Source organism: Shewanella oncorhynchi, from assembly GCF_012584455.1.
Lineage (GTDB): Bacteria > Pseudomonadota > Gammaproteobacteria > Enterobacterales > Shewanellaceae > Shewanella > Shewanella oncorhynchi.
The window spans coordinates 112,557-170,227 of sequence record NZ_JABAEB010000011.1; the positions used below are offsets into that span (position 1 = coordinate 112,557).

55 protein-coding genes and 1 pseudogene (1 of these 56 only partly in view) are annotated in these 57,671 nt (G+C 45.7%); 42 read left to right on the forward strand and 14 right to left on the reverse strand.

All coding sequences use genetic code 11. The features are described 5' to 3' along the window. Positions 1-209: 209 nt before the first annotated feature. The 3 genes from modC to modA are packed head-to-tail and all read right to left on the reverse strand — an operon-like array spanning position 210 to position 2,819. Entirely contained in the window at positions 210-1,295 is a 1,086-nt protein-coding gene (gene modC / locus HGO26_RS17235) for a molybdenum ABC transporter ATP-binding protein ModC (protein WP_168826744.1), read from the reverse strand. Then, positions 1,289-2,026 (reverse strand): molybdate ABC transporter permease subunit, encoded by a 738-nt coding sequence (modB, locus tag HGO26_RS17240; RefSeq protein WP_168826746.1) that lies wholly within the window; start codon positions 2,024-2,026, stop codon positions 1,289-1,291. Before modB ends, modC begins: the two co-directional genes overlap by 7 nt. A gap of 1 nt (position 2,027) precedes the next feature. Then, positions 2,028-2,819: a molybdate ABC transporter substrate-binding protein gene (modA, locus tag HGO26_RS17245; protein ID WP_168826748.1), complete on the reverse strand. Its 792-nt coding sequence runs from the start codon at positions 2,817-2,819 to the stop codon at positions 2,028-2,030. A gap of 205 nt (positions 2,820-3,024) precedes the next feature. Here modA and HGO26_RS17250 point away from each other — a divergent pair, with 205 nt between their 5' ends. The 3 genes and pseudogenes from HGO26_RS17250 (at position 3,025) to HGO26_RS17260 (ending at position 6,168) form a co-directional block, all read left to right on the forward strand. Further along, entirely contained in the window at positions 3,025-3,804 is a 780-nt protein-coding gene (locus tag HGO26_RS17250) for a TOBE domain-containing protein (RefSeq protein ID WP_168826750.1), read from the forward strand. 318 nt (positions 3,805-4,122) lie between these two features. Continuing rightward, a pseudogene (locus tag HGO26_RS17255) lies at positions 4,123-4,343 on the forward strand (IS4 family transposase); the annotation flags it as partial. Between the two features lie 1,180 nt (positions 4,344-5,523). Next, positions 5,524-6,168 carry a two component system response regulator gene (locus HGO26_RS17260; RefSeq protein ID WP_131525039.1) on the forward strand — a complete coding sequence of 215 codons (645 nt, stop codon included), beginning with the start codon at positions 5,524-5,526 and terminating at the stop codon, positions 6,166-6,168. 54 nt (positions 6,169-6,222) lie between these two features. Here the strand turns inward: HGO26_RS17260 and HGO26_RS17265 are convergent, their stop codons facing one another. Beyond that, positions 6,223-8,997 (reverse strand): two component system sensor kinase, encoded by a 2,775-nt coding sequence (locus HGO26_RS17265; RefSeq protein WP_168826752.1) that lies wholly within the window; start codon positions 8,995-8,997, stop codon positions 6,223-6,225. 254 nt (positions 8,998-9,251) lie between these two features. Here HGO26_RS17265 and HGO26_RS17270 point away from each other — a divergent pair, with 254 nt between their 5' ends. From HGO26_RS17270 to HGO26_RS17455, 38 genes are all read left to right on the forward strand, one after another. Further along, on the forward strand, positions 9,252-9,641 hold the full coding sequence (locus HGO26_RS17270; RefSeq protein WP_247651579.1) for a hypothetical protein: 390 nt from the start codon (positions 9,252-9,254) through the stop codon (positions 9,639-9,641). After that, on the forward strand, positions 9,638-11,113 hold the full coding sequence (locus tag HGO26_RS17275; RefSeq protein ID WP_131525041.1) for an EscC/YscC/HrcC family type III secretion system outer membrane ring protein: 1,476 nt from the start codon (positions 9,638-9,640) through the stop codon (positions 11,111-11,113). The genes HGO26_RS17270 and HGO26_RS17275 overlap by 4 nt, the downstream gene beginning before the upstream one ends. 1 nt (position 11,114) lies before the next feature. Continuing rightward, a complete protein-coding gene (gene sctD, locus HGO26_RS17280; RefSeq protein WP_168826756.1) occupies positions 11,115-12,320 on the forward strand; it encodes a type III secretion system inner membrane ring subunit SctD in 1,206 nt (401 codons plus the stop codon). An 8-nt stretch (positions 12,321-12,328) separates the two neighbouring features. After that, positions 12,329-12,520 carry a hypothetical protein gene (locus HGO26_RS17285; RefSeq protein ID WP_131525043.1) on the forward strand — a complete coding sequence of 64 codons (192 nt, stop codon included), beginning with the start codon at positions 12,329-12,331 and terminating at the stop codon, positions 12,518-12,520. 104 nt (positions 12,521-12,624) lie between these two features. Continuing rightward, positions 12,625-12,993: a hypothetical protein gene (locus HGO26_RS17290; RefSeq protein ID WP_168826759.1), complete on the forward strand. Its 369-nt coding sequence runs from the start codon at positions 12,625-12,627 to the stop codon at positions 12,991-12,993. 47 nt (positions 12,994-13,040) lie between these two features. Beyond that, positions 13,041-13,616 (forward strand): type III secretion system translocon protein SseB, encoded by a 576-nt coding sequence (gene sseB / locus HGO26_RS17295; protein ID WP_006081435.1) that lies wholly within the window; start codon positions 13,041-13,043, stop codon positions 13,614-13,616. A 37-nt stretch (positions 13,617-13,653) separates the two neighbouring features. Further along, positions 13,654-14,454 carry a secretion protein EspA gene (locus HGO26_RS17300; RefSeq protein ID WP_168826761.1) on the forward strand — a complete coding sequence of 267 codons (801 nt, stop codon included), beginning with the start codon at positions 13,654-13,656 and terminating at the stop codon, positions 14,452-14,454. 10 nt (positions 14,455-14,464) lie between these two features. Beyond that, positions 14,465-14,935 carry a SycD/LcrH family type III secretion system chaperone gene (locus HGO26_RS17305; protein WP_028759293.1) on the forward strand — a complete coding sequence of 157 codons (471 nt, stop codon included), beginning with the start codon at positions 14,465-14,467 and terminating at the stop codon, positions 14,933-14,935. Continuing rightward, positions 14,925-16,379, forward strand: a complete 1,455-nt coding sequence (locus tag HGO26_RS17310) for a type III secretion system translocon protein (RefSeq protein WP_168826763.1) — start codon at positions 14,925-14,927, stop codon at positions 16,377-16,379. Before HGO26_RS17305 ends, HGO26_RS17310 begins: the two co-directional genes overlap by 11 nt. Before the next feature lie 12 nt (positions 16,380-16,391). Then, positions 16,392-16,994: a type III secretion system translocon protein SseD gene (gene sseD, locus HGO26_RS17315; RefSeq protein ID WP_028759295.1), complete on the forward strand. Its 603-nt coding sequence runs from the start codon at positions 16,392-16,394 to the stop codon at positions 16,992-16,994. Between the two features lie 63 nt (positions 16,995-17,057). Continuing rightward, complete coding sequence (sseE, locus tag HGO26_RS17320) at positions 17,058-17,441, forward strand: type III secretion system effector protein SseE (protein WP_131525048.1); 384 nt, start codon at positions 17,058-17,060, stop codon at positions 17,439-17,441. Between the two features lie 48 nt (positions 17,442-17,489). Next, positions 17,490-19,115 carry a hypothetical protein gene (locus HGO26_RS17325; protein ID WP_168826765.1) on the forward strand — a complete coding sequence of 542 codons (1,626 nt, stop codon included), beginning with the start codon at positions 17,490-17,492 and terminating at the stop codon, positions 19,113-19,115. A 207-nt stretch (positions 19,116-19,322) separates the two neighbouring features. Further along, positions 19,323-19,802 carry a SycD/LcrH family type III secretion system chaperone gene (locus tag HGO26_RS17330; RefSeq protein WP_168826767.1) on the forward strand — a complete coding sequence of 160 codons (480 nt, stop codon included), beginning with the start codon at positions 19,323-19,325 and terminating at the stop codon, positions 19,800-19,802. Between the two features lie 47 nt (positions 19,803-19,849). After that, a complete protein-coding gene (locus HGO26_RS17335; RefSeq protein WP_168826769.1) occupies positions 19,850-20,977 on the forward strand; it encodes a hypothetical protein in 1,128 nt (375 codons plus the stop codon). 39 nt (positions 20,978-21,016) lie between these two features. Beyond that, positions 21,017-21,718: a hypothetical protein gene (locus tag HGO26_RS17340; RefSeq protein WP_168826771.1), complete on the forward strand. Its 702-nt coding sequence runs from the start codon at positions 21,017-21,019 to the stop codon at positions 21,716-21,718. 214 nt (positions 21,719-21,932) lie between these two features. Next, complete coding sequence (locus HGO26_RS17345; protein ID WP_012197144.1) at positions 21,933-22,631, forward strand: helix-turn-helix domain-containing protein; 699 nt, start codon at positions 21,933-21,935, stop codon at positions 22,629-22,631. Positions 22,632-22,640: 9 nt separating this feature from the next. Then, a complete protein-coding gene (sctF, locus tag HGO26_RS17350; protein WP_012197145.1) occupies positions 22,641-22,856 on the forward strand; it encodes a type III secretion system needle filament subunit SctF in 216 nt (71 codons plus the stop codon). Positions 22,857-22,881: 25 nt separating this feature from the next. Further along, positions 22,882-23,196, forward strand: coding sequence for an EscG/YscG/SsaH family type III secretion system needle protein co-chaperone (locus tag HGO26_RS17355; RefSeq protein WP_012197146.1), 315 nt, complete (start codon positions 22,882-22,884; stop codon positions 23,194-23,196). Next, a complete protein-coding gene (sctI, locus tag HGO26_RS17360) occupies positions 23,183-23,524 on the forward strand; it encodes a type III secretion system inner rod subunit SctI (RefSeq protein ID WP_131525054.1) in 342 nt (113 codons plus the stop codon). Before HGO26_RS17355 ends, sctI begins: the two co-directional genes overlap by 14 nt. Next, on the forward strand, positions 23,521-24,240 hold the full coding sequence (sctJ, locus tag HGO26_RS17365) for a type III secretion system inner membrane ring lipoprotein SctJ (protein WP_131525055.1): 720 nt from the start codon (positions 23,521-23,523) through the stop codon (positions 24,238-24,240). Before sctI ends, sctJ begins: the two co-directional genes overlap by 4 nt. A gap of 29 nt (positions 24,241-24,269) precedes the next feature. Next, positions 24,270-24,950 carry a type III secretion system domain-containing protein gene (locus HGO26_RS17370; RefSeq protein ID WP_168826773.1) on the forward strand — a complete coding sequence of 227 codons (681 nt, stop codon included), beginning with the start codon at positions 24,270-24,272 and terminating at the stop codon, positions 24,948-24,950. Continuing rightward, positions 24,947-25,600, forward strand: a complete 654-nt coding sequence (locus HGO26_RS17375; protein WP_168826775.1) for a type III secretion protein — start codon at positions 24,947-24,949, stop codon at positions 25,598-25,600. The genes HGO26_RS17370 and HGO26_RS17375 overlap by 4 nt, the downstream gene beginning before the upstream one ends. A gap of 10 nt (positions 25,601-25,610) precedes the next feature. Then, the gene (locus tag HGO26_RS17380; RefSeq protein ID WP_168826777.1) at positions 25,611-26,639 is read left to right on the forward strand and encodes a TyeA family type III secretion system gatekeeper subunit; all 1,029 of its coding nucleotides are present in this window, start codon (positions 25,611-25,613) and stop codon (positions 26,637-26,639) included. Between the two features lie 293 nt (positions 26,640-26,932). Beyond that, positions 26,933-27,370, forward strand: a complete 438-nt coding sequence (gene sicP / locus HGO26_RS17385; protein WP_028761715.1) for a chaperone SicP — start codon at positions 26,933-26,935, stop codon at positions 27,368-27,370. Position 27,371: 1 nt separating this feature from the next. Continuing rightward, positions 27,372-31,415: a type III secretion system effector BopA family protein gene (locus HGO26_RS17390; protein ID WP_168826779.1), complete on the forward strand. Its 4,044-nt coding sequence runs from the start codon at positions 27,372-27,374 to the stop codon at positions 31,413-31,415. A gap of 118 nt (positions 31,416-31,533) precedes the next feature. Then, positions 31,534-31,893, forward strand: coding sequence for a type III secretion apparatus (locus tag HGO26_RS17395; RefSeq protein WP_012197154.1), 360 nt, complete (start codon positions 31,534-31,536; stop codon positions 31,891-31,893). Then, positions 31,893-33,950, forward strand: a complete 2,058-nt coding sequence (locus tag HGO26_RS17400; protein WP_028761717.1) for an EscV/YscV/HrcV family type III secretion system export apparatus protein — start codon at positions 31,893-31,895, stop codon at positions 33,948-33,950. The genes HGO26_RS17395 and HGO26_RS17400 overlap by 1 nt, the downstream gene beginning before the upstream one ends. Positions 33,951-33,962: 12 nt before the next feature. Continuing rightward, positions 33,963-35,294 carry an EscN/YscN/HrcN family type III secretion system ATPase gene (locus HGO26_RS17405; RefSeq protein WP_028761718.1) on the forward strand — a complete coding sequence of 444 codons (1,332 nt, stop codon included), beginning with the start codon at positions 33,963-33,965 and terminating at the stop codon, positions 35,292-35,294. A 16-nt stretch (positions 35,295-35,310) separates the two neighbouring features. Then, entirely contained in the window at positions 35,311-35,712 is a 402-nt protein-coding gene (locus HGO26_RS17410; RefSeq protein WP_168826780.1) for a hypothetical protein, read from the forward strand. Then, positions 35,705-36,151 carry a hypothetical protein gene (locus HGO26_RS17415; RefSeq protein WP_168826782.1) on the forward strand — a complete coding sequence of 149 codons (447 nt, stop codon included), beginning with the start codon at positions 35,705-35,707 and terminating at the stop codon, positions 36,149-36,151. The genes HGO26_RS17410 and HGO26_RS17415 overlap by 8 nt, the downstream gene beginning before the upstream one ends. 4 nt (positions 36,152-36,155) lie before the next feature. Beyond that, entirely contained in the window at positions 36,156-37,076 is a 921-nt protein-coding gene (locus tag HGO26_RS17420; RefSeq protein ID WP_168826784.1) for a hypothetical protein, read from the forward strand. Between the two features lie 119 nt (positions 37,077-37,195). Then, positions 37,196-37,846 (forward strand): type III secretion system export apparatus subunit SctR, encoded by a 651-nt coding sequence (gene sctR / locus HGO26_RS17425; RefSeq protein WP_012197160.1) that lies wholly within the window; start codon positions 37,196-37,198, stop codon positions 37,844-37,846. Beyond that, positions 37,843-38,112 carry a type III secretion system export apparatus subunit SctS gene (gene sctS / locus HGO26_RS17430; RefSeq protein WP_012197161.1) on the forward strand — a complete coding sequence of 90 codons (270 nt, stop codon included), beginning with the start codon at positions 37,843-37,845 and terminating at the stop codon, positions 38,110-38,112. The genes sctR and sctS overlap by 4 nt, the downstream gene beginning before the upstream one ends. Positions 38,113-38,114: 2 nt before the next feature. Further along, a complete protein-coding gene (gene sctT, locus HGO26_RS17435) occupies positions 38,115-38,915 on the forward strand; it encodes a type III secretion system export apparatus subunit SctT (protein WP_028761721.1) in 801 nt (266 codons plus the stop codon). A 21-nt stretch (positions 38,916-38,936) separates the two neighbouring features. Next, positions 38,937-39,986 (forward strand): EscU/YscU/HrcU family type III secretion system export apparatus switch protein, encoded by a 1,050-nt coding sequence (locus tag HGO26_RS17440; RefSeq protein ID WP_131525061.1) that lies wholly within the window; start codon positions 38,937-38,939, stop codon positions 39,984-39,986. Between the two features lie 541 nt (positions 39,987-40,527). Then, complete coding sequence (locus HGO26_RS17445) at positions 40,528-41,760, forward strand: efflux RND transporter periplasmic adaptor subunit (protein ID WP_168826787.1); 1,233 nt, start codon at positions 40,528-40,530, stop codon at positions 41,758-41,760. 2 nt (positions 41,761-41,762) lie between these two features. Beyond that, positions 41,763-43,781 carry a MacB family efflux pump subunit gene (locus HGO26_RS17450; RefSeq protein ID WP_168826790.1) on the forward strand — a complete coding sequence of 673 codons (2,019 nt, stop codon included), beginning with the start codon at positions 41,763-41,765 and terminating at the stop codon, positions 43,779-43,781. A gap of 7 nt (positions 43,782-43,788) precedes the next feature. After that, positions 43,789-45,252, forward strand: a complete 1,464-nt coding sequence (locus HGO26_RS17455) for an efflux transporter outer membrane subunit (protein WP_168826792.1) — start codon at positions 43,789-43,791, stop codon at positions 45,250-45,252. Between the two features lie 114 nt (positions 45,253-45,366). Here the strand turns inward: HGO26_RS17455 and HGO26_RS17460 are convergent, their stop codons facing one another. From HGO26_RS17460 to HGO26_RS17505, 10 genes are all read right to left on the reverse strand, one after another. Then, on the reverse strand, positions 45,367-46,509 hold the full coding sequence (locus HGO26_RS17460; protein ID WP_168826794.1) for a site-2 protease family protein: 1,143 nt from the start codon (positions 46,507-46,509) through the stop codon (positions 45,367-45,369). A 231-nt stretch (positions 46,510-46,740) separates the two neighbouring features. Next, positions 46,741-47,118: a DUF4144 family protein gene (locus tag HGO26_RS17465; protein ID WP_028759298.1), complete on the reverse strand. Its 378-nt coding sequence runs from the start codon at positions 47,116-47,118 to the stop codon at positions 46,741-46,743. 247 nt (positions 47,119-47,365) lie between these two features. Beyond that, positions 47,366-49,054, reverse strand: a complete 1,689-nt coding sequence (locus tag HGO26_RS17470; RefSeq protein WP_168826796.1) for a flagellar assembly protein A — start codon at positions 49,052-49,054, stop codon at positions 47,366-47,368. Positions 49,055-49,533: 479 nt separating this feature from the next. Then, positions 49,534-50,577 (reverse strand): methyltransferase, encoded by a 1,044-nt coding sequence (locus tag HGO26_RS17475; protein ID WP_168826798.1) that lies wholly within the window; start codon positions 50,575-50,577, stop codon positions 49,534-49,536. A 184-nt stretch (positions 50,578-50,761) separates the two neighbouring features. Further along, the gene (locus HGO26_RS17480) at positions 50,762-52,084 is read right to left on the reverse strand and encodes an alkaline phosphatase (protein ID WP_168826800.1); all 1,323 of its coding nucleotides are present in this window, start codon (positions 52,082-52,084) and stop codon (positions 50,762-50,764) included. A 74-nt stretch (positions 52,085-52,158) separates the two neighbouring features. Beyond that, entirely contained in the window at positions 52,159-53,112 is a 954-nt protein-coding gene (gene gshB, locus HGO26_RS17485) for a glutathione synthase (RefSeq protein ID WP_168826802.1), read from the reverse strand. A 93-nt stretch (positions 53,113-53,205) separates the two neighbouring features. Continuing rightward, complete coding sequence (gene rsmE / locus HGO26_RS17490) at positions 53,206-53,937, reverse strand: 16S rRNA (uracil(1498)-N(3))-methyltransferase (protein ID WP_168826804.1); 732 nt, start codon at positions 53,935-53,937, stop codon at positions 53,206-53,208. Positions 53,938-53,945: 8 nt separating this feature from the next. Continuing rightward, positions 53,946-54,722, reverse strand: coding sequence for an endonuclease EndA (endA, locus tag HGO26_RS17495; RefSeq protein WP_168826806.1), 777 nt, complete (start codon positions 54,720-54,722; stop codon positions 53,946-53,948). Between the two features lie 129 nt (positions 54,723-54,851). Further along, on the reverse strand, positions 54,852-55,511 hold the full coding sequence (locus tag HGO26_RS17500; RefSeq protein ID WP_168826808.1) for a SprT family zinc-dependent metalloprotease: 660 nt from the start codon (positions 55,509-55,511) through the stop codon (positions 54,852-54,854). A gap of 158 nt (positions 55,512-55,669) precedes the next feature. Beyond that, the gene (locus tag HGO26_RS17505; protein ID WP_168826810.1) at positions 55,670-56,824 is read right to left on the reverse strand and encodes a C15 family peptidase; all 1,155 of its coding nucleotides are present in this window, start codon (positions 56,822-56,824) and stop codon (positions 55,670-55,672) included. Between the two features lie 330 nt (positions 56,825-57,154). Between HGO26_RS17505 and blaOXA the strand changes: the two genes are divergently transcribed. After that, positions 57,155-57,671, forward strand: partial view of a class D beta-lactamase gene (gene blaOXA, locus HGO26_RS17510; RefSeq protein WP_168826813.1) — the 5' portion only. It continues 308 nt past the right edge of the window; only the first 517 of its 825 coding nucleotides appear in the window; the start codon lies at positions 57,155-57,157; its stop codon lies off the right edge, out of view.

Consider the following 57,671-nt stretch of genomic DNA (forward strand, 5'->3'; position numbering starts at 1 on the left):
TGCAGATAGGTGTATGAAAAATAATAACAAAAAATGTCAGATTTAGTAATAAATTTGACGCGCTTTATTCAAAATCCCCCGCCCTTAAAAGCGTGCCAGTTCGAGTCTGGCCACTGGTACCAAATCCTTCAGATGAAGGAACTAAAACCGACCTAGAGTCGGTTTTTTTGTGCCTGAAATTTGGTTTTCGCTCGGTGCTCTAGGTTGAGCTAGTGGGATTCGGCGATATCCATTTGCATCATAGTCACGCCTTTGATTTGTGCATAAATCGCTTTGCCATGAGTGAGTTGCAGTTCGTCGCAGGCCCAAGGGGTGATGTTGGCCCAAAGTTCATCGCGGCCTAGGGTGATTTTTAATTGGATTTGCTCGCCGTTATCACTGGGGTATAACTCTTTAATTTCTCCCTTTAGCAGGTTGCGGATACTCGATCCTTTGGGGAGCTCAGTGCAAACCGAGACATGATTTGCCTGAATACGCACTTTGAGTTTCTTTGCCGTTTCAGCCAGATAGCCACTTACCCACAAATAGTTTCCATCATCCATCACGAGTCGCGTCATGGGGTAGCCGGGATGTCTGTCGGCGACCTTTGCACTGAGGAGTGAGCTGAGTTCCTGCAATGGCACCCAAGGCCGCATTTGCTCGCTATTCCACACTTCACTTAAGGCGCCTTGGGCAATCAATTTTCCCTGATGCAGCACCAGCATATAATCTGCCAGTTGTAAGATCTCATCTAGGCTGTGGCTCACATACACTATTGGCAGTTTTAGTTCCTGCGATAAGGTTTGCAAGTAGGGTAGTAACTCGCGTTTACGGGGTAAATCGAGTGATGCCAGCGGCTCATCCATCAGCAGCATGTCAGGTGATGTCAGCAGGGCACGGCCAATGGCAACCCGTTGTTTTTCACCGCCTGATAGCGTGCTGGGATAACGACCGAGCAGTTTTTCAATCCCTAGTAGTTGCACAATTCTATCGAACAAGACTGGGTTAGCTTTATGCACACCATAGTTGAGATTGCCCTTCACGCTATAGTGCGGGAACAGCCGTGCTTCTTGAAATACATAGCCAATTTGGCGCTTCTCTGGGGGAAGGTTCACTTTGCCTTGTTGATAAAGCAGTTTGTCGCCGAGGCGGATTTCACCGCTATCTGGGGTCGAAAGCCCGCCAAGTAGGTTCACTAGTGAGGTCTTACCCGCACCCGAGCGGCCAAAAACGGCTGTCACGCCCTGCAATGGCAATTGGGTATCGACTTTCAGTTGCAGCTGTCCGAGCCGTTTTTCAATATTGATCCTTAACATACGCTTGCTGTCCTCTGCAGGGCTTTTTTACTCAGCCATTGGGAGGCGAGTAAAGATGCTAGTGCGATCACTATTGAGATAATGCACAGACGCATGGCCTGATATTCGGCTCCCGGAGTTTCAATAAAAGAGTACATAGCGAGCGGAATTGTACGGGTTTCACCGGGAATATTAGAAACGAAGGTAATGGTCGAGCCAAATTCCCCTAGGCTGCGAGCAAAGGCGATAATCATGCCTGACACTATCCCCGGAGAGGTGAGCGGCAGTGTGATGGTGAGAAATACCCGCCATCGACTGCTACCTAAAGTGCGTGCGGCCTGCTCGAGTCGAATATCAACTGTATCAAAGGATTGGCGTATGGCTCTGACCATCAGCGGGAATGACACAATCGCCGCCGCGAGGGCTGCACCGCGCCAACTAAAGCTAAAACTGATGCCAAACCAATTAAATAACCACTGGCCGATAAAACCTTGGCGGCCCATGCTGATCAGCAAGAGGTAACCCACTACCACGGGCGGTAACACCAGTGGTAGATGGAGCACACTGTCAAATATAGCCTTGCCAGGAAACTCGACTCTGGCCAGCACCCAAGCGCACAAAATACCCAAGGGTAAACTGGCGATAACGGCAACGGATGACACCTTTAAGCTGAGCAGCAGTGCGGCAATTTCATAGTCGCTCAAAAGAGAGCCACTTAGCAGAGAGCCGCTTAACAAAGAACCACTCAGCACCCTAATTCACTCCAAAGCCATACTTCTCAAACACATTTTTTGCGCTTGGGCCCTGCAGATACTCATTAAACGCTTTGGCGCTTGCGGTCGATTCTTGTTTGACTAAGGCGACAGGGTATTCAATTGGGCTGTAACTCGTTTCTGGGAAGGTGCCAACGATTTTGATCTTTTGGGCGACTTTCACATCGGTTGAATACACTATGCCAAGCGGCGCTTCACCCTGTTCAACCAAAGCGAGGGCGGCACGGACATTGTTAGCACGGGCGAGTAAGGGCTCAGCGGCTTGCCACAGCTTGAGGTTTTCGAGGGCTTGCTTGGCATATTGTCCAGCGGGTACATGATCTGGATCGCCAACAGCTATACGACTGCCTTTTAATGCGGCTTTAATATCCCAATCGCCATTGAGCACGACTTCTGTGATGGGACTATTTTTCTCGGCAATCAAGACTAAGGTATTTTTTAACAAGGTTTTTCGGCTGTTAACATCGACCGCTTTTGCATCGACCAGATAATCCATCCACTTTTGATTCGCCGAGACAAACAGATCGGCGGGCGCACCATTGGCCACTTGTTTTGCCAGTGTTGAAGAAGAGGCGAAGGAGAATATCACCTTAGTATTGTGTTCTTTTTCATATTGCTGGCCGATTTCGTTAAGTGCATTGGTGAGCGATGCCGCTGCAAAAACAGTCACTTGCTCATTGTCTGCCGCAAAAATTGGGCTAGATGTCAGTACCATTGTGAATAACGAAGCCGTGGTAAAACGCAGTAATTGCTTAAGGTAAATGGATTTCATTGTGTTCCTCCGTGATAAAAAGTGATCGCTATATACCAATCTATATACCGATCATTCAAGCCCTAAGCAATCAATTAGTGATCTGTGTGCGGTTTCTTGCGGATTAATGGCATTCATCCGCTGAAATATCTCGGCAATCTTATTGGTATCCTCAAGACGATGAAGGACAATAGGACTCAAGTCAGACTTGGGTGCTGGATAGACGATGGATTTACATGCATTACTTACGCTTTCCCTCGGCGATAAGCCCTTCGCCAATCCTAGGCGGATAAGCCTGCTTGAGCAGGTTGCCAACACAGGCTCGATCAGCCAAGGCGCCAAGCTTGCGGGGATCAGTTATAAAGCGGCGTGGGACGCGATCAATGAGATGAACACCGCCATGCCCGAACCCGTAGTGTGTAGCGAAAAGGGCGGGAAAGGCGGTGGCGGCGCTAAACTCACCGAATTTGGCGAACGGTTGCTTAAGGTGTATTCCATCACCTCCCAAGTACAAGAAATGGCTTTGGCTGCCTTGCTCGATGAGTCCGTCGATATGCACAGTTTATTGGATGTGATGGCGCATTTCTCTCTCAACACCAGCGCCCGTAATCAGTTAACGGGGCGTATCAATAGCATTGATTCATTTGGATTAAATGACAAAATTTGCGTGACCTTAGCGGGCGGACAACAGATTCAGATTTCAGTGACCCATTCGAGCCGCGAACGCTTGCAGTTAGCCCTAGATAAATCTGTGTTGTTACTGTTTAAAGCCCCCGCTGTACTGGCGACGACTTATGCCTGTGAAGTGGATGGGCAAAATTGCTTAAGCGGTCGTTTGCTGAGCGTGACTGAACTTGGCGATAAGGCCGAATTAGCCATAGATATTGATGGCAAAGACATCATCTATTCGGTGATGCCACTCATCCAAATGCAGAGTTTGGCTGTCGGCGAATCATGTTTCGCCTGTTTTGATGCCACGCAGGTGATCCTCGCCAGCATGAATTAGTCGAATTGAGTGATTAATTCGGTTAATCATTGGGTTATTCTCTGGGGATGGCCAGTGACTTGGCGTTATTGTTGTCGAAGTGGGATCGTTCGTTTTTGTATTTAAATCAAGAGTTGACCCAAAGGGGGAGCAACAGCAATCCTTTCTTGGCTCTCCTTTGCCAAACAATGTCCATGTTTAACTGCCCAGTTCACCATCTCAGGCTCTCGTTCGTTACACTGCTACACAGCACGGTCGCTTATCTATTCATCAACACTGATAGCTTCACTAACTTAACTCATTTAGGACGGCACATCGATAGCCTTGTTGGTGTAACAGGCATTTTTGTGCGTAGGGTTATACGGAGAAATGCAGTAATTACAGCGGCACTTCCAAGCAAACACGGTGAAGAAACTGAATGTGTTATCGACAGTCAGGATGGGCAAAGAACTGTTACGGCGACGGCATGACTATTCCATATCAGCAGATGACGCGCTTTGTGCTGTGAAGAAATAGGCGAACTCTCATTAATTCATGGCTGTTGGGTTATGAATTATTAGGGGAGCCTACAGTGCTCTGCTTATATACCCTCTTTCGCGATTAACCGTGTATTAAAATGTAAGCTCTGGCTGTTCGGCTACTACACGTTTTTGCGAAGTTTTATTGATACAGTAGATTAGCCTTGCTAAATCTTCAAGTGTTAATCATTGTGCTAGCAATGACTCTTGAGTTTCTTTAATTTTGGCCGTTTCCCCTACATCCTTTAATATTTTTCAGTTACTTAGGGTTTTAGTGTGGTAGCGATTTTTAGTTATAGTATTAGCTTGGATCATTTTTATCTCCTCAAGTTAAATAATTTGGCATCAAAATATTACCTCAGAAAAAGAGTTATAAAGGTTTAAAGTTAAAGGTGAAAGCGTATCTATGATGAGTGTCATGATTCTATAAATACATCACTAAAACACTTTTCCTAAAACAGTAACTTGCTTTAACTCTTAGATGAGTTGAATAAAAATTGACCAGCTTGAAAGGTGTTAGAGTAATTAGACTGTACATGATAGATTAAAAAATTAATTTAATAATGGTTAAGGTGTAATGTTAATAGGGTTAATAGTTAGCTATTATATAACTCTCTTGGCTTTAATGGTTTATTTTATATCCAGGGTAAATGTTAATTGTCTTATTTTAAATAATTGCTGATTAATGTGAGAGTGAAGAGCTATAAATAATGGGTAAGTCTGAACTTAGATAATTAACTACTAAAATATGCCTAAACGACTGGCCATACATTATAAATTTTATCAAATAGCAACTATTCTTTATTTTGGTTAAATGATTTGTTGTTGAGTAACCCGATATCATTTTTTGCAAAAGCTTCTCTACCAACTATACTAAAGCCCAACCAGTAAAAATGTCGGCCATTACCATCAAGTGTTTTGTATCCGTTAAGGTACACATGTCCATATATAGAATAAGCTATCAATCCTTTAGTAGCATCATTCCTTAAAGTTATGAAGGAAAACTGAGTTACCTGAGAGAGAAAAACTAATCCTGTTGCTATTCAATTTTTATTTTTATACATTAAACTTGCACCATGATTACTATTTTTGTATAACTATTTTAGCTGATTAATTCATTATTTCTTAAATATTAAACGGGTTTTAATGCTGTTAAATCATTTTTTCATCGATGGTTTTAAAAACTTTTTATGATTTTGAGTATTAGAGTCTAGGGACGTATATGGCATTTAGTCATGGAAAAGTGATCAATATTTTAGTGGTCGATGATCATTCGTTGATTTTTGATGGATTACGGGGCTGTTTAGCCCCTTATCCTGAACTTAATCTGATTGGCTCGGTTGAAGATGGGCTTGCGGTATACGAGAAATGCCTCAAACTCAGGCCAGATCTGGTCTTTATGGATCTTAAATTACCCGGAATGGGTGGATTGGACGTGATCCGTCAGCTCAGACAACGTTGGCCAGAGATGATGATTATTATGTTAACGGCGACGATTGAGGAAAAAAGTGCACGGGAAGCGCTTGATGTAGGCGCCAATGGTTATGTATTAAAAAATAGCCCTAAGAGCACACTATTAGCGGCAATTAAGTGTGTGAGTAAGGGCAAAAATTTTATCGATCCTAGTTTAGATGAGCAGCAAATAGCCGCTTTGAGTGGAGTGGTCGATGGGGATATCCCTTTGCTGACCCCCCGCGAGCAACAAGTGCTAAAACTGATCTGTGAGGGGCGCCGCAACCGTGATATTGCTGAAGATTTAGTGATTGGTTTAAAAACGGTAGAGACTCACAGAATGAATTTAATGCGCAAACTTAATGCGCATAATGTCGCCGAGTTAATGCATTGGGTGCAAAGACTCGGATTATAAAGATGGATGTGGCGCAAGCACAGTTTGTGCCGTGCTTGCACTTTTAGTCTAAGATCAACTTTCAGCGTCTAATGCGTGAATTAAATTATCGAGTGCGCTAAATTCTGCTAGGCTCAAACATTCTTTCGTTTCGAGTGCTACCTCTAAATCTGCCGCTTCATTTGCAATGTTTTTTTTACCTGCTAAGCCAGCGCTACCTTTGATGGTATGCAGTACATCACTCAATTCTTTCCAAGCTTGATTCTCTATATGTAACTTGGCCTGATGTGCCATATCGGCCAGATGCACAGCGAGTCTATGATTAAGATCTGTATGCGAAAAATCAATCATAGGCGCATCGATTTCATTGTTTATCACGAGCTGCATATCACGATCTAACTGCATATCAGCCGCGGCTTCGAGTGCATGGTTAAGTTGCTTCAATGACACTGGTTTGGTGATATAACTATTCATACCCGCGGATTCTATTGTGTCATGCTCTTTAGGATTGGCGTTGGCAGTGAGTGCAAAAATTGGGCAATCACCATCGAGAATATCTTCACTATTGCGCCATCGTTGCGTTGTTTGATAACCGTCGAGTCCTGGCATGCGAATATCCATAAGGACAAGATCGAAGATATGTCGAGTACCTTTTTCTAACGCGGCTTCACCACTGCTAACGGCAATGACTTGTTGTCCTAATTCAAGCAACATTTTACCTATGATATCGCGATTAGTTTCGACATCGTCGACTAAGAGGATCTTTAACCGCCAAGGGAGAAGTGTTGGGGTATGTTGACGTTGCTTATGTGGCAGGTTGTGGCGAATTTCAAAGAGCCTCTGCCATAAACGAGCCGGCAAGTGAGCCAGTTCAGGAGATGCTAATGCCGGATTATCCCCTTCAATGGGGCAAGCTCCCCAGAGTGTGAGTTGTGGATGTAAGGCTAAAGGAGCGACAATCACCGTATTAGGCAAACATAGGGGCGCAGTTGGATCAACTAAGGGTAAATCGAGAATAAAGGTACTACCTTCGCCCAAAGTGCTAAACATTGTGAGTTTGCCTTTCATTTTGCTGGCGAGTTTCGCTGAGATAGGTAAACCAAGCCCTGTGCCCGATTTATGATGGCAAGTTTGTGCAAAAGGTTCAAAAATACGCTGCTGATCTTGAATAGCAACACCCCCCCCCGTGTCCTCCACGCTAAAATACAGATGCTGCTTAACCACTTCGATACGTAATAAAATCTGGCCAGCTTCAGTAAATTTAGCCGAATTACCGAGTAAGTTAACCAGAATTTGCCTGACTCGCAGAGGATCCAGTAGTGCTTTCTCGGCGACATTAGCATTGACTAAGCATTTCAGGGTGATGGGCTTATTCACGATCCGAGATTGGATGGTGATCATTGCATCATCAGCCAACTTCAAAATGGGGTAAGACTGTAAGTTCATTTCAATTTGGTCGGCTTCTATACGGGAAAAATCCAACAAATTATTGATAATGGCGAGTAAAGAATTGGCACAATTATATGCGGTATCACGCAAATCCATTTGTTTAGGTGTCAGTTGGGTATTACGTAGTAATTCGAGCGACCCAGTAATACCATTCAATGGAGTTCGAATTTCGTGGCTGATAGTTGTTAGATGCTCGGTTTTACGTTCATTGGCCTTTTCTGCTTCTTGCTTAGCCAAGGCTAATTCATTGGTACGAAGGGTGACTTTTTGCTCTAACTCGTCATAGCTTTCTTTTACTGTATCGAGTAGATGATTATAGGCTTTCGCAATTTGTCCCAGCTCGTCATTACGATCCTGTGGTAGTCGGTGTTCGAAGGTCGACTGACTGGCATTATTGATGATATTTACGAAGTTTCTCATAGGTTTGCTAAGGTTAATCTTTAATATATTCAGCAGGATAGTTGCTGTCAAAACTAAGACCAACAGAGCGCATGGCAGCTCTTTAAAAAAAGGTATTAACGCCATATCTTTAAGATAGACATCTGAAATTAATGTGATGTGCTGCCAGCCTGGCCCATGAATATGCTCTTTTATGACATAGTAATCGCCTAATGGGTGTGCGGTGTTCTTAGCATGTGGGTGGTCATGACTAAATTCATCTTTGAGTTTAACGAGTATCGACGGAGTTAAGGTTAAGGTAGATTTAGAAAATAACTCCCCCTTTGGTGTCATGAAAAAGCTAATGTCCCCAGGTCCTAAGGCATTATTTAGTGACATTGCTGACGCTAAATTGATACTAAAACCGACTTGTGGGGATAGGGGATCCTGTGGGTCACTCGAGTAACTGAAACTTAAGTGGTAGTCCTCAGAATTCTTGTCCTTGAGCGGTGTTCCCCAACGATAACCTGTAGTCGACGCTTGCACTGAGAGCTGTTTTATCTCGCGTAGACGAATTTGAAAATATTCATCATTGGCATCGGATGCTGCATAAATCGTAATACCTTCGTTAGGTTTCAAGATGAAAGTATCTAAATATCTGTGTTGCCCAGCACTGCCAAATGTTTGCGCGACCCACATGGTCAAAGTATCGTCATGGCTTTTCGCTTGGAATGGAAAATAATGAGACACAATTTCCTGGTCATTCACTTTGTCTATTGAAGCGAACTGTTTGAGCTGTTTATCGAGCTGGCGCACATCATAACTGGCATCGGTGAAAAGTGTATTACTCACCTCGGCCCGTAATCCGCTGAGCTCACTAAAGGCAACTAAGGAGCGTTCGAGTGTATGGCTGAACGTGTTGTTATAGGATAGATATTCCATCATCAGCCATAGAGCTACGAGCACTGACATAAAGGAGACTGTGAGCTTAGTAACTAAGGAAAACTTCCATTGGATCTTCATCTATGTTCTCTGCTCATCTTATTTCGGCCTTTGTCAGTTAAAAATACGCTATTCATCTTGTTCTTGCATGAACTTCGAAATCCATTCGAACCATTTTCTCATCTTAACCACATTAACGGCCAGTGCTATCAGGTGAATAACTGAGGCTTGGTATTTTTCATCTACCTACCTTAAGTAGTTAAGGTGTTCACCTGATGGGCGCTAGGCTTAGACACTTACATACTGATCCCATGAAAGTGAAACAGGGTGTAAAAATGCTGACGAGATTGATTGAAAGTGGCTTCTTGGCTAGCCAAAACGTCGAAGGAAACACGACTTGGACCTTAGCCGAAAGACAAGCCCTCGTTCTCGAAACTGACACCTCTGTATCTATTGCAATAGTGCTAGCGATTTCGACCGATATTGCTGTGGATTGGCTAACACAAGCAACGCTCGCATTAGCCGCTAGTGATCACGCCTTAGATTGTGGCCTTCAGCTTAGAGGTGAACTCTGGTTGTTATGGCGTTATTACGATGAAATTCAAGATGATGAAGCTTTATCTCAAGGGATTGTCATGCAACTTGCTATAGCGAGGTTTCTCGAAAAGAGCCTGCTTAAACCTGTTGATAGCAATCGAGCTTCACTTATCGGGAGGACAGTATGAAAAAACTACTCAGTCTACTGTTACTTTGTCAGATTGGCCTAGTTCAGGCTGCACCACTGACAAACATTAAATGGCAAGGTGAACCCTTTGTAATGATCAGTCGAGGCACTGCGCTAGCCTCCGTCATCCAAGACTTTGCCAACAATTACGGCGTACCAGTCATTGTCAGTAACAAGGTCAACGACAACTATATCGGCCAAATCCAAGAACAAGATCCTAAATCCGTTATTCAAGATCTGACCCGTCGCTATGGCTTAGTTTGGTACTACAACAACGAAGTCTTATATGTTTACAAAGCCAGTGAAATTAATAGTGAAGTGCTACCGTTAACTAGCTTATCCGCGACTAAGGTCGACCATTACCTGCGCAGTGCAGGAGTGTTAGATAAGGGGGTCTGTAACATTAAATCTATGGCAGGGATCAGTGGCTTACAAGTCACAGGTGTACCCGAATGCATTAACAGTGTCACCAAACTTACGGCACAACTTGATGCCAATGCTAAACAAACCACAGAAAACCAAGAAACGGTTAAAGTCTATCCACTGAAATACGCATCTGCCACAGACTCTATTTATGAATATCGTAGCCAACCTGTGAGTATTCCTGGATTAGTCACGGTGCTAAAAGAAATGGATCAAGGTACACAAGTCGCCAATGCAGTGGCGGGTTCTGTGAGTAATATTAGCGGTCCAGTCTTTGCCGCTGATCCTCGTCAAAACGCCATCATAGTCCGTGGAAGTGCCCGTGATATGGCCACTTATGGCTCTTTGATAAGACAACTCGATACTAAGCCCACCATGATTGAAGTGTCTGTATCGATATTCGATGTGGACGCCTCTGACTTTAAACAGTTGGGCATAGATTGGTCGGCGTCAGCCAAATTAGGGGGGGGTTCCGTCAGTTTCAACAGTGGTGATAGCAGTGACAATTTTTCCACTGTCATAGGCAATACTGGCAACTTCATGATGCGCCTCAATGCACTAGAGAAGAACTCTAAGGCCAAAGTGCTCTCACGTCCCTCTGTGGTTACGTTAAACAATGTGCAAGCAGTACTCGATAAAAACGTGACATTTTACACTAAGTTGGAAGGGGATAAAGTCGCTAAATTAGAGTCAGTGACCACTGGTTCTCTATTACGAGTCACACCAAGATTGATTGATGAAGTAGGTCATCAGGCTGTGATGTTGGATCTCAATATTCAGGATGGTCAACAGAGCCAAGCAGTGAGCCGTAGTGAACCATTACCACAAGTGCAAAACTCCGAGATCTCGACTCAGGCGACGCTGAAATCGGGGGAGAGTCTGTTACTCGGCGGCTTCGTACAAGATAGAGATGAAACGACCCAGAACAAGATCCCGTTACTAGGCGATCTACCATTACTGGGCGGTTTGTTTAGAAGCACAGATCACCACACTCAAAGCGTGATGCGTCTGTTCCTGATCAAAGCGGAACCCGTTAACCAAGGAGATTAATATGTCTTCAGGATACAAGCTCTTATGGTTAAACGGTCCATTGCAAGGACGAGAGTTATCTTTGCCTCTTGGTAACTTAAGCATCGGACCCGATGGTGATGTGTTAGCCACACTTGAACACGTAGAACAAGTGGATTTATTGATCGATGAAGCGGGGGTTCGGCTGCAGTCTTGGGTACCGACTTGGATAGCTGGACAGCCTATAAGCGAAGTCAATATGTTGCCATTGGGGCAAGTTATTGAACTCGCTGGTGTGGGTATCCTCTTAGGCCATTGCACCGATGAATTACAGCAACAGGCAATACCATCACATTTTCAAACAAAGGCAAAGAAGTCGTGGTGGTTACTGGCGACAGTTTCAATGCTCTCTATGGTGCTATTAGCGACAGTGTTATTAGCTCCTGCAAAGATGCCTATCGCCGAGTTGACACAAGCACAATGGTTATCGCAGCAGCTGCAGACCGACGGTTTAAACGGAGTTCAAGCCCATTGGTCAAAAGATGGCGTGGTGACACTGAGCGGCTTTTGCCAAGATTCACAACGTATGGCGCAGTTTCTCGGTGATATCAAAGGACAAGGTATTTTATTTATAGAGCAGACCACTTGTGGCGATCAGTTGATACGTAATGTCAAAGATGTCTTAGTCCAAAATGGATTTGCCAATGCCCTTGTGACCTTAGGTAGTGAGCCCAGCAATGTCATTATCTCAGGCGCCATTCAGTCAGGGGAGCGCTGGGATAAAGCGGTGTCTAGCTTGAATAACTTGCCCGGACTTGTTAATTGGCAAGTTAGCAATCAGGTTGACAGTCAGCTCAAACCGTTAATCTCCGCATTGCGAAACAAAAATTTACTGGTTGGTCTCATGATAGAGCGGATCAATGATGCCATCGTCATGACAGGTAAAGTCAGTGAACAACAACAGCAACAGATTATGACTGTTGCGCAAGGATTAGAACCAACGCATGCCAATGGATTGAAGTTAGTATTTCAAAATATTCCAGTACAAAACGAACTTAATCATTTATTTAATGCTTCTGTGGTGACCTATGGTGGTAATGCTCAGTCTCCATTCATAGAGTTATCGAGTGGTGTTCGGTTATCAACGGGTAGCAAATTAGATAATGGTTATGTCGTGGAGTATATGAACATTCATGGATTAGATCTCAGTAGAGCCGGTGAGTTAATTCATGTACCACTTATTTTTTAGGAGGCATTATGTCAAGAATTACACAGCTTGAGGATGATATTAAATCACATAATTACAAACAGGAGGCTTACCATAATAGACTAGCTAAAATGCGCAGTAATATCTTATCTGGTAATAGTGGAACAATTCCATTGTTGGATGAAGCTATCAATGCGGCAGAAATAGTTATAGACACACTTTTTTCACGTTATAAAAAATAGCTTTAAATTTTAATCTGGTGGTTTGACCAGTTTTGTTTTATTCCCATCGTTTTTAGGTATCTTCAATACATAATAGTATTAATATATAAGTCAAGGAGTTAGTTATGGATATGTTCAGTGATATAAAATCAGTTATGCAAGATCTTCAGCAACGTAAAGCAGCACTTGGAGAACATATTAAAGAATTTCAAGCGCTACAAGAAGAAATAAATCTTCTAGTTGAACGTTCTGATAGGGATCCTGAAGCATTAGCTAAGCTGATTAAGTTAAAGAATGCATTCCCTGGTGGATTTGAATTACAGCAAAATACTGTTATGAATAAAGTCAGTGAATTGGAACATCATTTCAAAAGTCTCGAAACACAATTTAATTTGTTAGGTAAAATAGAATCTGGCGAGGTTGATAATGATATTGACTCAACTTCTAAAGAAAAGGTAATTGACAAGGTTAAAAAAGTTAGAAGTTATATGTAAGTTCAATAAAAATCATGCTTAATTTAAATAATCAATGAGGTGTTATTATGGATATTTCAAATGTAGGTAATCAAGGCACTAGCATTATTAACTCTCAACAACCTGAAAGTGTCAAAAATCAAATTGCTTCACGCGGTGATTCAGTACTCTCAGGGGGAATTGCAGTCTTATATATGTTTATGAATCTGCTTTCTGAATTAGCCGATGCCAAATACAGTCAAATGCAGCAAAAAGCTGATGTTTCTCGTCAAGCGCAAGATATGGCAAATCAGGTTGATGAGGTCATTGCAAACGTCTCCAAAGATGGTGATAAAGCCGTAGGTAAACTTCCTGATGATGTCGTGAAATACATGCATGACAATGGTTTCACCATAGATGGTATGACCATCGATAAGTACCTGGCCAAGAATGACCCCGACGGTAAAGGGTTAGATAAAGGTAAGTTACAAGCGGTGAAAGCGGCGTTGGAATCTGTATCTAACCGTGCCTCTGACTTCGTTTCACAATCTCAGTTACAGCTGCAAAAAATTATGCAGACTTACAACGTTACCGTCAGTTTATTAAACAGTATGCAAACCATGCTAGCGGAGATGAACAAGTCGATTGCACAAAACATTCGTTAATTTAGTGCGATATCGTTTTTTGTTGGAGGTCATCATTGTGGAAATTACAAATGTAGCAACTCAAGGTACCAGTATTACCAACAGTCAAGCGTCGGATGAGGTGAAAGCTCAGATAGCGTCTCGCGGAGATTCAGTGCTCTCTGGAGGTATTGCAGTACTGTATATGTTTATGAATTTGTTGTCAGAACTGGCCGATGCTAAGTATGGCCAAATGCAGCAAAAGGCCGATGTGTCGCGCCAAGCTCAAGACATGGCGAATCGCGTCGATGAGGCGATAGCTCAAGTCGCGAAGCAAGGGGATAAAGCCACGGTAAATCTGCCTGCTGATGTCGTTAAGTATATGAGTGACAATGGCTTTGAAGTTGATGGCATGAGTATCTCTGCTTATCTCAGTCACAATGATCCCTCCGCTGTTTATTTGAAAAAGTTACTAGACAAAATTGCCGCAGCTGGACCAGAAGGAATGCAATCGGCGAGTTGGCAAGATGTGATCAGTTATATGGATGAACACGGCATAAAGGTCGATGGTCAGCGTTGTTGTGATTATATCTGGGGTCTTCCCGAAGTCGGACAGCAATCATGGCAAAGCATCAGTAAGGTACATATGCAACAGATTGCCAATGCCCTTGGCGCTGCTGGAGGACTAGATAAAGGCAAGTTGCAAGCGGTGAAATCGGCTTTGGAATCGGTCTCAAATCGTGCCTCTGACTTTGTCTCCCAGTCACAATTGCAACTGCAGAAAATTATGCAGACCTATAACGTGACCGTCAGTTTACTCAATAGCATGCAGACCATGTTGGCCGAGATGAATAAATCCATCGCCCAAAATGTCCGTTAGGGAGTCAGTTATGAAACAGGAAGAATTTGAAGTAATTGAACACTTTCTGCAACGGGGAGGCTCACTGCGTATGTTGGCTGACGTCGAGCAAAGTGACTTGAATGTGTTGTACCAATACGCGTTGCAGTTAATGGCTTGCCGTGATCAACAAGGGGCGAAGCGGATCTTTTACCTCTTAATGCGCATAGACCAATGGAATTACGACTACTGCTTTTCTCTAGGAATATGCTGCCAGCAGTTACACGAACATGAAGAGGCCATTTTCTGTTTGGGCCGGGCTGGAATGATCAAAGTCGATAATCCGTTACCCGCTTATCATGCTGGTTTGAGTTACTTGGCGTTAGGTAACCATGATTATGCCCAGAGAAGCTTTAACGCCAGTCTACGTTGGTGTGAAGGCCACCCCGAGAGCACAGGGATTGCCGCCAGTGCACAGCGCGGGCTAGCCACACTCGCTAAGGAGAATTCCCATGTCAATTAACAGTGTGACAGAAAGAGGCCCTGAGAATGTGTCGGCCAATTATGCTAGCGCCCAGGCGCATGCTGTTAGCAAAGCAAGTTTGCCCGACTGGTCCATGCCTGTGACGCTCACTCAAACTGAGCATAAAGATCAGCATCAAGGTCCAGTCACAATGAAAGATGCACAAAGGGCATTGCAGCGTATTTTAACGCCCTTTTTTACCCCAGATCCTAAGACGGGCACTGTTGGTGGATTGGGATCATTGAATTCATTAGAAAAAGCGTCCATGGATTCCATGGTCATGATGGCTGCGAATCTCAGTATTTCGACCTTCGCAGACACAGCAAGCTCGGCCATGAAAGCTAGCAAGATAATGACCGATACTCAAGAGTTCCTGCGCGATAAAAAGGTGAAGGAATATCAAGAGCAACTTGCAAAAGCCATCGAGCAAGCTGATAAGGCCCACAAGGGTGGAATTTTCGGAGCCATTTTCGACTGGATTGTCGGAGCGGTTGAGGCCATTTACGGTGTAATTAAGTTGGTCGAAGGCGCCTTACGCTGTGCGGTTGGTGATGTTGCGGGGGGCGCATTAGAAATTGCCGGAGGTGCTGCCTATCTCGCTGCAGGGGTTGCTGGCATGGTTAAAGCCGCGGCAGAAACCGCCATCTTATGTGGGGCAGATAAAGATAAATGCCAGAGCGTAATTGATGTGGCAGGCAAAGTGCAATTAGGTTGCGAAATAGTGGGCATGGCACTGGATATCTTCCAAGCAGGGCGGGCAATTTCAGCGACACGTTCAATTGCCAAAGGTACAGAAACGGCGATGAAGGAAGCGGCTCCTAAACTCGTTGATGGTATTACTAAAGGTTCTACCGAAGCGGTCACTAATGTCGCGAAAGAAGTTGGTAAGCAAGTTGCCGAACAAGTTACTGACCAAGTTATGGCCAACTTAGGCAAGGGTTTAAAAGAAGCCGCTGAACAGGGGGGACGTAAACTTGCCAGCGGTCTGATGGATGCCTTCAGTAAAGAGGCGATTGAGCAACTCGTGACTCGATCTGTCGAAGAAGTCGGCAAACAGGCTATTAAGAAAGGCGTCCAGGTCACTGCCGAGGAAATCACTAAGCAAGTGGTGAAAGAGGTTAGCCATGAAGTGATTAAAACGGCAATCAAGGCATGTACTTTTACGACCTTAGATGTGATCCGTGCGACCGCTGGTGCAGGAAAAGCGATTACCGATGGCAGCATAGCCGTTGAGAAAGCCAAACTGCAAAAGCAAATTGAAGAACTGATTTTAAAACAGAATTTCTTAGAGTTTTGCTACGAGTGGTACGACAAGGCTAAAGAACAGCAAATGAAAACTGTAAAAGATCTGATTGAAAAACAAGGCGACAGCTTAGACGGTGCCAGTAAGGCGATCAGTCAGAGTGGCGCACTACAAGCTCGTATCGCAGGTTCAACAGTATAAGTGAGGTTTACCATGACAGATATCAACATTATTTCGGGCCAAGGCCACACTCCAGCGCCCGTTAACACAGACAAGACTGATCAACTGAATGACAACTGTGCCAGTGACGGTATGGATGCTATCTCGCAAATTAATGATCTTATGCTGAAATTGGCCGAGATGTTTAAAAAATTACGCAACGTATTACAGGACTACAACGTTAAGCAGCAACAACTCGGTTGGGACGTACAAATTGCCTCTATGGACGATAAACGTTCCGCCATTGATAAGGCCTGCGAAGCGAGTATCTGGACTGGTGTATTAGAGATCGCCGGAGGCGTGATAGGTATGGCAGGGGTTGGGTTATCGGGCAAGTTTGGAGATGCTGCGACTCACATGAGTGGGGCGTTTAGTAAAGGGATTGAAGGCACTGGCAAAGTGGTCGGTGCCAATATAAGCAAAGAGGCTGAGCTAGAGCGCACTATCGGTGATTTTAAGGCGAGTAACGCCCAGAGCTATATCAAGGGTGTTAATGATCTGAATGATAAAGCAAAGCAAATTTCAGAGCAGATGCGCTCCTTGATCAAAGAGCTCGTCGAATTGCACGGCCGCATTAGCTCGGCAGTACATAACTAGCAGTGCTTCTATTCAACATCATTAAGTGTTAGGTCGAACTGGCCTAACACTAAGGAGATCAATATGGATAGTGTAAGTCAATATCTTGCCCGTCAAGGGGTGACAGTCAGTCCTGCTTATTTTGAAAACAGCCAGTTTGAATGGGGAAAATGTTGGGATAGTCCCCATTGGTCGATGGTGTATCGCGTCGACGAAAACACACTGACCATTTGTGACTTTTGCAGTAAAGGCAATACCTCGGGGGTCAGCAGTGCGGTTTTACAGTTAGTGGAACAATTACGTCATTTAAGGCGAAGTCTGCCGGATATTCAGCAGATCCGCGGCATGGTAATCCATGATGCAGGTAGGCCTGCACAACGTCTCGCCCGTCAGGCACTGAGAGAGGTATTGCTCAAACAAGGCGCCAAGGAAGTTAATCAGAATGGCGAGACTTGGTTGGTGTACTAGGGCAAACAAAAGCCGTTCATGGGCATGGTCAATTAAGAGGTAAAGATTATGACTGTCGAAGTCGCATTAGGTAGACAACATACCTATCACTTTAACGAGAGCCGCTTAGAGCGGGTTCTCACCGCCAACACTTTAGATGAAGCGGGGAAAATGGGCTTACTGGACAAAATTCTTGATTGGTTTCGTGGTGGCGTGAAACTCGAAGCGATACAAGCTTTATACCAGCAAGTAACCCAGCCTGGCGTGCTCACTCCTTCCCAAGTGGCACAAAGGTTTTGTGCATTACGTAATTTAGCGGTCGATCAACATCAAACCAAATTTAAATTAGCTCTAGGCGACAATGGTGAGCAATGGCGTATGTTGCTAAGTATTGGTGGCCGTACAATTTATCAAACGGATAACCGCGATATAGACACACATTTCTATCAAGTTGCCGCAGTGAAAACCACAATAACGGCCAGTGATGACTTACGAAAAATGGCCTCTTCACTCACGCTGGAAAAGTATATTGAAGGCAATATTCAATGTATGTCTGACAATCAAGTTGTACAACAAGCCTTGCGAAATAGCTTGACAGATCCTCGCTTTAGCAGTGAAAAGTTTACTGGGATTCTCCCTAATGATAGCGAAGCTGCGACCTTTGTCGCTCAATTTGGCGATCTTCAGTGGACCTTCTCTAATCGCGCTGAAACAAATGGTGAATTTCGCGGCGGTTTACTTAAAAATGCTTTATCTTCAAGTGATTATAAAAATATTGGCGACTTGGTGGCTAAAGGTTTTATGAGCTGTGAGGATAATTTTCTGCGTTATGCCGTCACACCATCTCGTTACGAATTACTTAATTACGTTACTGCTCATGGCATGGAGGATGAAGGGCTAATACGAGTGCTATATCAGGCCAAAGTCGGTAATACCAATTTAGGGGCTCTTTATGGTTTACCCGCCCCCAAAGATGCACCGCAACTAGACAATTTCGATGATTTTGTTTTATGCGATGAGGATATTAATCTTGGCGAATCCCAAGCGGATGTTTATGCCGATGAAGCTACATTCTACCAAGGTATAGGGCAGCACCAAACCACCACCACAGGTGATAACTGTTATAAATTACTTCAGTTGGATATCAATGAAGGCCTGCATTATCTCGCGACTAAAGCTAACCCGTATAAATTTCACGGAGGCATGCAGAACGCGTTCGACTACCTTGTTGGACGCAACTCAGGTGCGATTGCATTACGTAATTGTATAACATGCGCTAAGGCTATCGATGTCAATATGGGACTCATGTTGGCTCGACAAAATGATAGCGTCGTTCCGCTCAAGTTTTGGGAAGCGATAGACACGAGAGCAGGTGTTATCAGTCAAGTTACGGCTCAGAGCCAAACGATAGGGTTATCGCCTGAACAGTCTGTCTCATCATTACTATTTAGCGCCTTGCCTCAAGGAAAGCGGGCCATAGTCACTGTCCCTGTCAGTGGGGGGAAAGATTCCCATGCCATGAATTTTTTTCACTTCGATTCGGGTAAATGTTTTTTGGTCGATGGACAAAATGGTAAAAGCTATGATCTTCAGCACCCTGAGGATCGCACCGCGTTAGATAGCCAATATAATGCTCAGGGCCGAGACCTAGCACCTATCACACTCCATACCACAGGAGACTTGCCGAAATTTTAAGTAGATAAGGCATTCAATCGGATAGTTTACGATTTTCTCGTTATTCAGATACAGGATAGCAATCCGATTTAAGACACTTATTCGTGAACATTTACCTAGCCAAAAACGAATGAGCATCATCTTTTTTTCATACTAATGGATAGATTTTCGCATTGTCGAGTGGATCCCCGTAAATGCATTTAAATTGAACCGCTAAAGGCACCTCAAATGGTAAATAAAGAGATTGAATTAGATTTTGAAAAGCTTGAAGCAGCCTGCAAGTTAGCCTTAGTCGAACAACAGACCTTAGCTGAGCAAGCTGGCTTAACGAGTCAAGATCTCGAGCTAATTTACCTATCAGGTACGAGTAAATATCAGGCAGGCTTACCCGCAGAAGCGATTGTCGATTTTACCTATTTGGTCATGCATCAGCCTTGGGATAGACGTTTTCATCTTGGACTGGGGTCTTGCCTACATTGGCTAGGTGAATACCAGCATGCCTTGACCTTCTATGGTTATGCACTCGTGATGGATGCTTGCTCTCCCGACGCGAGTTTCCGCATTGCGCAGTGCTTTCTGAGCTTAGATGATGACGCCTCGGCAATCGAAGCGTTACAGATGGCCATCTCACAGAGCTACAGTAAGCCAGAGCACCATTTTGTGGGGGAGCAAGCACAGCAATTGCTTAGTGCTCTCAATAATCAATAGACAATAGGATTTGCAATCTTCATTTATATTATTGAAAGAGGTTTATTATGAATGAGTTAACACATGTTCCTTTATCATCCCCGACTTTAAGTAGTTTAGATTTAGTCAGTTCGGCCCGCGCCTTGTTAAAAACACAATTAGGCAGCTTTGATCCCAAACAAGTGCCCCTGAGCTCTGAAGTCGACGGTAAGGTCACTGATATTCAATCCAAGGCACAACTGACTCGGGATGAAGCTAAAGTGGCTGCCGATGAGGCTAAAAAAGTGGGGGTAGATCTGGCCAAGTCCGGCTTTTTTAGTAAGCTCGCTTCGGTGGCTTTTGCTGGTATTGCGCTTGGCGTGTCTATCGCTGCCACAATACTCACGGGGGGCGCAGGGGTTCCCTTATTGATAGCCTCTGGCGTTGCTTTTACCTTAGCGGTCGCCGATGCGGGTTGTGCTTTTGCTGACTGGCGCAGTAAAGCGGCTGGGGGAGAAGGACTCGCCATGGGCAGCGATTCCATTGCTAATGCGCTAAATATCTTGTTAAGCAAGATGGGGGTAAATGATGATAGAGCACAGTGGTGGGGCAAAGCCGTTTCCATTAGCTCAAGAGTTGCGCTAGCAGTAGGCACTTTATGGAGTGCGGTGGTATCTCCTCCCTCTCTTCCCGCGCATATTGCTGGCACAGTTAATATGGTGAATATGGCCCGTAGAAGCGCCGAACCTGTCGTAGAAGGGGTTATCGGTTTAGTGAACCATACCTCGACCAAGGTACTGGATAAGTTAAAAGGCACTTCTCAAAATAAATCATTCGAAGCAGAAGTGTCTAGCGTAAAAGCATACCAACTGCGCCAGTTACAAGCCTCTGCCCTTACACAGCAAGGCAATATGAAACTCAGTGAGGCGCAGTTAGCACTGAAAGAGAGCCAAGCCAATGAAAAAACGGCGCAATTTGATGCTGAAATCCGTATGAAACAGAGTGAGCGATTCAGAGGAACTAATCAAACATTACAGCAACAACTTGCAGAGAAAGAGGGATTGCTACTGCAGAGTCAAAATCAATTTGAGCAACTACAGTCACGCTTCGATAAATCCAACGTTCAACTATCAGGCGTGATGCAGCAGCTACAAATGCTACAGCAGCAATTGGCAGAATTACAGCCTGCGAGAGCTAGAAATAATAGCTTTAGCTAAATCAATAACAGTCCTTAAACAATATAGCGAGGAGACAATATGTCAAGCAGTAACGCCTTTAACGCTAGCATAGCGACTGGGTTAGGCCGTTTTTCTCCATCAGAGAACGCAAGGCAAGCAATTCGGTTATCGCCAGATCAAGCGATAACTCAAAGACAAGCGATTAAAGACCAACACATTACGCAATTATCTGATGCACTATGGCTTAGCAGAGACGGGGATACTGTGGTGGCAAAAGCATGTAAATCCGCGTTTAATGCCCTGGGAACGCAAGCTGATAAGCAAGATGCCGCTAAGCAGCACATCTTATGCTATGCAGCCCTAAAGTTAGACAAATTGATCCAGCATGGCAGTTATCTTGCGAGTCCTAAGGTGAACAAACAGGTACTGGCTGATATCGCTACTATGCTCGAAATCGATAGACACAGTGCAGGCAAGAGTGCCCTTGAGAGCGCTGCAAGGGTCCTAGTCGATAGAGTACATCTCGATCGAGTAGAACACGTAGATCCCGCAATAATGACCGCAGTTAGAGATAGATTAGTCTTAAAAACACTCCATTGTTTGACCGAGAAAATGAATCGGGTCGTCGATAAACATATTGAAAAAAAGGGGTTATACGGAAAGGAGGGCCATAGTTTCAGTTCTGCACAAATTGACCATAAAGTGTATGACCTCCTGCTAATTCATAAACAAGTTCAACGGGGTCAAGATCTTAATGCATTACGCAGTGGCTTAGTCTGAGTCATTACGGACCGTCAGCAAGGATGCTGGCTAGTGTATCAATCGTTTTCTTTTTCAGTCGTTCCTTCGATTCTTATCCCACGGGTTAGTTTCTCATAAGTCGTTGTTGACGCAGCTGCATTTAAGCTAATTCAGATCTCAGGTTAACACCTGATGTCAACCTATCCGCTCGCGTTTCACAATGAATCATAGTTTGCAGTAAGGGTTAATCCATATGAGTGCAATACAAATAATTTTGTTTCGACAGCCAGGGAAAATCCACTATCAGGGTGAAAACCTAGCGGTCGGCAGTAATCAGTTAGTTGTAACCACTGAGGAGGCAACAGCTTCTGCTTTGAGTCGTGACAATTGGATGAGCATCTTTTGTTATCCAGGTGAGCTACACGCATTATTTCACGAAATTGCCGATCTGATTGGCCCGAGTGCTGAGATGAATCGATTTCAACCTGAATCAACAAAAATACTCCCTGTATTTGATGAGTTAAGCAATGTCATTGAACAGTTGAAAGGTAATCATAATTTATTGATTAAGTTTATTTTTATGTACTGTCTTGGCATGGATAACCGTTACTTTTCCGGTTTAATGCGTTATTTCTTAGCCCATAACGACAAGATGCTGAGCTATCTTGAGGGCAATTTTATGCAACCTTGGCCAGTCACACGCTTTGCCGAAAATTTAGGCATTGAAGTACGCCGACTCAATTTCTTGTTTTATAAAAACTATGGTGTATCGGCAAAGCAATGGTTGTTAGAACGGCGCTTAAGTTATGCCCGTCAGCAACTGATAGTGACTGAGAAAAAAGTCGCCGATATTGCCTTAGATAGTGGTTTTAGTAATCACGCACATTTTACCGAATCGTTTAAGAAACGTTATTTATGCAGCCCAACCGTACTGCGTGCAACCTTTGTATAAGGAGGTCCCATGGACTTAAGTGCCATAGTTAATCAATTGTCTCAGCTATCGACGCGCTCAGCTCAAGAGGTACAGGCCAAGATGTCTGCAGGCGATTTGACCGATCCCGACAAGATGATCAAAGCCCAATTTGCCATGCAGCAATACTCTAACTTTGTCGGCTATGAGAGTGCCATGATAAAAGCGATTAAAGACATGATCCAAGGGATCATTTCTAAGATTTAACCCCCTTCGATTGCAAGGATAAATTATGTTAACCAGTGCCGATAAACAACTGTTAGTAGAGGCTGCCATTGCCGCCTCAAACCATGGTCTAACATCGCAAGCCTATGCTTTGCTAGCCATTTTTCCTCAACTGATTAGCGATGATGAAGACAGACATATTTGTGCCAGCCTTATTTACTTTGGTTTAAATGAAAATACTAAAGCATTAAGGGAATTAGCCTCTTGTCAGACTGAAGCAGCCCAAGGATTAAGGTTTTTATTTTCAGGTTCAGGCCCAACAGCTGGGCGGAGTGAAATTATTTCACAGATGTTACGTGGAGGTTCCAATGGAAATTCATAGCCTAAGTCAGCTTGCTAAAGTCACCCAGCAAGCCAGCAAAACTACAGAAGCAGACCCTAACTTAGCAAGCCAGTTTTCACAATTAATGCAATTAGGGGGATCGGATATAAGTCAGGCGGTGAATATAGCAACTCAGCCACAGGCTTCGGGTTCATTGCAAGGTGTGATACAGAGTGCTGAAAGTCACGGAGTCGGCCACTCACCCTCTCCAGAGGCCATGTTAGGCGGACAGCTTTTGATGGGTAAAGCCATAGTTGAGGTCGATCTGGCGGCAAAGACTGCGGGCGCCGTCTCCCAATCCATAAACAAATTGGTGAATATGCAATGAAACATTTTAAATGGTCAATATTGTTGCTCGTCTTCGCATTGACTGGATGCAAAGTCGATCTCTATCGAGATCTTCCACAAGATGAAGCGAATCAAATGGTCGCCCTGTTGATGCTTAATCACATAGATGCCAGTGCTGAAGCGGATCAAAAATCAGGTAATGTGTCCTTAAAAATAGATAAAGATCAATTTATCAATGCCGTTGAATTACTGAGACAAAATGGCTTTCCTAAACCTCATTATGCCAATATCGAGGATTTGTTCCCTTCGGGTCAGTTAGTGACTTCACCCGCCCAAGAGGAAGCGAAAATGGGTTATCTAAAAGAGCAACAACTTGAGCGTACCTTGTCGAGTATGGATGGGGTGATTAGCGCTAGGGTGTCTATTGCTGAACCTGCACCCGACTCAGGGCGTCAGATTGCACAGACTAAGTCGGCCTCCGTATACATTAAATATTCACCTCAGGCTAACTTAACAAATACGGAAAATCAGATTAAGAGCTTAGTGCAGAATGCCGTTCCAGGACTGAGTTACGACAATATCAGTGTCTTTTTGCAAGCTGCGAGTTATCGCTATCAAGCAATTACCCAGCCCACTAGCAGTAGTTCATCTCAATTTTTAGCCCAGGTCGAAGCGTACAAGTTACCATTAGTGATCAGCTTATCTGGAATAATGCTACTCAGCATAGGCGGTATGTGGTGGATGAGACGTAAGTAACCATAACAATTGTTGTTTCTGGAGGAACTATGGAGGACTTGACCCCTAATCTACCACTAATACGGGTCGAAGCTACTGGCCAAAACAAGTTAAATCGAGTTGTATCACCAGCATTATTGGCCTTCAATCGTCTCGTTTGGCAACCTGTTGCGACTATGCATCCGAGCTGGTGGCAAGAATTACAATTAACTCTTTGGCAGGCACAGTATCAAGCGGGTACCCGATTAGCGCAGCGAATCGAAGCAGTTGTGGTTTCCCGTTATGGTTTGGCAGGTCAAGATTTACCAAAGGAATTTAATGAGCTCGAGGCTAACCTGTTAGCCTGCCGGCATAAACTCAGTGCCATAGTGACGGCGTTGGGGCTCTTTCTCCTCAACCGCCCTGATTATGTGTCATTACGTGAATATCGTGATGCCTTGCATCAAGAGTTAAGCCAAGCACAAATTCAACAAATTTGGAATTTGTGGCCCCAGAGGCCCCAACTTACAACATATGTCTATCGAGACGAAGTGACTGCGACAGAGTTAGTTGGCGTAGCCCAGACCTGCGCTATTAACCTGATAGGACAATTATGGGGAAACAAACCGTTCTGGCGGGCATTAGCCTTGACCTTACCTGTGCAAGCAACATTGCCATGTAAAGCGGACTCCCTAGCACCTATTTCCTTAGATATTCCTCGCTGGTTAATGAGATTGGAGCGACTACTATGAACCCATTTTTAATTGAGGTACGCCCTTGCGAGCTCCGTCGTGAAGGCCATCATTTGATCAGCGCCACAGCGTTACATCGGGCGAGTGAGTTAGCGGATATGGAACACTTAGTTCGTACGCGAATTGCCAAAGCACTCAAAAAAGCCCGCCGTCAACGCGATGCCGCGCAAACTCGTAGTGAGCAGATACTAGAGCAAGCACAACAGGATGCCCAAGCGCTTAGCGCACAGTGGCAACAGCAAGCTAAAGCTGTGGCCATCGATGAGGCCATTAGCTGGCATTATAACGAAGCCCAGTTAATTCAATCGCTTACCGATAAATTACATGCCAATATTGCCGAGCAAATTAAAAAAGTGCTGACGACTTGGATGCAAGAACATGAGTTGTCTGCATTTCTAATCAAACGGTTATCCGATCAAGTCTGTGAACGAGTAGGGCAAGGTGCCTTAACACTGCTGGTTTCAAATGATGATTTTGCCGCGCTAGCCAAGGCATTCGATGGCCGTATGACACTGCAAGTATCAGCGGAGTTAGTCTCTGGACAGGCCGAATTAAGTTCTTCGACTATGACAGCTAAAATTGATCTTAATGAACACTTACAGCAATTACTGGCGGCGTTTGTCCCCGAACCATTAAAGGGCGTTGGCTAAGGAGCTTATTATGGTGCGTATCGATGGTGCCAACGCAGTGGATTTTCATAACACAGCGAGTGTTAACGAAACCCATGGACAAGTGTTTCCGGCAAACAATGTAACAGACATGGCGGCCGCAGAATTAGCGGAAGTGCGTTCTGAAGCATTGGAAGAGACCATGGAAGGATTAAGTCTCGGATTAAGCAGCCATTTGAAAAAGTTAACCTCAGGTAAAGAGCCAACTGATCCCCGATTTACAGCACTCGAGCAGTTACTGCAACAACTGGGAGACACGCAAGCAAGCACAGTCAATAAACTGGCCGAACAGTTTGCGAGCTTAGGCGATGGTGATGAGATCCTCTTGCAACTTAAACAATTGGGTTTAGACAGCGGTAACATGATGCTATTAATGATGGCGCTAGTCATGTCAGGAAAATTAGGTCAATCCGCCCATAATAAGCTACGCAAATTACTGACAGAATTACTCTCGCAAGAAGGAGCTGAAATAGCATTATTTGCCGCCCTTGAAGGCGTTGCACTCGATCATGCTGGTCTGCAAGCCTTGCAACAACTTTATCAACAAGCGGTTCGAGGCGATGCCGGCCTAGCCAAATGGTTTGAATTACTTCAGCATCTTCCTGACCGCCGTAAGCGGATCCGTGTGTTGCTTAGAGCACTATCTGAACCTCTGAGCGATCAGCACAGCGGGAGAAACATGGTCAAAATAGCAGCAGCGGTAGATGACTTACGTCGATTGCTTATTTTTCTTACGATAGAGGAACATTGCTATATGCTCGCCCGTGCGAGTCAGCTTGATGGTGAACAAGTGTTAAAAGTCACGTTACAACTGACAGAACAAGCTTGGGTGTATCCCCAATGGATAGATGAACAAATACGACTATTACCTTTAATGCCCGCAAGACGATTGGGATTTCTGCGGCGCTGGCGGGAACTACTGAGTATTATTCCTCTGGCATGTTTTCGCGATCCAGAACAGAAAGAACATATTGAAGAGGCCATGTTGGGCTTACTCGATGACTGGTGTGATCAGGGATAATGAGCATCTGCTAATGTTAGCGTAACGCAGAACTCAGGCAACTGTGATGATATTACAGGAAAGATCTACATTCAGACCATGTGCAATACCTATACTGTCCATTCGCTGACGCATGGTTGCTTGATTGACCTGCGAGATTTTTTTTGCCGCATAAGACTCGAGACTGACCCGTAATACAACAGGTATTTAAGTTAGAACTCGATTAGTCTCAGGTGTACACCTGATATTCATTCCTCCTGACTCAGGACAAACTTTCATCAAGGTCACACTTTCACCAATTGAGGGGACGCTAGATGAATGTACATGACCAATTATTAGCTCAGCTCGGCCAAGCACTCGGCTTACCATTAGTGTTTGATGCTAATGGACAATGTCTGCTAATGCTAGATCAAAAATTAATGATCTCTATACGTTACGGCGATGCGCAATGGACCTTTTATTGCATGCTCGCTCAGAAGCCGCAGCTGACTGAAAACCACTATTGGCAAACTTGTTTGCAATTGAATCTCAAACTTGCCGAACAAGGTAAGGGCTGCATCTGCTATGAGCCTCAGTCCGATGCTTTGTTATATTTAACATTTATTCCTATGCCAGCTAGTTCCCCCCTGCTCAGCGAATTTCTCGGTGACTTAGTCGACACGTATCAAGCTCTGCAGAGCCATGTTGAAACCGAAATGACTGGGACAACCTCATCAATAAATACCATAAATCTTAGTGCGGGGGGGCAATAATATGGCCTTAGATATCAGTGCATTTAGTCATGCGGCTAAGCTTGACGGCCGTCTTTCCTTAGTCGATACCCCCGAGGGTATACCGACGATTATAGTTGCCAAAGAAGGCTTTAAAGAAAAATTACTTAGCATGCTGAGCCATATTCCTTTACTCAAAAATACCCAAGCGGTCCAAGATTATGTCAATGGCTTGTCACTCGATAATAAGCAAGTGTTGGGCGTGTTCTTGCAGGCATTGGCGGTAAGATTTGGTCATGATATTGCACTGGATATGGTAGATGCTGTCGATTTGTCCGGTCATACTCCATTAACTCTGCGCACGATCGAGCAACTCACCGAACGGTGTGAAGCATTTATGCCGCTCCCTCCTTTAAACATATGCGAGACTAATGAAGATACGCTCAAAGTTCTTGCTTTACCTTCCCAGAGCGGGATTGAGTCCAAATCGTCGGAGAAGCAAACGCTCAGCCCATCAGTGCTTAAACCTTCAGCAGAACCTATATCCGTCGATAAAGACATCAGGGGAACGGCTTTCCATATTTTAAGCCAGCAGCTTATTACGCCACAGGATATTTTACACACACAGAATCAATGCCTTAAGCAGTTGTTAACTACACCAGTACCTCAAAAATTAACTATGCCGACCACTCAAACTTGGCTGGCGTCTTGGGTGTATTCAGAACCTGAACCCATTAAAACCTTACAACAAGCTATTAAAAATTATAATCAAGTACTTAGCGACACTCAGCTAGCGACATGTATACAGAACTTAAATCAGAGTCGAGATCCCTTGATTAGCAGCGATGAACTGACTGCAATGCGTGATCATGTCAAATTTGGGCTAGTGCAAATTAAGCAGGCTTTAACCCTAGTCGCTGAATTGAAAGCTAATTTGTCGGTGGAGCAGAGCAGTGTTCTGTCGCCGCTACTGGCCGAAGTCAATCTGGGATTATCGCAATATGATGTGTTAACTACGGCAATGCAGACATTTGAGCAAGCCTTATTAGCATCGACCCCGATGCGCCTAGCCTTATCTGAGTTTCATGCCCAGCTTCCCTATTCACTACAAAACAAACTGACAGCGGATACTTTAGTGAGTAGTTATCAACTGTTTTCCCCTTTAATGCAAAATGAACTCAGTCAGACAGAGAGAGTTGAATATATAGCGGCAAGCTTAGTTTCTATGCTCAATGAGGAGAACATCAGCGAAGTCTCAGGGCAAAAAAAAATAATGCCAGAGATCAAAAGCTTAGTATTACTTATTAACCAGTTTGTGCTAAACCCCATACAAGAACCTCTAGCCATGAGTTCGTCATTTAAGACTCCATTTGAAGCGCAACAGGCTGAAGCCGAGCAACATCTAATCCAGCTAGAACAAGCACAAACCTTACTGGCCGACTGCCTTACTCGGGCCAGTAATCTTAGCGAACAAGCGCTAATCGCTGTCGGCAAGCAAGTGAAAATCGAAGATCATTTAGCTGCAGTGAAACAGGCTGGAACCCAACTCAGTACTATATTGTATAAGGCTATCAACCCTTCTGGGGAAGAGGTCCATTTCGAAGATCTCACCGCAACATTACTGTATCTTGGCGGACAAGAATATGTCGAGAAAGGCAGTCGTTTACAGTTCGATGAGCCTGTTAACTTTGATGATCTCGATCTTGAGCAGACACTAAGAAATGAGCTCGATAGCTATACTTTACCTCCTCAAGTGGCAAGTTTAGCGCAGCAAGTTCTACAAACTCAGCATCATCTTAATTGGTTCGAGGGAGTGAGCTCCATCAGCTTTAGCCCAAATAATTCGCAAGATATTTCGTTGTTTGATGATGTTAACAACCTGCAACTAGTCTCACAGATTGAGCAAGATCAAGCTCGTTATCACAGTTTTCTGACCGAACGTCTTGCCTTGTGTAATGATTATCACCGAGCCGTGACCGAGTTGCTGTCGGCTGTTCCCTCTGAGACGGTGCGCAATCAGCTAACCCAAGAGCTAGTGCAAATTAGTGCGGATCAAGATGCGACCCGAACTTTAGTTGAGCGACTCAATCGACTGCAGAGTGCACAAGATGTGCTAGTGATAGCGGGAAATAATGTCGCTAAATTGTCGGCGTTAACCCAGCAACTCGCGCAAGTTAGGAGGGAAACAAATGCTGAACGTGCCGAGGTCAATTTAAGTTATTTTCTTAGCCATCTTCCTGAATTACAAACTAATAATGAAAAAGTGCGCGCCTTAACTCAAGAGCAGCATCTTTTATCGGCTAAACTGGAAAAATTGACCGCACATTTACAGCAGTTATATGGTGAAGGGCTAGTACTCACTTTAGCCGAACCTGAGGCAAGTTCCCCTGAACTGCGAGCTTTTCACACTGTGACTCACCAGTTAGCCGAAGTTAATCGCTCTATTGAAGATCTCGATGATGCCTACCAACATGGTTTGTTACAGCTGAAAAAGGCCACAATTGCAGCAAAAAATAATGGCGGCTATCCAGATCAGGGGGGGATGGCGAGTGGGCATGCATGGCAAAGTTGGTTAGTGCAAAAGTTTGCCGGCAATTGGTCTTCCCAATATCGTCCAAGTTTAGAAGAACTTATTTTATCTAGACAGCTGGCCAAAAATAACATGAGCAGTGTCGCGGAGGCTTATCTCGCTTTAGCATCAAGTGTTAAAGACTCGAAAGCTAGCGTAGCAAATGTGTCAGCTTTAACCTCGCCTCAAAACATGATGGCTGCACTGGGCGACCTGCATAATTGGTCGATGGCACATCCGATCGAGGCACGTGAGCTCGCAGGCAATTTAACGCAAGCCTACAATATTATTTTGGCCAACCCAGGGACCTTTGGAATGGAACTGGTTAACACTGTCACCACAGTGTGGCAAACCGGGACGGTACAAAACCAAGTGCACGATATTCTGCAAGGCAAGAGAGAAGAGCTGCCGGATAAAACGAATTTCGCTATGACACCGCAAATGATTGCGTTATTACACATGGCACAGTTAGCGCCGTATATTGCGGGTGGGGCGAAAGGGGCTGCTAATACAGGCATAGGTGGGCCTTTAGTAAGCGGTGTATTTGGGATGATGTTTCCTGGCGCAGGGATTGCTACACCTGTCGTCGGCTTAGTTGGCGGCGTCCTGCAAACTTGGTCAGAACGTCAGCTTGCCAATAACATGCGTGCGTATCGTAGCAGTGAAGTTATGGTGAATGCTTTAATTAAAGGCATGCAGGCAGAAGGCGGGCTTAGTGCTCGTGGTGAGGCCATCGCTGGCTATATGCTACAGCGGCAGGCCCTGCAAGATGTTGGTACAGTCTCCCGTGATTGTTTTGAAGTCGGTAAAGTCGGTGCAGTTAAGCGTGCACTCACAGATATCGTTAATTGGTGGAAACATGCTTCAACGGGAGCCAAAGTCTTTGCTGTGGTGACGACACTTGTGGTTGCCTCTGTGGTATCGGCGGGAGCGATCGCGGCGGCATTGTTTACCTTAGGGACTGGTGGCGTCGGAATAGTGGCAGCTGTGGGGCTTGGATTGGGAGGATTAATGGCAGGCGCCTATTTTTCTAAGGCTGTGGTGTCGACATTGCAAGGGGCTAATTTTTTAGGCATGGCCGATACTGCCCGCGCGGCCGAGGCTGAAATGACAGAAAAACGAATCGAGCAAGCGTTCGCGCAATTGGCTCATACTCCCGTATCTCAAACTTCAATAATTAAGACAATTGCTCACAGCGTATCAGGAACCCCAGAAATCCCCAAATCGATGGCGGATGTATTGGGGCTTGAACAACACCAAGCCGCGCTAAAAGCACATTTACTGCCGCAATTAGTCGGCCTCGATAGTGATGCGCAGCAGGCGATCTTTATTCAAAGCATGCAACAATATGCTAATGATAAAAGTCACGAAATAGAAATTAATCAAGCAATAGACAGGGAGAAAGCAGTCGAGCGGGCTATGAAATGGGTTGCTGAACTTGACATAGTACCAGCACAATTACAGCAATGTATGGAAGAAATCGATGCGGCCTTATTGATGGAGAACTCTTCTCGATAATCCATAGTGGTTGAATCGCTGTTGACTTAGTACTTGCGGGTATTCAGGTGTTCACCTGATACCCGCTTTTTATTGTCTGGGAGATGATAAGACCGAGAGTTAATGCTGGAGAAGCGATATGGATTTACTACTAATGCGCAACCTCGAACAATTTTTTCGGTTAGTGAATCGCTGGCCTGTGAAGCTTGAGGAACGCATTGAATGCCATTGGCCTCCACACGGAGTGTTACTCGAGTGCCATCAAGGACGATTATTGATGACGACTTGGTTGCTTAACACTCCCGCACGTGATCTCAAACCTTATTTATCACGTTGGCATCCAGAAGCTTTTGCGGGCAGAGTTCAGCGATTGTTCATCGTCAAAAACCGTTTAATGATCAGTTGCCTCTGTCCATCGACACACCAGGGTCATGATTGGTACCACTTGTACCAACTGCAACAAAAATTCCTAAATCGTATGCTCATAGGAGGTCAATGATGAACCTCATCAGTCGTTGGTTAAGTAAAGCCGCAGGGCGTCACGATATCATCTTAAGTGCCATGTTAATGGTAGCTGTATTTATGATGATCTTGCCTCTACCGACACCTTTGATCGACGTATTAATTGCCTTAAACCTTGGCTTGTCCATAGTGTTATTGATGATCGCCATATACATCCGTGACCCTTTAGAGTTCTCAGTATTTCCATCCCTACTATTGATCACAACCTTATATCGTCTGGCACTTACTATCAGTACCAGTCGTTTAATTTTGCTGCAGCATGATGCTGGAGATATTGTATACACCTTCGGTAACTTCGTGGTCGGCGGCAACTTAGCGGTCGGAATTATTATCTTTGCCATCATCACCATAGTGCAGTTTATCGTTATCACTAAGGGGTCTGAGCGGGTGGCGGAAGTGAGTGCACGTTTTTCCCTCGATGGTATGCCTGGTAAGCAAATGAGTATCGATGGCGACATGCGTGCTGGCATCATTGACGCTAAAGAGGCAAAGCGTCAACGTGCACAAGTTCAAAAAGAAAGTCAGCTTTATGGCGCGATGGACGGCGCGATGAAGTTTGTAAAAGGCGATGCCATAGCCAGTATTATTGTCATTTTAACTAATATCATTGGTGGTATCGCTGTCGGTGTCATGCAGCACAATATGTCGGCTGCTGAAGCATTAAATACCTATGCAGTCTTGTCTGTCGGGGATGGTTTGATAGCCCAAATACCTTCGTTACTGATTTCAGTCACTGCAGGCTTAATTGTGACCCGAGTTCCTGGAGAGCAGAGACAGAATTTAGCCAACGAATTAGTGATGCAAGTAGGGCGTCAACCTGCATCATTGCAAATGGCCGGGATAGTCATGTTCATCTTTGCTTTAATCCCTGGCTTCCCAATTTTAGTCTTCGGCACTCTCGGGTCGGTCGTTTTAGGGGCTTCATTGTGGTTGAAGCGTCAGCAAAAACGAGCAAGTGCTCAAGGAGAGGAGAGCCATTTCACTGAAGCAGGCAAAAGTGACACGGCCAATGTCGACAATATGGCACCAGGGGCTGTACCACTGATTTTATATCTTGGAGCCGATGTGCCTATCCATGGGGTTAAAGAGGCACTGCAAAAACTACGTTGGCAATGGTTTGAACAATTGGGCGTGCCATTACCGGAAATCCAATTACAAATAGCGAAGAAAGGAAGCCTAGGTTGTTGTGATGTGCTCTTGTACCAAGAATCTGTATTGCAATTGCAGCTAGTACCACAGGAAGCCCTTTTGATTGACTCCATCGCAACGATTCCATGCCGTGTCGAGTCCATCCCTTTTAGTAATCAAAGATTGCATTGGATCAAAGGTAATGCGCTTGAACAGGCGGAAGCCCAAGGTTTAGCTGTTTGTCGTGATGAGCAAATTCCCGCTTATGTGATGGGTAAAGTGATCGACCGCTATGCAGGGGAGTTTATTGGTGTACAAGAAACCCGGTATTTAATGGATGCTATGGAGGCTCGCTACGGTGAGCTCGTCAAGGAACTTCAACGCCTCTTGTCAGTAGGAAAGGTCGCCGAGATCCTACAACGCTTAGTTGAAGAGGGGATTTCGGTGCGCGATTTACGAACTATTTTTGAAACCTTAGTCGAATGGGTGCCAAAGGAGAAAGACATCATCATGTTAACTGAGTATGTACGGATTGCGCTTCGCCGTCATATTCGCCGCAAGTTTGCTACCCCACAAGGTTGGATCGCTGTGCTCATGGTTGGAGAAGGAATTGAAAATGTGATCCGTGAATCGATACGACAATCGACTGCTGGCTCTTATTCGGCCTTGGACATGGCACAAACTCAGCAAATATTAACCTGCATTCAAGAACAGCTGCCACCGGAACAAACCTGTGTACTGTTGACTTCGCTCGATGTGCGCCGTTACCTGCGAAAAATCGTAGAACGCGAGTTATTTAGCACACCCGTTTTGTCGTTTCAGGAATTAGGCGACGATGCAGAAATAAAAGTCATAGGCCAAGTGGACTTAGTGGGTGAGGTACTCGATGCCGCACTGGCGAGCTAATGGAGGCGATAGATGAAATTACCCAGTAAAGAAACACTTTATGCACAACTCGAACCTAGTTTATTCGCCACTCAGAGTTTGTTGCCTGTTCCATCGGTTCGCTATTTCGGCAAAGTTCAAGAAGTGGGGGCCACACTCGTGCGTGCAACTTTGCCCGGTGCACATCAAGGAGAGCTTTGTCTCATTGGTAATCGCCTCAGCGCCGAAGTCGTTGCGGTAAAAGGCGATGAAGCCCTGTTATCGCCCTTCGACGTTACGGCTGGACTATGCAGTGGAGAATTAGTTGAAACCTTAGGCCATGGGCATCAAGTCCCCTTAGGTCAAGGCTTGCTTGGTCGAGTGGTCGATGGCCTTGGTGCTCCTATGGATGGCTATGGACTGACTGCAACGTCATTAAGGCCTAACCAAGGTTCTGCACCTAATCCATTATCACGACAACTTATTGATACTGTCATGCCCATGGGGATCCGCGCTATTGACAGCGCCCTCGCCTGTGGCATCGGCCAAAGGATTGGTATTTTTGCCGCTGCAGGAGGGGGAAAGAGTACCTTACTTGGCATGATCGCCGCGCACTGCCAAGCGGATGTGATTGTACTGACCTTAGTCGGCGAGCGTGGCCGTGAAGTCCGTGAGTTTATCGAATATAACCTCACGCCAGAGGCAAGAGCGCGCACTGTGATGGTGGTTGCTACATCGGATCGTCCTCCGCTTGAGCGAATGAAAGCCACACTAACGGCAACGACCATTGCTGAGTACTTTCGCGATCAAGGTAAAAATGTGCTGTTGATGGTGGATTCACTGACCCGATTTGCCCGCAGTGCGAGGGAAATTGCGTTGGCGGCTGGCGAGAGCCCAGTGTCGAGCGGTTATCCTCCAAGTGTCTTTGTCAATTTATCGGCCTTAGTCGAACGAGCTGGCCCTGCAGCCAAAGGTAGTATCACTGGCATATATACCGTACTGGTTGAAGGGGATGATATGAATGAGCCTATCGCCGATGAAGTTCGTTCCTTACTTGATGGACACATAGTGCTATCACGTCGACTCGCGGGAGCGGGCCATTACCCTGCAATTGATATCAATGCCAGTGTCAGCAGGGTAATGGATCAGATTGTTAGCCCTGAGCAGCGGTGTCATGCCGCCAAGATGCGCCAGTTACTGGCATTGTATCAAGAGGTTCAATTACTCATCCGAGTGGGTGAATACGTGCAAGGTGAAGATCAAGAAACCGATGAAGCAGTGGCTCGCCATCAGGATATTCAGCAGTTTTTGTGTCAATCAGTCAATGAATTCAGTCCCTATGAAGAGACACTACAAAAATTGAAATTATTGCTTTTAAGCCATTAATGGGAGGAACTCAATAATGAACCCATCCCAACTTACAGCGAAAGACGAGCAATTATTACAGCGATTACTCGCAATTCGTAGTGACAAAGAAGCTAAATTGCGCCGAGAGCTAGCCTTACATAGGCAAAAACTCAGGGAGCTACTTGACAGGCAAATCCTCATCAATCTCGAGCGGCAAGCGCAAACTAATCGGCTGCGTCTGCAGCAGATGCCAGAACAAATATTAACTCCAACTGAGCTAATCACTTTTAAATTGACCTTAATGAAAGAATACCAAAAAGAAAGGACATTAGCCGAAACTGCTGAGATGTTGGTAATAGAAAAAGAGCAGTTGGAGTCCATTATGGTGCATATGCAGCAGGCGATTCTTCAGTTAGTTAAATCCCAACAAAAACTGCAGGAGGTTGTCGATGAATAATCCTATGGCGATAGTGCGAACATCGAAAATATCTTTCCCCAGTGTCGAAGCCAGACAAGAGTCGGATCCAGAAATGCGTCGCTTGTTTAACCGTTATTTCTGCGGTCAACAGGAAGATGACAACACTCTATCTACCAAAGATCGGCTTACCGCTAAGGCACTACTCAGCCGCGATGGTGGTGTGTACCGACAAGGAGCGGCCGAAGTAATCCGGCAAGGTGAGCAACTATGCTATCGCTTGCTCAATGGCCCTATGATGGGATTAGTGATCCAAGCCTGTTACCAACCTCGAGGAATTCAATTGCAGTTGTTTCCTAAGACAGCGCGTCAATCGGAACTGCTCGCAAGACTCTTACCTCAACTCAGCGAGCAACTACAAGGGCGACGCTTTGCTATTCATTTAGATCTTATGCCAACCAACACAGCAGTGACGAGGTAGATGAATGAACATCAATAAACTGATCAATGCTAGCCAAGTCATAGGCCGTGGCCTAGCACAGCAAGCTTGCCAAATCGAACTGACGCGTATCGGGGGCGATGGAGTATTCTGGCAAAGACGCAATGCTCCATCAGGATCGGGTCTGTGGTGTTCTAAACAGGATTGGCAACTGTGGGTAACCGCAGTGACTGGCGTAACTTCCTCGGCTGAGATTGCTTGTGATTTATTGCCCTGTGTTAGTGCGGCAGCATTTGATGTAGCGGGTGAATGGTTGGTCGATTGCCTTGAAGAAGTCCCTAAGCCATTTGGATTGGTGCCAGATATTTATCCCGTGCTAACGCTTCAAACTACGCAATTGGAACAAGGCGACGTGGAGAGTGCCACTCAATTGGCTTGTGTCTTAGTTGATTGGCCGCAAGAGGACTGGCAGAGCCAAGTTGAGTCATGGTCAGCATTCTCTGGTAAAACGGTGGATGTTAGTTTGAGTTTAGTGGCCGGTTTTGTGCCCCAAATAACCCCTACACCTGACTTACCCGAAATAGGCGGGGGTTTATGGCTCGATGGTGATGTGCAAATCGAGCAGGGGGAAGCGCTGTTATGGGCGGATGGACCGTTGGCTAAGATCAAGTTCATCACCCCTATTGATGGTCCTCAAGCACAACTCGAAATTGTGTCTTTATTGCCTAAGATGGACGCTATTCAGCCCCCTTTGATCGCCGATATTGGTCGAGTGAGTCTGCCTCTGGCTAAGCTCGGCGCTATGATGACGGGTGACAAGTTAACGCTAGAGGTTACGCTGAATAATCAAGTGCGTTTAGGACGGTTCAGTCATCAGTACGGTCAAGAGCTGTACCAAACTCTGGCAAGTATTAATCTCCTGCGTGGAGAGTCGGGATTACTCGCACAAATCGAGGCTCTAGTATAAGGGGAATGGTGTTGCTTTTACGGATATGTCAGCGGTTTTTAGTTAGCTAAGGTCTTCACCTGATACAGGTCAATCACAAAGCGCGCCATGATGGAACCCTAGCCACAAAGGAGGTTTCCATGACCTTACTCGATCATCCAATCCAATTGATCATTATGTTGTTTTGCTTGTCACTGCTGCCGCTGTTCGCCGTGATGGGCACTTCATTCTTGAAATTGGCAATTGTGTTCTCTATGTTACGTAACGCCTTAGGGATCCAGCAGATCCCACCCAATATGGCAATTTACGGCCTCGCATTAATTCTTACTCTGTTCACCATGGCACCCGTGGGGATGGCAATCAATGACAATCTAAAAGCCACCCCTATAGTGTTCGATGCACCCAATGTATTTGAGCAAATCAACACTGAAGCCATAGCACCCTACCGCGCATTTCTCGAAAAAAATACCAGCAATACTCAGATTGAATTTTTCGCCAATATTGGCCATAAGGTCTGGCCCGAAAAATACCAGCAAGTGCTGACCAAAGACTCACTGTTAGTGATGGTTCCTGCCTTTACTATGAGTCAGCTCATAGAGGCATTTAAGATAGGTTTACTCATTTATCTTCCCTTTGTCGCAATTGACCTTATCGTCTCCAATATTTTACTGGCAATGGGCATGATGATGGTGTCACCCATGACGATAGCCCTACCGTTTAAATTGTTGATTTTTATCTTGATGGGTGGATGGGAAAAACTGATCAGTCAACTAATGATGTCATTCTCATGAGTGAAACTATCATAGTACATTTCACCTCTGAACTACTGTGGATGGTGTTACTGCTGTCGCTACCTGTTGTTATCGTGGCCTCAGTTGTCGGAGTTTTGGTTAGTCTTATTCAAGCCCTGACCCAAATCCAAGATCAAACATTGCAGTTTCTGATCAAACTCATCGCCGTGTGCGTGACACTTGTGGTCTGTTATCACTGGATGGGTAGTTCACTGTTGAATTACGCCAGCATGGCTTTCGATCAAATTAGCCAAATGGGGGGGTAGTGATGACAACTCTGCTACCCAACCTATTAACAGCACAGCTTCCGGTGTTGGCACTTTGTATGATGCGCCCTTTAGGCATGATGCTGCTATTACCCTTATTTAAAGGGGGGGCAATGGGGAGCGCATTAATCCGTAATAGTCTGATTTTAATGTTTGCTTTACCTACTGTGCTGGCAATGGATGAAATGCAGCCGATACTGCAGCAGGCCGACACTTGGATGCTCATCAGCCTATTTGGCAAAGAAATTATTGTAGGCATGTTACTCGGTTTCTGTGCCGCCATTCCCTTTTGGGCCATAGATATGGCGGGATTTGTAATTGACACAATGCGGGGGGCATCCATGTCGACTGTACTTAACCCATTGATGGGACTGCAATCATCGATTTATGGCATGCTGTTTACTCAAGTTCTTACCGTGCTGTTTTTAGTCTCGGGTGGTTTTAATTTTCTGCTAACTGCACTTTATCAGTCATATCAACAATTACCCCCAGGATTTAATTTAACGCTAAGCCAGCCCTTGATGGTGTTTATAGCCCATGAGTGGCAATTGATGTGCCAACTATGTCTCAGTTTTGCCATGCCCGCCATGGTGATTATGATCTTAGTCGACGTAGCCTTAGGGCTAGTAAACCGCTCGGCGCAGCAGTTAAACGTCTTCTTTTTGTCTATGCCCATTAAAAGTGCTTTGGTCTTACTGTTATTGATCTACAGCTTACAGTTTGCTTTGTCCCATTACCTGCAGACCATTTCTGGGGTAGAGCAGCACGTAGATATTTTGTTTGGACTCTTAGCAGGGCACTAGTGCCCCTGGTGGATATGACCTATGGCCGAGAAAACAGAAAAACCCACAGAAAAACGTTTACGAGAAGCGAGAAATCGCGGTCAGGTCATTAAAAGTGCTGAAATTGTCACAGGGTTACAGATGGCGATCATTCTCGGTTACTTTCTCTACGAAGGGCCTGCACTCGTCCAAGCCATTATGGCGTTAATCGACTTAACCATTCACGCCATCAATCTTCCCCTTGAAACTGCGGCCGAGCAAATCGTTGGTACCTTCGCCATGCTGGCATTACGTTTTTTAGGTGGGCTGACATTAGTACTCGTGTTTACCATTGTGGTGGGGAACTTAGTCCAAACAGGTCCCGTTTGGGCGGCTGAGTCTATAATGCCGAGCATGGATAAACTCAATGTCATGAATAATGCTAAGCAACTTATTTCACTGAAAAGTCTGTTTGAGCTTGCTAAAAATCTCGTTAAAGTCACAGTGCTGAGTTTAGTGTTTTACTATCTGCTCCATCGTTACGTTAACGCCTTTCAATACTTGCCTTTATGCGGAGAAGCCTGCGGTATCAGTGTGATTTCGACCATGATCACTTGGCTCTGGGGCAGCTTTTTAGGATGTTACTTAATATTTGGGATCGCTGATTATGCATTTCAACGCTATAGCCTAATGAAAGAACTCAAAATGTCTAAAGATGACACCAAACAAGAATACAAAGATTCTGAAGGTAACCCCGAAATGAAACAAAAACGCCGCGAAACCCAGCGAGAAGTGGCGTCTGGTAGTCTTGCCAGTAACGTTCGCAAAGCCACAGTGGTTGTGCGTAATCCAACCCACATTGCCGTGTGTTTGTATTATAGTGAAGGTGAGACACCGTTGCCTAAAGTGCTTGAAAAAGCCGAAGATCACATGGCCTTACACATTGTGGCATTAGCTGAGAAAGCTGGGGTGCCAATTGTCGAGAACATTCCATTGGCCCGCGCCTTATTTAAACACGTTGAGGCAGGAGACGTGATTCCAGAGAGCCTATTTGAACCCGTAGCAGAGCTTTTACGTCTAGTGATGACAATATCCTATGATAATATGGAGTAACATGTCTTACTGTAATCAAATAGAATCCTTGATGATAATTGTCTCTTACGAATCCCATAATGAATCTATGAAATTCAAATAAGTAGCCACGCATAATATTGTTTGAAGTAATCAATTTTACCAAAATATTACTCTGAATTTGCACTAAGTTAGGTTTACGCACGCCGCAGAGATATGGTATCTGCAAGTGTGGGGTGAAGCACCACGACGTTGATTTTTCTTGAAAAAGAATCAAATGAAGTCTGTATCTAGATTCGTTTGAATGGCTGAACTACCACAAGTGGCACAGTCATAGAATGTAGACAACAACAATTTATCACCTGACGATTTGGTATCGCACTAAATTGGCATGGCAGTCTAAGCACCACTCAATCGTGCTTTCCTTGTCAATTTCTACACAGATATTTGCAAATCTTTACCTGTTAACGACACTTCCTTCGTCTACTGTCTTTGGCTAACTCTATATACTGTTGGAACAATTTCAGTTCCTTAGCAAGATGAATGCTTGCTGTCTTTAGCATTGATGGACACGACAATACCGATGAAAAAATCCTCAAAGCGTAAATTGCTGCTCGCGTTAAGCGGCTTAATACTCCTTAGTGGCGGTGCTTATTTTATGTGGCATAAGCCTGAAACGGCACCTACCTATGTGACTGAAGCGGTGCGCCGTGGCGATATCGAAAACTCAGTGCTGGCCAATGGCATGTTGCAGGCATCCAAACTGGTGAGTGTGGGCGCACAGGTATCGGGGCAAATCTTAAGTTTGCCGCTGGCACTGGGTGATGAAGTAAAGAAAGGCGATTTGATTGCTCAGATTGATAGCCTAGCGCAGCAGAATAATTTGAAGGATGCCCTCGCATCACTCAAGAGTATCAATGCTCAGTTCCGTGCTAAACAGGCGCAGATCCGCCAAGCTAAATTGGAATTTAGCCGCCAGCAGCAAATGCTTGCCGATAAGGCCAGTTCTCGTGCCGATTATGAAGTGGCCGATGCTAATCTAACGGTTTATCAAGCCGAGCTTGAGCAATTAGAAGCGCAAAAACAACAGGCTGAGATTAACGTCGACAGTGCCAGAATCGATTTAGGTTATACCAAAATTACCGCGCCGATGGATGGCACTGTGGTGTATTCCGCGGTGGAAGTGGGGCAAACCGTTAACGCCAATCAAACGACACCGACCATAGTTGAAATGGCGCAGCTGGATACCATGACAGTTAAAGCGCAGATTTCCGAAGCGGATGTTGTCAATGTCCATCCGGGTCAAGCCGTGTATTTCACGGTTCTTGGAAAACCGAATCATCCCTACCGTGGCGTTTTGAGGGCGATTGAGCCTGGGCCGATTTCGATGGATGGCGACGATAGCAATATGAGCTCTAGCGACTCAGACGCCATTTATTACCATGGTCTGTTTGATGTAGAAAACCCTGACCGTACCTTGCGTATCGGCATGACGGCGCAGGTGTCTATAGTGTTAGCTAAGGCCGATGATGCGCTATTAGTGCCTGCGCAGATATTGCGTATAAAGCCGAGGGAGAAATCCGCGGCGCCAGAGGCTAAGCCTGTCGAGCGTAAAGCCCGCAGCGGCCCGCAATATCAAGTGCCTGTATTAGTTGATAACCAAGTGCAATATGTGGATGTCACTGTGGGGATTAACAACAAAATCAATGCTGAAATCACCGCGGGTTTGAAGGAAGGCGATCAGGTTGTGCTTGGCATGCCGTCTTCCGATGATGGCAGCAGTAAATTACGTCGCCCACCTAGCGTGAGGTTTTAACAGTGACAACGGCATTACTTGAAATTTCAGGTTGTTATCGCACTTTTCAGGCGGGTGAGCAGCAACTCACTGTGCTGAAAGATGTGAACTTGTCGATTGGCCGTGGCGAGATGGTGGCGATAGTTGGTGCTTCTGGCTCGGGTAAATCGACCCTAATGAACATTCTTGGTTGTTTAGATAAGCCGTCAAAGGGCGCGTATTTTATCAATGGCCAAGATACCTCGACTATGGACGTTGATGAGTTAGCACAGCTGCGCCGCGAGCACTTTGGTTTTATCTTTCAGCGTTATCATTTACTGGGCGATTTGACCGCCATAGGCAACGTCGAAGTGCCTGCTGTGTATGCGGGTAAAGAACGCACGGTTCGTAAAGACAGGGCCGAGCATTTGTTAACGCGTTTAGGCCTTGGCGACAGGCTTGACCATAAACCCAATCAGCTCAGTGGCGGACAACAACAGCGGGTCAGTGTGGCGCGCGCTTTGATGAATGGCGGCGATGTGATCCTTGCCGATGAGCCGACGGGTGCGTTGGATAGTCACAGCGGCGAAGAAATGATGCAGTTGTTGCAGGAGCTGCACAGCGACGGTCATACCATCATTATCGTGACCCATGATATGCACGTGGCCCAATATGCCGACCGCATTATTGAAATCAAAGACGGCGTGATCATCAGCGATGAACGCAGTCAGGATAAACAGACGGCTAAGCCACAAAGCTCGACGTCGCAAAGCTCAACGTTACAAAATACGGCGCCACAAAAGCCTAACGATGCAGTGGCAGCAAAAGATGGCTCGCGTGCGCGGGTGGCTTCGTGGGACAGATATGTCGAAGCGCTTAAAATGGCGCTGGTGGCGATGTCGACCCACAGGTTACGTACCTTCTTGACTATGCTCGGGATTATTATCGGTATCGCCTCAGTGGTTTCTGTGGTGGCCTTAGGTGAAGGCTCGCAGCAGGCCATTCTCAAAAGTATCAGTTCGATGGGGACTAACACGATTGATATTCGCCCCGGTTCTGGTTTTGGCGATAGACGCTCGGCGCGGGTGCGCACCTTAACCGCAACGGACGCCAATGCCCTTAAAAATCTGCCCTATGTTGATAGCGTGACGCCAAGCATTGGCTCTACTGCAACGGTTCGTTTTGGTAATAAAGCGGTATCGGCATCGGTGAATGGTGTGGGGCCTGAGTTTTTCCGTGTAAGAGGGTACGAGTTAGCGCAGGGCCAATTTTGGGATGATGCAAGTGTCGCATCGCTCGCCCAAGATGCGGTGATTGATGACAACACCCGTAAGGAGCTTTTTCCTAACAGCGCTGCCGACAATAACTCGGCGATAGGGCAAGTGATTTTCCTTGGAGATTTACCCGTACGTATCATAGGTGTGACTCAACCTAAAGAAAGTGCTTTTGGTAACAGCGATGCGCTTAATGTGTGGGTGCCTTACACCACAGTTTCTGGCCGTATGGTGGGTAAAAATTATTTGGATGGTATTACCGTTCGACTCGATGAAACTGTGCCGAGTAACGCGGCGGAGCAGGGCATTATCGCGCTGCTTAAAATGCGCCACGGCACGCAAGATTTCTTCACCATTAATACCGATACCATTAGGCAGAACATTGAAAAAACCACGGCAACCATGACCTTACTGATCTCGGCTATCGCGGTGATTTCCCTTGTCGTTGGCGGAATTGGGGTGATGAATATTATGTTAGTGTCTGTGACTGAGCGAACCCGTGAAATCGGTGTTCGTATGGCCGTGGGTGCGCGCCAGAACGATATTTTGCGCCAGTTCCTTATCGAAGCCATTTTAGTGTGTTTGTGTGGTGGCACCTTAGGCATCGCCTTGTCCTACTTAATTGGCGTGGTGTTTGCTCAAACGGGAGGCAGTTTCCAAATGATTTATTCCACCACCTCCATCGTTGCCGCCTTTGCCTGCTCGACCTTAATTGGTGTGCTATTTGGTTTCTTACCCGCCCGCAATGCGGCGCAGTTAGATCCCGTTGACGCACTAGCTAGAGAGTAATAACACCATGAATAATAAACTATTTAATCGACCATTTTCACCTCGTAGCTGTGCTATTGCTGTTTGCACGGCTTTGGGATCAGCTCTGTGCATAGCGCTACTGAGTGGTTGTGGCAGTGTTATGCGTTCAGACTTTGAACCGCCTGCATTGGCTATTCCCGAACAGTGGCAAAACACCACAGTGAACGAGCAAGTGAGAGTTGATCCTTGGTGGCAGCAGTTTCATCAGCCCGAGCTCGATAAGCTGGTCAGCCAAGTATTGAGCACTAACAATGACTTAACCCTAGCGACCTTAACGCTGCGTAAGGCACGCTTGCAGGCAGGACTAACGCGGGATGATCTATACCCACAGTTATCGGCAAACCTTGACGCTTCCCGTAATCAGCCACTTGAGGGTGGCGATGCGACTAAGAGTTATCAAGCAAAATTGTCCGTGAGTTATGAGGTGGACTTGTGGGGCAAAGTGTCGGCCAATATCGACCAAGCTCAATGGGCGGCGCTGGCGAGCGCCGAAGATAGAGAAAGTACCACCCAAAGCCTAGTGGCGACCACCGCATCCTTTTATTGGCAGATAGGTTATTTAAATCAACGGATTGATTTAAGCCAAAAGAGTATCGAGTACAGTCAGCAAACGCTGGCATTAACCCAAAGGCAGTATGATTCTGGGGCCGTGACGCAAGTGAATGTGCTTGAAGCTCAGCGCAGTATGGCGGGACAAGAGGCTGCCCATAGCCAGCTTATTCAGCAATTAACTGTGGCTAAAAATGCCCTCGCGATATTACTGAATCAGGCACCTGCAGCTGTTCCTGCGCAGAGTTTAGTTTCAGGGGGAACTTGGGTTGAGATTAAGCAACTCCCAGACGTAGCAGTGCCGGACGTTAGCGTGGGTGTACCCGCAGATTTATTAGTGAGACGCCCAGATGTGAAGGCCTCCTTGTATCAACTGCGCTCCGCCTTGGCGAGTAAAGATGCGACCTATGCGAGTTATTTCCCAAGCCTGAGTTTAACCGGCGGTGTTGGGGAGTCGACCTCTGAGTTAAAAGAGTTGTTACGTAATCCCGTTGGCAGTTTAGGCGCTGGGCTAGTCTTACCCTTTTTGCAGTGGAATCAAATGCAAATCAATAATGACATTGCCGATATCGATTATCAAACCGCAGTGGTGAATTATCGCAAGACGCTTTATTCCGCCTTTGAAGATGTCGATAACGCGATTTCGGCTAAGCAGCAATATCGCTATCAAGGGGAGAAATTGGCGCAGCAATTCAGTGCCGCGGCAGCCGTTGAAGCCATTTATGAGAGCCAGTACCGCAATGGCGCTATCGGTATTCAGAATTGGATTGATGCCCAAGAGAATCGTCGCAGCGCCGAGGCGGCTTTACTCGAGAATCGCTATAACCAACTCACCGCCCAAGCGACGCTTTATCAAGCCCTTGGCGGCAGCGATATCGCTCCGCCTTTGGCAAAGGAATAGCGCATTTTTGTAAAAGCATCACAGCGCGACAGAAAAATAAAAAACCGCTATTAATAGCGGTTTTTTATATTGCTCAGGGTGAGTGTTTGAATCTGTGCTTAGCCGTTAAGCGGATTAGCTGCGTAATATTTGCAGCGGCAAGCTGAGCATATCATCGCCCGTTCCCGCTAAGTGCCAGATGATGCCGACTAAGGCACCAACCGTGAGCAAATACCAAATGACCGAGAAGATTTGCCCGTATCTGTCTAATGGCAGCAGATGGCTTTGATGACGAGTTCGCCATTCGAAAATGATTTCTAAGCTGCCAATCAACAGTAAGAAGCCCAATAGCGCTAAGCCTAAGGTGTAGCTGATATACACTCCGAAAGCGGCACCGGCGGCGCAGGCGACCAGCCCCATGATGCTGTTCATCGAAAAACTAATGCTCTTTAAAATATGGCCGCCATCGAGTGGCAAAATAGGCAATAAATTAAATAGGTTAAGCAGCGCATTAAAGGCGGCAAGGCCAGCAAAAAACACATTGCCTGTTGCGTGGTAAGCAATCAAGGAAGCGATGGACATCAAGAGCCCAAAGGTTGGCCCCATGATGGAAATCACCACATCTTGCCAACGTGTATTTATTTTTTCATCGGAGAGCGCGAGTCCGCCCATAAAGGGAATAAGGTAAATCCCTTTGGTTTTCATCCCAAAATATTTCATTGCGCGAATATGGCCATATTCGTGAAATACCAAACAGGCGATAAGTGCGAGGGCGAATTGGAAGGAGAATAGCCAAGAATAAGCGGCAACACTGGCGCCCGCTAACACTACCTTTATGACTTTAGCGCTTTTTAACAGCTTAAAGCCGAGGGAGGCGAGTCCTATCATGCTGATTTTTTGCTGTTTAACGATGGGCGTTTCTGGTGTTTGGCGTTCGATATCTTTCTCTGTCCGTCGCCCTTGGTCGATAATCTTGTCATCCATCAGCAAGCAGTAATCGAGGCGGAAAGGCTGCCAAACGAGATCGGTTTCGAGGCGAACTTGGATTTTAGCTTCTGTTATGGCGATGGCTTGCTCACCACTTTCTGTCACCAATGGGCTGCTGTGGTGGGTGAGTTCAAAGACATGGACTTTGAGGCCGCCATTATCGACGGAAGCTTCTTTTTGTGAGACTAAGGTGTTGTCCCAGTAGAGTTGTTGCCAGCCCGCGAGCGAGCCTTCTAAGCGCAGTTGTTTGCCTAAGCAGTCAATCTTAAGTAGTTCCAATTTCGGTTCCATCTGTTTGTATATTTAGTGCCAACTTAAACGTCATCCCTTGAGTCGACGCAGAAAACGGTTATTTTGGAGTGCATCTTAAGCGCTTTACCGTCTGGCTTAGCGCTGTTACACCGCGGCAAATTATGCCTGTGAATTGATTATGAGGATATTAGCTTTTAAGGTCATGTTGTTTTTTATTGATTAACTGAGTCATTGATAGCCATTTATTATGGCTTATCATGTGTTTGCTGTTTATTCATCGAGGGTACGAACAATTTCGATGCCTTGGGCAATTGTCGTGAAAGCCAGTTTAGCGACACAACATTGTCCTAGTGCTTGGGCATGATTTTGAACCCATTTGATAAATTCATTGAGTGGCAAATCCTGTTTTTGGCGCAGTAATCGAGGTAATTCGCCAACAGGATCTTCATGGATTTTTTGTGGACAGGCACTGATAAGGTATCGCTGCCCTTTGGAGTCTAATAATTGATCGGTTTCGATGAAGTGATGCTGATAGAGACAGGCCAGTTCGAGCCAATCTCTTTGATGTTCTAGGTAAAGTAATTCGTCATTTTGAGTCAGTTTTACAATCGCTGGCCATTCAATACTCGACATCTTAACGCTAGTCATTTCAGATCCTTAGGAAGTTTAAAATGGGCTCTGAGGTATTCTCTGAGATCAATCGGCGGCAGTAGACAAGGATTAGGATTTTGCAAGAAGGTGACTTGGCATACTGCTGCGTGCGTTTATCTGTGAGCAGTATGCCACGCTTGGAGAAGATAGATAGAGGCCTGAACGAGTTCAGAGGTTTGGCTGCCGAGCGAAAGCCGCCTCAGCACTGGCTGAGCGGGCAATAAGTTAAGAACCCTAGTGAACCTTATGTGCTCGGTACAGCTTTTGCCTTGGCGTTATAGTCAAAGTTAATCTCTTGATTAACATTGGCAATACAACAAGTGCCGTGTTCACGTGCCGTACGGTGATTTGCTGGACCTATATGCAGCTCAACGTTAAGGAATACGTGTTTAAGCACTTCGATGCGGTATTTTTCGTAGTAGCCTTCGACTTCTTGTTTAAAGGTATCGAATTCAAGCTCTTCACGGGTACGTTCGTCCATGATGCGATTCTTCTCATCAAGCATCATCTTGATTTGCTCAATCATAACCGCGTCAGCTTGCCATTCTGACTTGGGGGGCAGTTTATTGAGGCGAGCCTCGATATCTAAACTGGCGACGACCATAGCTTTAACGCTCTCATCGAGTAACTTGAGATCTTGCTTGAGTTCAGCCTGTCCCATTGCGCAGTAAACGTCAGTTTTAGTCCCTGCCGTTGCACCTATGACAACCGCCGTGATGCCTTTTTCAGCGTGTGCTACTCCGCCAACCAGATCGCCACGACGACCGCTAGGATCGCTGACCGTTAAACTGCCGGCGGTTTTGGTATTACTGTGCAGCAACTGTTTAGTGACTAAGATATTTCCTTTGGCAACTAATTGAGAATATTGCACAAATTGGGCGCTGATCTGCCCTTGAGAATAGATATTGGTAGAGTATTCATTGGCTTTAATCTGGCGGCCAATGATGCCTTTACTCACAGTGACATCGCCTTCCGCTTCAAGGGTGGCGGAGTCCACAAACCCCATCACGGTAATATCGCCTGAGCTTTTAACTATCATGCCCTCGTGGACATCACCTGTGATTAAAATACTGCCCTTGAAGGTGACATGGCCTGTACTGATGTCGACGTCTTTAAGTTGCAGTACATCATCGACATTCATACCTGTACGGGTTTCGACGGGTTGTCCCGGCACTGTGGCGATCAGTTTATTGGGATCTTTGGGATGAAAGGCTGTGCCTGTACCCGCTTGAAGCACGGCATCCTTACCTGGTTTTTGTTTAAGGACTTCGCCCTTGATGTTGTAGCCCGGAGTGCCTTCGGTGGCTAAATGTTTAACCATCAAGAGATCATTGGCTTTAACAACGATCATTGCGCCTAAATTGCGCATATCGACACTGCCATCTTCGCGCTCTTGTGGCTGAAGCAAGCGCTCCCGCGCAAGGAATACTTTGCGTTCTAATACCGCATTGAGTCCATTAACAGGGGCTTTGCCTTGGGCTATTTCACTTTGGCAGATTTCCCCTGGCTTGAGTGTGCTGAGTTGCTTTAGTAGAGCTTGAATTTTGAGTTTGCTTAGCCCCATGCAGACGTTGTTTTTTTTGAGGTGAGTGAGGATCTCTGGCAAATCTATCTGTTTACCACCCCATGCTGCGGTAAGTTTAAGGCTGGCTTGCATTTTATCGGGACTAATCTCGATAGCTATGCTGCCATCGCGACGTTCGGCCAAAGTAGTATAGAGCTCAAATTTTCCATCGTCTTGATTACAAAGAGAGTTGATTTTAGCGACGGTTTTAGTAATGGCTGGCTCTAGCGGAAACAGGGCGGCGAATTCAGGTAAAGACAACAGGCGCATTATGTCTTCATGGGTGACTGGACCATGGACATTAGGGATCAGGCGCAATTCAGCTTTTGTCTTATCGCTGTTTAGCTCTATGAGTTCAGGGTCCAGCATAGGGGCATTCCTAGTAATTGCGTTTTATTCTTGTTTAAGAAGCTGTTTTGAGTATAACAGTAGAAACTTAGGGTAAAGAAGCCTTTTTGGCTGCAAAATCAGCAAATGTTGTCATTTTGTTGTTAATGGTCTATGAGTGAATTTTAAAATAGTTTTTTATAAAAAATTGAGTCTTATAATCAGTGTTATCTCTGGTTTTATAACAAAAATTACTGAATAAACCACAACTTATATTGATTTTGGGTTTAACCATTATTTTGATGTTTTAAATCGAATCCCTATGTTAGGGACGGCTGTTGAGTGACTATAAGTGGGGGATTGTCAGAATCGCTGGCATGCGGCAGATCACAATATTGAATTTTGTAACACGATGAAAGGGAGGTTTTATCTAAAAACAAACAGGGATTGGGATAAGAGTGAGTGGCTGGGTTGCCAATAACGCGCTTCAGCGAAAGCATCTGCGCGTTTTAATCAAACATCTATTTGTGCTGGAAGTAATACAACTTGTACTTATTGTTATCGGCAACCACTTTCAATTGGCCAAATTCGGCGGCGATAATATCGGAATAGGGCAGGTGGCGATTGGCGACTATTTGCCAAATACCATTATGTTGTAATTGCTTAGCACTATCGGTGACAAAGTTCTGCGCTATGCTGGTGGTGCTGGCGAGGCCATCATGAAACGGCGGATTAGAGATAATGCCGTTAAATTTTCCTGTGGTTTGCGTGAGCCCATCGGATGGATACACTTTGGCTGTCATGCCATTGGCCGCGAGGGTGAGTTCACAAGAAGCTAACGCCATGGCATTAATATCAACGCATTCTAGGGATAGGCTCGGTTGTGCTTTTAGTAGAGCGGCGGTGATCACGCCTGCGCCGCAACCAAAATCGAGCACTCGACCCGAGAGTGTTGGTAGGTGTGACAATAATAATTCAGTGCCGAGATCTAACCGTTTTTCGCTAAATACCCCGACTAAATTACAGATACTGATCTCGCCTTGCGGCGTTATGAGTTGATACTGACTGACCCAGTCGCTAAGTTTCATTGCCGGGGCGCTGCCCTCTAAATTGCTACCAAACAGCAGGCAGTGGCGGGCGTTATCGAGTTTCATCCCCGTCGCAAAATACTCAGGCAAAAGCTTCACTAAAGACTTAATCCCGCCTTTGTTTTCCCCAACGACTAATAGCTGGCCGTTAGGCACAAGATGGCTGGCGGCGAGGTTAAACAGATAAGGTGCGAGGGGTTTAGCCTTGGGGAAATAAACGATAACCGTATCGTACTTTTCTGGTTTAATTGGGTCTTGATGTGGCAGTTCGTGGCCGAAGTAGCAACGCAGTTTTGAATTCGCGTGCGGCGCTAAGTGTAAATAATGGTGGTAATCCAAGGCGAGGGCATCGACCGAGGCCGCGACATCGAGCAGGGCTTTGGGCAGTAGATCGGCTTCATGATTGAGCACTAACACCTTATGTTGGCTTAGGCTGTCTTGATTACGAATAATGACTTGCGATGGATTAGTTAACACAGTTACAGGCACCTATAAACTTAAGTGTGGGCATTATACCCGTTATTCACGCCCGAGCCAGTTTGCATCGAATCACTGCGCTAAGACCTAATAAAATCCCTAATAAAAAGACCCAATAAAAAAGGCAACTGCATTATGCGGTTGCCTTATGTGATTGCCTTTAATGAAAGGAATCGATTAACGCTTAGCTCTTAGGTTTCTTCGGTTTTGGCAATAAGCTGAAAATCTTATTGGCGATATCAGTATTGTCTTGATGGCCGTTAAACAGCTCAGATGCGGGACCTGCGGCAAACACTTGTACGTCTGTGCCTGTATGGCCGTCGGTTGTCCAACCTGTATCAGTTCGCTTATCAATAACATGGCGAATTGCAACCGCGATGGTTTCTAATCCCTGCATTCTGGCGACCGTTAATTTTGCGATTTCTTCTTCGTTGAGCTCAAAACCTAAACCGCGGGCGAGATCGGCCTGCCATTGTTCACCGCTGATGGCGGCTAAGGCTAATGTGTCGGTACTGGCTGAAATGTTACGTAGGATTTCAGGGTTCCAGTTGTACTTTCCATCGACGCCAATCGATAGGCCACCGGTGTTATGGTCGGCGGTGATCACCATCAGGGTATCAGGATGTTCACGCACGAATTGCTCAACCACTTCAATGGCATTGGAGAATTCATCCATTTCACCCATGGCAGTGGCAATGTCGTTATTGTGACCCGCCCAGTCGATGAGGCTTCCTTCGACTAACAGTACAAAACCTTGGTCATTCTGCGACAGTAAACGGAGCGCTTTTTGGGTTAAAGTGCTGAGTTTTTTCGCATCTTTTTCATCAATCGCCCAAGGTAATTGGACTTCGGCAAACAAGCCTAGCACTTTAGGTTGGGTGATGCTGGCGAGGTCTTCAAAACGAGTAATATGTTGATAACCCTTGGCTTTAAATTGCGCTAATAGTTCAGGGGTAAAGTATTTTTGACCACCGCCTAAGAATACATCGGCGTTGGTTTCTAGATAGCTGAGTGCTAAGGCGTCGTAGTTTTTACGGCTCTCATTGTGGGCTAAAAAGGCTGCAGGCGTGGCGTGGTTTATCTGGGATGTAACAGCCACACCTGTGCTGAGGCCAAGGGATTTGGCTTTTTCGAGTATGGTCGGCAGCGGTTGCTTTTGGGTATCGACCGAAATCGCCCCATTGTAAGATTTAACGCCAGTGGCGAGCGCAGTTGCTGCCGCGGCTGAGTCGGTAACATAACCACTGACACTGGCGGGATAAGTGCTCGCCATCCCTACAAGTAAACGGTCGAATACGGTTTGTTCGACTTCCTCTGTGTCAGGGTTATCTTTGTAGTAACGGTAAGCGCTAGTGTAAGACGGTCCCATACCATCACCTATCATGATGACAATGTTTTTGGGACGCGACGGTGCTTTCGTTGGACCTGTTTCTATGTTGGCCCAAGTCGGAGTCGATAGTAATAAACCTATGCCGAGTAACAAGAATGGCGCTTTGGTGAAACTCATATCACATCCCTAGAAAGTGGCTAGGCGCTTGTGATGTCAAAGCGCCTTAAATCAACAAACTCGTTGGTAAATTTTTATGCTTTGGTGTTAATGCGTGCTTCAATAGCATCCATTAACATGCCTGTGATGTCGACATCAAATGCTGCTTGGATCTCACGGATACAAGTTGGACTGGTTACGTTGATCTCAGTCAGCTTGTCACCAATGACATCGAGGCCGACAAAAATCAGTCCACGCTTTTTAAGTTCTGGACCAATGGCGCGGGCAATTGCCCAATCGCTGTCGGATAAAGGTTGAGCCACACCGCTTCCGCCTGCCGCTAAGTTACCACGGGTTTCGCCTTTCATTGGGATACGCGCCAAGGCGTAGGGCACAGGCTCACCATCGACCACTAAAATGCGTTTATCGCCTTTGGTTATCTCAGGGATAAAGGCTTGCGCCATGGCATATTGTTGGCCATAGCTGGTCAAGGTTTCTATGATGACCCCAAGGTTTGGGTCGTCCTGCTTCACTCTGAAAATCGAGGTGCCGCCCATACCATCAAGTGGCTTAAGAATAATATCGCCCTTCGCTTGGTGGAAAGCGCGGATACGTTTGGCATCACGGGTTACGATCGTTTCTGGCGTGAATTCGCTAAACCATGCGGTAAACAGTTTCTCGTTAGCATCACGTAAGCTTTGCGGCTTGTTAACGATCAACACGCCTTGTTCTTCGGCGCGTTCAAGCATGTAAGTTGCGTAGATAAACTCAGTATCGAATGGCGGGTCCTTACGCATTAAGATCACGTCGAGTTCGCTCATCGGCGTGTCTGTAGCTTCGCCGAGTTCAAACCATTTGCTCGCATCATTGAAAACAGTTAACGGACGCATATTGGCCATAGCCACACCGTTGACCATGGCAAGATCGGCCATTTCCATATAAAACAGCTGATAACCTCTTTCCTGCGCGGCCATTAACATGGCAAAACTGGAGTCTTTCTTAATGTTGATCTCACTGATGGGGTCCATCACTATGCCGAGTTTTATCATTAATCTGTTCCTTATTTGTCGCCGTTTGCAGGCAAAAAAGCATTTATTGGATAATGGGGTGCCATACCACCGCAGTGTGCGGTTGTGGACGGTCTAGCCTAAATCACCAAATCTGAGTTGCAGTGCCGTAATGGCGGTGAGCGAGGCGGTTTCGGTGCGTAGCACTCTGGGGCCAAGCAACACATCGGTAAACTGATAGGTTTCTGTCATGGCGATTTCTTCCGCCGACAAACCGCCTTCTGGGCCAATTAATAGTCGCACGCGGGTATGCGCCAAATCTAAGCCATTGATACCGTGTGCGGCACGTGGATGCAAATTGAGTTTAAGCGCTGAGGTCGGCTCACTGCACCAATCGTGTAAGTCCATCGCTGGGCGAACCACGGGCACTTGGCTGCGTCCCGATTGCTCACAGGCGCTCACGACGATCTTCTGCCATTGCTGAATTTTTTTCTCTAGGCGTTCGCCGTTGAGTTTCACACCGCAGCGATCTGAAAACAGCGGCGTAATCGTATTGACGCCAAGCTCGACGGATTTTTGAATGGTGAACTCCATTCTATCGCCACGGGAAATCACTTGGCCTAAGTGCAAGTTGAGTGGCGACTCAGATAAATTGGCCTCACAGGAGATCAGTTTTACTGTGACATGCTTCTTACCTGCATCGACAATTTCAGCAAGATAATCATTGCCATCGCCATTAAATAGACTGATATGTTCGCCGTTGCCCATGCGTAGCACCTTGCCGATATGGGCCGCGCCATCTTCGTCTAAGTTCAACTGTTGATTGATGGCTAATGGCTGAGGTTGATAAATTCTTGGGACTCTCATTGTCGACCTTATTCGGCTAATTGTTGACGCTGTGGTGGCGCATTACAGGCATTCTGCACAAAGGGGTTATGGTTACCTTGGGTTTGCGCTATGGCGTTATCACGTTTGCACTCAATAGTATCAACTGGATAGGTTTTATCCCATGCCTTAAATAATTTTAATTGGCTAGAGGCGATTTTAAGACCATAGGTCTGCTGCATATAGAGGTAGGTTCTGGCTATCTTACCGCGGGTATTCGCGGGAGGTTGTGCTTGACGATTCTTAAAGTCGACTACCATAGCACATTGGCCATATTGGTCGGCCTTACCGTTCCATTGGCTAAATCGGAAGTTGCTGCGATCGCCATTGACCTCACCAATTGCGGGCACCAAATTATGCATGTCCGATTCCATCTTATTAAATTCATTACTGTTATCGGCACAGTTTTTACGGCCGCCCTTTTGCCAGCATTGGAGTTGATGGCCAAATTCCCAGGCGGGGACTATGTGTTCCCACTCGATACGGTTGGCGCGGGTTTCCTGTTTACGGACTTGATAACCACAGCTGGCGAGATCGGGTTTCCACGATTTACCTTTGATCTGAATTTCACAGCCACAGTAAAAGCTGACTGCGGGCAGAGTACCTTGGCGACTGCCTGCGTAGAGCGCCTGTGACTTGGTTTTCGCTTGGCTGAAACTGCTGGGATGTGACACTGAGGCACTTGCGGGCACAGATAAGGTCGCCGCCCAAGTGATTAGGCACAACAAAAGTCGCCGTGAATTAACGGTTAAAGAAGCTTTGTTCAAAATTTATCCCAAAATAACAAACACTACGCGAGCCTTTGGCTCATCTTTTATGGCGTGATGGTAAGGGAAATATCGCTGTTTATGCAAATTGAGTCGTACTTAGGTGGGGGTTTTGTTTGCTGAAAGTCGCTAGATCGCAGTTAAATGGGTCTTACAGCGTTTACAGATATAACGACTTTCACCACGCAGCACCTTGTTATGGCGGCGAATACTCAGTCGAATCGGTCCACAGGCGCAGCGATACTCAACATCGCGACTCGTAACTGAAGTGGTATTAAAGCTATGTGTGGTACTCGGATTGACCTTAAATACCGTTAACATCAAAGATTGCCATTCTTTACCGTGGGGCTTGGTTTTGCCAAAAAGCTGAAAACACAGTAAATGACAAATTTCGTGGGGGACGACCTCAGTCAGAAATGCCTCGCTGTTTTCGCGTAGCAATACAGGATTGAATCGCAAGCGATTCTGTTGCAGATGAGCCGTACCCGCACTCTTACCCCTTAGACTAAATTGAGTGACTGGGCGTGGAAAAGTGCGCTTAAGCGATATCTCGGCCTCTTGATAACAAGCTTCAATTCGCTCTAGTACTTGAATTTGTAGTGACGAGAGTGGGCGTGATGAACCAGTGAAAATATGCGCCTGAGTCGGATTGGGTGCTGGTGGACTCGTTATCACCTGCGACTTATCTTGGCTTTGGCCTAAGGCTGCGTGCGTCGACCTTGACAGCGGGGCAAGTGCTTCACTGCTGCGACGGCGTAAGGCATTGAGTAAGTCAGCGGGTTTCAGCATAGGGTTAGCGTTGGATCTCGTCGGTTAAAGATAAAATTGAGTGCTTAAAACTTATCGGTGATTAAGCCTGCCTAAGCGTTCACATCAGAAGCGTTCGCATCATAGCGAACGCTATCTGACAATGCCAGTTTCAGCCAGTTTCAGCCAGTGTGACTTGGCTATAAACTCGCTGCCGCCTGCATCACCATAGTGCGTACTTGTTCGACTATGGCTTGCTCAGTATCTGCGTCATAGCCTTTGACTCTTGGTGTGTGAATGTGGCCGACCTTGGTATGGCTATTAAACTTTTGCTGCAAGACTATGGCGCGATAGGAGATTTCATTAGAGAGATAACCGCCGCCTGAACCTTCGACTGAGGTTTCGTTTTGCAGTTCGTTTAATGATGTTGCACTAAATTCGCCGCGGGCAAGGGTAGTGACAGTATGGTTATCATTGACTTTCCATTGACCATCTTTGACTTGCATAGCCGAAACAGGCAGTGAAAATTCCACAAATTCGGGGCCGATAAAATCTTTACCATTAAGCTTTGGGGCAACCGGTGCGGTTTTAGTGCCGCCAGTTAGTACGTTTTGGTTATCGGGCGCCGCTGCACTGCGATTTCGCCCTGGGAAACGTTCAATATCAAAATCAGTTCGGCCCATGCTAACGGTGAACACAAATTGGGTTTTGGGATCGCGATAAATCGGGCTCAATAGCGACTCGATAAGTCCTTGATCAAAATCTGCAAAACGCACTGGCACCATAGCGGTTTCTATTTGCGCCGTTTTACCATTAATTTCAAAGCGAAAACCATCCAAGGCGAGGGCGACTAAACCTGAAGTATTACTCTGGGTGATATCTTTGTCGAGGAAGAAAGGATCGAAACCAGTGAGAAATATTTTGATTTGGACATCATCACCATATTGAATATCGCTAAAACCCCGTGAGGCCTTTTCAACCGCACTCATTAATATGTCTTGTTGCCAATCGGCCATTTTAAAGTTGGCGCTGGTGGTTTCTAGACTATTAAGCATGGCAAGGCGAGCCCAGTATAAAGGTCGGTCGTCAAAATGCCCTGACTGTACATCGCGGACAGCTTGTTGCCACAATCTGTGTCCTTGGCGCGCCGCTAATTGGGTGGCGTCAACTTCGTTTTTCTTTGAGCTCAGTTGAGCCAGACCATCGTCAAGTGCTTGATAGCGAGTGACTACGTCGCCTATGGTTTTTTCGGCTGCTGGTAGGCGGGAAACTTCAACGTCACCAAATAACTGCACGGCACTGGCTGTAGTCATTAAGCTGGTGGTGAGGATGAGTGTTAACACTGGCTTCAACATGTTTGGCTTCCCTGTAGTGATTAGACGTTATTCATTGGAAATAATGATTATTTTTTTCGTGCGGATAGTCTCTTATGCCAAAAAGTATGCACTACAAGCTGAGGGTAATAAAGTTAAGCTCAGTGATCTTTGTCATCTTATGCCAATATCTTCTATCACAAATCATGTGGCGCTGGCATTAACCCATCTGCAACAGTGCAATAGGGTCTAGTTTGCCTCTTTTTTGCCACAATTGGTCAGCAGTTTGCTAGGGCTTGCCAAAACCCTAAGTGATAGCCTTAATCACTTTTTTAGTTCATTGGATTGTTTGTTTTTCTACAAGGAGACTTTATGCGTTTGTTCACCATATCGGCTGTGCTGGTGATGTCGTCTATTTTAGTGTCGTCAAGCTTAGTGGCGCCGACTTTTGCATCTACTACAGCTAAGGAGTGGCAAGAAACCCGCAGTTGGGATGCTAGTTTTACTCAGCACCAAACTAAAGGCGTAGTGGTGTTATGGAATGAAAACAAGCAACAGGGATTCACTAATAATCTTAAACGTGCCAATCAAGGTTTTTTACCTGCATCGACGTTTAAGATTCCTAACAGTTTGATCGCGCTAGAGCTTGGCGTGGTGAAGGATGAGCATCAAGTCTTTAATTGGGATGGTAAAAGTCGAGATATCGCAACTTGGAATCGTGATCATAACCTTATTACTGCAATGAAGTATTCGGTTGTGCCTGTCTACCAAGAGTTTGCTCGCCAAATTGGTGAGGCGCGTATGTCGAAGATGATCGCCTCGTTTGATTATGGTAATGAGGATATTTCGGGAAATTTGGATAGCTTTTGGTTAGATGGTGGCATACGAA

Coding starts and splice junctions, on each gene's coding strand:
- sicP (WP_028761715.1), top strand. CDS start 26,933: ATGAATGTACATGACCAATTATTAGCTCAGCTCGGCCAAGCACTCGGC.
- HGO26_RS17445 (WP_168826787.1), top strand. CDS start 40,528: ATGAAAAAATCCTCAAAGCGTAAATTGCTGCTCGCGTTAAGCGGCTTA.
- sseB (WP_006081435.1), top strand. CDS start 13,041: ATGGATATTTCAAATGTAGGTAATCAAGGCACTAGCATTATTAACTCT.
- HGO26_RS17500 (WP_168826808.1), bottom strand. CDS start 55,511: ATGCTGAAACCCGCTGACTTACTCAATGCCTTACGCCGTCGCAGCAGT.
- rsmE (WP_168826804.1), bottom strand. CDS start 53,937: ATGAGAGTCCCAAGAATTTATCAACCTCAGCCATTAGCCATCAATCAA.
- sctR (WP_012197160.1), top strand. CDS start 37,196: ATGACCTTACTCGATCATCCAATCCAATTGATCATTATGTTGTTTTGC.
- HGO26_RS17260 (WP_131525039.1), top strand. CDS start 5,524: ATGGCATTTAGTCATGGAAAAGTGATCAATATTTTAGTGGTCGATGAT.
- HGO26_RS17370 (WP_168826773.1), top strand. CDS start 24,270: ATGGAGGACTTGACCCCTAATCTACCACTAATACGGGTCGAAGCTACT.
- HGO26_RS17380 (WP_168826777.1), top strand. CDS start 25,611: ATGGTGCGTATCGATGGTGCCAACGCAGTGGATTTTCATAACACAGCG.
- HGO26_RS17480 (WP_168826800.1), bottom strand. CDS start 52,084: ATGAGTTTCACCAAAGCGCCATTCTTGTTACTCGGCATAGGTTTATTA.
- HGO26_RS17410 (WP_168826780.1), top strand. CDS start 35,311: ATGAACCCATCCCAACTTACAGCGAAAGACGAGCAATTATTACAGCGA.
- HGO26_RS17405 (WP_028761718.1), top strand. CDS start 33,963: ATGAAATTACCCAGTAAAGAAACACTTTATGCACAACTCGAACCTAGT.
- HGO26_RS17440 (WP_131525061.1), top strand. CDS start 38,937: ATGGCCGAGAAAACAGAAAAACCCACAGAAAAACGTTTACGAGAAGCG.
- sctJ (WP_131525055.1), top strand. CDS start 23,521: ATGAAACATTTTAAATGGTCAATATTGTTGCTCGTCTTCGCATTGACT.
- HGO26_RS17310 (WP_168826763.1), top strand. CDS start 14,925: ATGTCAATTAACAGTGTGACAGAAAGAGGCCCTGAGAATGTGTCGGCC.
- HGO26_RS17460 (WP_168826794.1), bottom strand. CDS start 46,509: ATGGAACCGAAATTGGAACTACTTAAGATTGACTGCTTAGGCAAACAA.
- HGO26_RS17375 (WP_168826775.1), top strand. CDS start 24,947: ATGAACCCATTTTTAATTGAGGTACGCCCTTGCGAGCTCCGTCGTGAA.
- HGO26_RS17355 (WP_012197146.1), top strand. CDS start 22,882: ATGTTAACCAGTGCCGATAAACAACTGTTAGTAGAGGCTGCCATTGCC.
- HGO26_RS17465 (WP_028759298.1), bottom strand. CDS start 47,118: ATGACTAGCGTTAAGATGTCGAGTATTGAATGGCCAGCGATTGTAAAA.
- HGO26_RS17340 (WP_168826771.1), top strand. CDS start 21,017: ATGTCAAGCAGTAACGCCTTTAACGCTAGCATAGCGACTGGGTTAGGC.
- HGO26_RS17455 (WP_168826792.1), top strand. CDS start 43,789: ATGAATAATAAACTATTTAATCGACCATTTTCACCTCGTAGCTGTGCT.
- sseE (WP_131525048.1), top strand. CDS start 17,058: ATGGATAGTGTAAGTCAATATCTTGCCCGTCAAGGGGTGACAGTCAGT.
- gshB (WP_168826802.1), bottom strand. CDS start 53,112: ATGATAAAACTCGGCATAGTGATGGACCCCATCAGTGAGATCAACATT.
- sctF (WP_012197145.1), top strand. CDS start 22,641: ATGGACTTAAGTGCCATAGTTAATCAATTGTCTCAGCTATCGACGCGC.
- sctT (WP_028761721.1), top strand. CDS start 38,115: ATGACAACTCTGCTACCCAACCTATTAACAGCACAGCTTCCGGTGTTG.
- HGO26_RS17505 (WP_168826810.1), bottom strand. CDS start 56,824: ATGTTGAAGCCAGTGTTAACACTCATCCTCACCACCAGCTTAATGACT.
- HGO26_RS17345 (WP_012197144.1), top strand. CDS start 21,933: ATGAGTGCAATACAAATAATTTTGTTTCGACAGCCAGGGAAAATCCAC.
- sseD (WP_028759295.1), top strand. CDS start 16,392: ATGACAGATATCAACATTATTTCGGGCCAAGGCCACACTCCAGCGCCC.
- HGO26_RS17390 (WP_168826779.1), top strand. CDS start 27,372: ATGGCCTTAGATATCAGTGCATTTAGTCATGCGGCTAAGCTTGACGGC.
- HGO26_RS17470 (WP_168826796.1), bottom strand. CDS start 49,054: ATGCTGGACCCTGAACTCATAGAGCTAAACAGCGATAAGACAAAAGCT.
- HGO26_RS17400 (WP_028761717.1), top strand. CDS start 31,893: ATGAACCTCATCAGTCGTTGGTTAAGTAAAGCCGCAGGGCGTCACGAT.
- HGO26_RS17395 (WP_012197154.1), top strand. CDS start 31,534: ATGGATTTACTACTAATGCGCAACCTCGAACAATTTTTTCGGTTAGTG.
- HGO26_RS17415 (WP_168826782.1), top strand. CDS start 35,705: ATGAATAATCCTATGGCGATAGTGCGAACATCGAAAATATCTTTCCCC.
- HGO26_RS17250 (WP_168826750.1), top strand. CDS start 3,025: ATGGATTTACATGCATTACTTACGCTTTCCCTCGGCGATAAGCCCTTC.
- modA (WP_168826748.1), bottom strand. CDS start 2,819: ATGAAATCCATTTACCTTAAGCAATTACTGCGTTTTACCACGGCTTCG.
- HGO26_RS17325 (WP_168826765.1), top strand. CDS start 17,490: ATGACTGTCGAAGTCGCATTAGGTAGACAACATACCTATCACTTTAAC.
- HGO26_RS17335 (WP_168826769.1), top strand. CDS start 19,850: ATGAATGAGTTAACACATGTTCCTTTATCATCCCCGACTTTAAGTAGT.
- sctS (WP_012197161.1), top strand. CDS start 37,843: ATGAGTGAAACTATCATAGTACATTTCACCTCTGAACTACTGTGGATG.
- sctI (WP_131525054.1), top strand. CDS start 23,183: ATGGAAATTCATAGCCTAAGTCAGCTTGCTAAAGTCACCCAGCAAGCC.
- sctD (WP_168826756.1), top strand. CDS start 11,115: ATGTCTTCAGGATACAAGCTCTTATGGTTAAACGGTCCATTGCAAGGA.
- modC (WP_168826744.1), bottom strand. CDS start 1,295: ATGTTAAGGATCAATATTGAAAAACGGCTCGGACAGCTGCAACTGAAA.
- HGO26_RS17265 (WP_168826752.1), bottom strand. CDS start 8,997: ATGAAGATCCAATGGAAGTTTTCCTTAGTTACTAAGCTCACAGTCTCC.
- HGO26_RS17420 (WP_168826784.1), top strand. CDS start 36,156: ATGAACATCAATAAACTGATCAATGCTAGCCAAGTCATAGGCCGTGGC.
- HGO26_RS17270 (WP_247651579.1), top strand. CDS start 9,252: ATGCTGACGAGATTGATTGAAAGTGGCTTCTTGGCTAGCCAAAACGTC.
- HGO26_RS17330 (WP_168826767.1), top strand. CDS start 19,323: ATGGTAAATAAAGAGATTGAATTAGATTTTGAAAAGCTTGAAGCAGCC.
- HGO26_RS17285 (WP_131525043.1), top strand. CDS start 12,329: ATGTCAAGAATTACACAGCTTGAGGATGATATTAAATCACATAATTAC.
- HGO26_RS17275 (WP_131525041.1), top strand. CDS start 9,638: ATGAAAAAACTACTCAGTCTACTGTTACTTTGTCAGATTGGCCTAGTT.
- HGO26_RS17305 (WP_028759293.1), top strand. CDS start 14,465: ATGAAACAGGAAGAATTTGAAGTAATTGAACACTTTCTGCAACGGGGA.
- HGO26_RS17290 (WP_168826759.1), top strand. CDS start 12,625: ATGGATATGTTCAGTGATATAAAATCAGTTATGCAAGATCTTCAGCAA.